General features: G+C 68.5%; 52 protein-coding genes and 1 pseudogene (1 of these 53 cut by a window edge). 18 read left to right on the forward strand and 35 right to left on the reverse strand.

Features of this window, described 5'->3' with window-relative positions:
• Positions 1-585 (forward strand): annotated as a pseudogene (locus AB0M15_RS25385) (hypothetical protein); the annotation flags it as partial.
• Positions 582-1,376 carry a sirohydrochlorin chelatase gene (locus AB0M15_RS25390; protein ID WP_363823870.1) on the forward strand — a complete coding sequence of 265 codons (795 nt, stop codon included), beginning with the start codon at positions 582-584 and terminating at the stop codon, positions 1,374-1,376. The pseudogene AB0M15_RS25385 and the gene AB0M15_RS25390, both read left to right, overlap by 4 nt.
• Before the next feature lie 186 nt (positions 1,377-1,562).
• Here the strand turns inward: AB0M15_RS25390 and AB0M15_RS25395 are convergent, their stop codons facing one another.
• From AB0M15_RS25395 to zapE, 4 genes are all read right to left on the reverse strand, one after another.
• Complete coding sequence (locus AB0M15_RS25395) at positions 1,563-2,444, reverse strand: type IV toxin-antitoxin system AbiEi family antitoxin domain-containing protein (RefSeq protein ID WP_363823872.1); 882 nt, start codon at positions 2,442-2,444, stop codon at positions 1,563-1,565.
• Positions 2,445-2,579: 135 nt separating this feature from the next.
• Complete coding sequence (locus tag AB0M15_RS25400; RefSeq protein WP_363823874.1) at positions 2,580-3,455, reverse strand: PPK2 family polyphosphate kinase; 876 nt, start codon at positions 3,453-3,455, stop codon at positions 2,580-2,582.
• Positions 3,456-3,490: 35 nt separating this feature from the next.
• Positions 3,491-4,147, reverse strand: a complete 657-nt coding sequence (locus tag AB0M15_RS25405; RefSeq protein ID WP_363823876.1) for a hypothetical protein — start codon at positions 4,145-4,147, stop codon at positions 3,491-3,493.
• A 48-nt stretch (positions 4,148-4,195) separates the two neighbouring features.
• Positions 4,196-5,224, reverse strand: coding sequence for a cell division protein ZapE (gene zapE, locus AB0M15_RS25410; protein WP_363823878.1), 1,029 nt, complete (start codon positions 5,222-5,224; stop codon positions 4,196-4,198).
• An 80-nt stretch (positions 5,225-5,304) separates the two neighbouring features.
• On the opposite strand from zapE, the gene AB0M15_RS25415 reads away from it, so the two are divergent.
• Both AB0M15_RS25415 and AB0M15_RS25420 read left to right on the forward strand, forming a co-directional pair.
• The gene (locus tag AB0M15_RS25415) at positions 5,305-6,282 is read left to right on the forward strand and encodes a zinc-binding dehydrogenase (RefSeq protein ID WP_363823880.1); all 978 of its coding nucleotides are present in this window, start codon (positions 5,305-5,307) and stop codon (positions 6,280-6,282) included.
• 33 nt (positions 6,283-6,315) lie between these two features.
• Positions 6,316-7,137 carry a MerR family transcriptional regulator gene (locus AB0M15_RS25420; RefSeq protein ID WP_363823881.1) on the forward strand — a complete coding sequence of 274 codons (822 nt, stop codon included), beginning with the start codon at positions 6,316-6,318 and terminating at the stop codon, positions 7,135-7,137.
• Between the two features lie 68 nt (positions 7,138-7,205).
• Here AB0M15_RS25420 and AB0M15_RS25425 read toward each other — a convergent pair whose 3' ends face one another.
• A complete protein-coding gene (locus tag AB0M15_RS25425; RefSeq protein ID WP_363823883.1) occupies positions 7,206-10,523 on the reverse strand; it encodes a M28 family peptidase in 3,318 nt (1,105 codons plus the stop codon).
• 225 nt (positions 10,524-10,748) lie between these two features.
• On the opposite strand from AB0M15_RS25425, the gene AB0M15_RS25430 reads away from it, so the two are divergent.
• From AB0M15_RS25430 to AB0M15_RS25440, 3 genes are read left to right on the forward strand one after another with little or no spacing between them, the layout of a single operon-like run.
• Positions 10,749-11,723, forward strand: coding sequence for a LysR family transcriptional regulator (locus AB0M15_RS25430; protein WP_363823884.1), 975 nt, complete (start codon positions 10,749-10,751; stop codon positions 11,721-11,723).
• A gap of 18 nt (positions 11,724-11,741) precedes the next feature.
• Entirely contained in the window at positions 11,742-12,164 is a 423-nt protein-coding gene (locus tag AB0M15_RS25435; protein WP_363823886.1) for a hypothetical protein, read from the forward strand.
• Complete coding sequence (locus tag AB0M15_RS25440; RefSeq protein WP_363823888.1) at positions 12,161-12,883, forward strand: PIN domain-containing protein; 723 nt, start codon at positions 12,161-12,163, stop codon at positions 12,881-12,883. The genes AB0M15_RS25435 and AB0M15_RS25440 overlap by 4 nt, the downstream gene beginning before the upstream one ends.
• Here AB0M15_RS25440 and AB0M15_RS25445 read toward each other — a convergent pair whose 3' ends face one another.
• Together AB0M15_RS25445 and AB0M15_RS25450 are read right to left on the reverse strand one after the other, a co-directional pair.
• Positions 12,884-13,435 carry a DUF1707 and FHA domain-containing protein gene (locus AB0M15_RS25445; protein WP_363823889.1) on the reverse strand — a complete coding sequence of 184 codons (552 nt, stop codon included), beginning with the start codon at positions 13,433-13,435 and terminating at the stop codon, positions 12,884-12,886.
• A 49-nt stretch (positions 13,436-13,484) separates the two neighbouring features.
• On the reverse strand, positions 13,485-14,558 hold the full coding sequence (locus AB0M15_RS25450) for an ATP-dependent DNA ligase (protein ID WP_363823890.1): 1,074 nt from the start codon (positions 14,556-14,558) through the stop codon (positions 13,485-13,487).
• A gap of 81 nt (positions 14,559-14,639) precedes the next feature.
• Between AB0M15_RS25450 and AB0M15_RS25455 the strand changes: the two genes are divergently transcribed.
• Positions 14,640-15,128, forward strand: a complete 489-nt coding sequence (locus AB0M15_RS25455; protein WP_343972272.1) for a hypothetical protein — start codon at positions 14,640-14,642, stop codon at positions 15,126-15,128.
• A 19-nt stretch (positions 15,129-15,147) separates the two neighbouring features.
• Positions 15,148-15,375: a helix-turn-helix domain-containing protein gene (locus AB0M15_RS25460; RefSeq protein WP_363823893.1), complete on the forward strand. Its 228-nt coding sequence runs from the start codon at positions 15,148-15,150 to the stop codon at positions 15,373-15,375.
• Here the strand turns inward: AB0M15_RS25460 and AB0M15_RS25465 are convergent.
• The 4 genes from AB0M15_RS25465 to AB0M15_RS25480 form a co-directional block, all read right to left on the reverse strand.
• The gene (locus AB0M15_RS25465) at positions 15,365-15,541 is read right to left on the reverse strand and encodes a hypothetical protein (protein ID WP_363823895.1); all 177 of its coding nucleotides are present in this window, start codon (positions 15,539-15,541) and stop codon (positions 15,365-15,367) included. The genes AB0M15_RS25460 and AB0M15_RS25465 overlap by 11 nt on opposite strands.
• A 55-nt stretch (positions 15,542-15,596) precedes the next feature.
• A complete protein-coding gene (locus AB0M15_RS25470) occupies positions 15,597-17,489 on the reverse strand; it encodes an ABC transporter ATP-binding protein (RefSeq protein WP_363823897.1) in 1,893 nt (630 codons plus the stop codon).
• Positions 17,490-17,557: 68 nt separating this feature from the next.
• A complete protein-coding gene (locus AB0M15_RS25475) occupies positions 17,558-18,328 on the reverse strand; it encodes an enoyl-CoA hydratase/isomerase family protein (RefSeq protein WP_363823899.1) in 771 nt (256 codons plus the stop codon).
• Positions 18,329-19,130: 802 nt separating this feature from the next.
• Positions 19,131-20,774: a glutamate--tRNA ligase family protein gene (locus AB0M15_RS25480; RefSeq protein ID WP_363823901.1), complete on the reverse strand. Its 1,644-nt coding sequence runs from the start codon at positions 20,772-20,774 to the stop codon at positions 19,131-19,133.
• 24 nt (positions 20,775-20,798) lie between these two features.
• Between AB0M15_RS25480 and AB0M15_RS25485 the strand changes: the two genes are divergently transcribed.
• On the forward strand, positions 20,799-21,722 hold the full coding sequence (locus AB0M15_RS25485; protein WP_363823903.1) for an aminoglycoside phosphotransferase family protein: 924 nt from the start codon (positions 20,799-20,801) through the stop codon (positions 21,720-21,722).
• Between the two features lie 4 nt (positions 21,723-21,726).
• Here the strand turns inward: AB0M15_RS25485 and abc-f are convergent, their stop codons facing one another.
• Entirely contained in the window at positions 21,727-23,325 is a 1,599-nt protein-coding gene (gene abc-f / locus AB0M15_RS25490; RefSeq protein WP_363823905.1) for a ribosomal protection-like ABC-F family protein, read from the reverse strand.
• Positions 23,326-23,456: 131 nt separating this feature from the next.
• On the opposite strand from abc-f, the gene AB0M15_RS25495 reads away from it, so the two are divergent.
• Complete coding sequence (locus AB0M15_RS25495) at positions 23,457-24,362, forward strand: neutral zinc metallopeptidase (protein ID WP_363823906.1); 906 nt, start codon at positions 23,457-23,459, stop codon at positions 24,360-24,362.
• Between the two features lie 68 nt (positions 24,363-24,430).
• On the opposite strand, the gene AB0M15_RS25500 is transcribed toward AB0M15_RS25495, so the two are convergent.
• The 13 genes from AB0M15_RS25500 to AB0M15_RS25560 form a co-directional block, all read right to left on the reverse strand.
• Positions 24,431-27,406 (reverse strand): hypothetical protein, encoded by a 2,976-nt coding sequence (locus AB0M15_RS25500; RefSeq protein WP_363823907.1) that lies wholly within the window; start codon positions 27,404-27,406, stop codon positions 24,431-24,433.
• A gap of 13 nt (positions 27,407-27,419) precedes the next feature.
• A complete protein-coding gene (locus tag AB0M15_RS25505) occupies positions 27,420-28,358 on the reverse strand; it encodes a hypothetical protein (protein ID WP_363823909.1) in 939 nt (312 codons plus the stop codon).
• Between the two features lie 110 nt (positions 28,359-28,468).
• Complete coding sequence (locus AB0M15_RS25510; protein WP_363823910.1) at positions 28,469-29,125, reverse strand: hypothetical protein; 657 nt, start codon at positions 29,123-29,125, stop codon at positions 28,469-28,471.
• A gap of 26 nt (positions 29,126-29,151) precedes the next feature.
• Positions 29,152-29,979, reverse strand: a complete 828-nt coding sequence (locus AB0M15_RS25515) for a pilus assembly protein TadG-related protein (RefSeq protein WP_363823911.1) — start codon at positions 29,977-29,979, stop codon at positions 29,152-29,154.
• Positions 29,963-30,547, reverse strand: coding sequence for a TadE/TadG family type IV pilus assembly protein (locus AB0M15_RS25520; RefSeq protein ID WP_363823912.1), 585 nt, complete (start codon positions 30,545-30,547; stop codon positions 29,963-29,965). Before AB0M15_RS25520 ends, AB0M15_RS25515 begins: the two co-directional genes overlap by 17 nt.
• A gap of 7 nt (positions 30,548-30,554) precedes the next feature.
• Positions 30,555-31,034, reverse strand: a complete 480-nt coding sequence (locus AB0M15_RS25525) for a TadE family protein (protein WP_363823913.1) — start codon at positions 31,032-31,034, stop codon at positions 30,555-30,557.
• 4 nt (positions 31,035-31,038) lie between these two features.
• On the reverse strand, positions 31,039-31,278 hold the full coding sequence (locus AB0M15_RS25530; RefSeq protein ID WP_343972310.1) for a hypothetical protein: 240 nt from the start codon (positions 31,276-31,278) through the stop codon (positions 31,039-31,041).
• Between the two features lie 115 nt (positions 31,279-31,393).
• Positions 31,394-32,314, reverse strand: coding sequence for a type II secretion system F family protein (locus AB0M15_RS25535; protein WP_363823915.1), 921 nt, complete (start codon positions 32,312-32,314; stop codon positions 31,394-31,396).
• Positions 32,311-33,216 carry a type II secretion system F family protein gene (locus AB0M15_RS25540; protein ID WP_363823917.1) on the reverse strand — a complete coding sequence of 302 codons (906 nt, stop codon included), beginning with the start codon at positions 33,214-33,216 and terminating at the stop codon, positions 32,311-32,313. The genes AB0M15_RS25535 and AB0M15_RS25540 overlap by 4 nt, the downstream gene beginning before the upstream one ends.
• Positions 33,216-34,526, reverse strand: coding sequence for an ATPase, T2SS/T4P/T4SS family (locus AB0M15_RS25545; protein ID WP_328324149.1), 1,311 nt, complete (start codon positions 34,524-34,526; stop codon positions 33,216-33,218). Before AB0M15_RS25545 ends, AB0M15_RS25540 begins: the two co-directional genes overlap by 1 nt.
• Positions 34,523-35,332: a hypothetical protein gene (locus tag AB0M15_RS25550; protein WP_363823918.1), complete on the reverse strand. Its 810-nt coding sequence runs from the start codon at positions 35,330-35,332 to the stop codon at positions 34,523-34,525. The genes AB0M15_RS25545 and AB0M15_RS25550 overlap by 4 nt, the downstream gene beginning before the upstream one ends.
• Entirely contained in the window at positions 35,332-36,063 is a 732-nt protein-coding gene (locus AB0M15_RS25555) for a hypothetical protein (protein WP_363823920.1), read from the reverse strand. The genes AB0M15_RS25550 and AB0M15_RS25555 overlap by 1 nt, the downstream gene beginning before the upstream one ends.
• A gap of 51 nt (positions 36,064-36,114) precedes the next feature.
• On the reverse strand, positions 36,115-36,540 hold the full coding sequence (locus AB0M15_RS25560; RefSeq protein WP_363823922.1) for a hypothetical protein: 426 nt from the start codon (positions 36,538-36,540) through the stop codon (positions 36,115-36,117).
• A 196-nt stretch (positions 36,541-36,736) separates the two neighbouring features.
• Here AB0M15_RS25560 and AB0M15_RS25565 point away from each other — a divergent pair, with 196 nt between their 5' ends.
• The 3 genes from AB0M15_RS25565 to AB0M15_RS25575 are packed head-to-tail and all read left to right on the forward strand — an operon-like array spanning position 36,737 to position 44,944.
• The gene (locus AB0M15_RS25565; protein ID WP_363823923.1) at positions 36,737-43,801 is read left to right on the forward strand and encodes a hypothetical protein; all 7,065 of its coding nucleotides are present in this window, start codon (positions 36,737-36,739) and stop codon (positions 43,799-43,801) included.
• Between the two features lie 51 nt (positions 43,802-43,852).
• Complete coding sequence (locus tag AB0M15_RS25570; RefSeq protein WP_363823924.1) at positions 43,853-44,383, forward strand: hypothetical protein; 531 nt, start codon at positions 43,853-43,855, stop codon at positions 44,381-44,383.
• 3 nt (positions 44,384-44,386) lie between these two features.
• The gene (locus tag AB0M15_RS25575) at positions 44,387-44,944 is read left to right on the forward strand and encodes a hypothetical protein (protein WP_363823926.1); all 558 of its coding nucleotides are present in this window, start codon (positions 44,387-44,389) and stop codon (positions 44,942-44,944) included.
• On the opposite strand, the gene AB0M15_RS25580 is transcribed toward AB0M15_RS25575, so the two are convergent.
• Positions 44,929-45,561 (reverse strand): acVLRF1 family peptidyl-tRNA hydrolase, encoded by a 633-nt coding sequence (locus tag AB0M15_RS25580; protein ID WP_363823927.1) that lies wholly within the window; start codon positions 45,559-45,561, stop codon positions 44,929-44,931. The two genes, AB0M15_RS25575 and AB0M15_RS25580, sit on opposite strands and share 16 nt — an antisense overlap.
• A gap of 111 nt (positions 45,562-45,672) precedes the next feature.
• On the opposite strand from AB0M15_RS25580, the gene AB0M15_RS25585 reads away from it, so the two are divergent.
• A complete protein-coding gene (locus AB0M15_RS25585; RefSeq protein WP_363823929.1) occupies positions 45,673-46,707 on the forward strand; it encodes a hypothetical protein in 1,035 nt (344 codons plus the stop codon).
• A gap of 73 nt (positions 46,708-46,780) precedes the next feature.
• Here the strand turns inward: AB0M15_RS25585 and AB0M15_RS25590 are convergent, their stop codons facing one another.
• The 8 genes from AB0M15_RS25590 to AB0M15_RS25625 are packed head-to-tail and all read right to left on the reverse strand — an operon-like array spanning position 46,781 to position 53,321.
• On the reverse strand, positions 46,781-47,167 hold the full coding sequence (locus AB0M15_RS25590) for a metal-sulfur cluster assembly factor (RefSeq protein ID WP_343972345.1): 387 nt from the start codon (positions 47,165-47,167) through the stop codon (positions 46,781-46,783).
• Positions 47,160-47,618, reverse strand: coding sequence for a Fe-S cluster assembly sulfur transfer protein SufU (gene sufU / locus AB0M15_RS25595; RefSeq protein ID WP_363823930.1), 459 nt, complete (start codon positions 47,616-47,618; stop codon positions 47,160-47,162). The genes AB0M15_RS25590 and sufU overlap by 8 nt, the downstream gene beginning before the upstream one ends.
• Before the next feature lies 1 nt (position 47,619).
• Positions 47,620-48,903, reverse strand: a complete 1,284-nt coding sequence (locus tag AB0M15_RS25600; protein WP_363823931.1) for a cysteine desulfurase — start codon at positions 48,901-48,903, stop codon at positions 47,620-47,622.
• Positions 48,900-49,664, reverse strand: coding sequence for a Fe-S cluster assembly ATPase SufC (gene sufC, locus AB0M15_RS25605; RefSeq protein ID WP_363823933.1), 765 nt, complete (start codon positions 49,662-49,664; stop codon positions 48,900-48,902). The genes AB0M15_RS25600 and sufC overlap by 4 nt, the downstream gene beginning before the upstream one ends.
• A gap of 24 nt (positions 49,665-49,688) precedes the next feature.
• Entirely contained in the window at positions 49,689-50,024 is a 336-nt protein-coding gene (locus AB0M15_RS25610; protein ID WP_363823936.1) for a non-heme iron oxygenase ferredoxin subunit, read from the reverse strand.
• Positions 50,025-50,026: 2 nt separating this feature from the next.
• Positions 50,027-51,217 carry a Fe-S cluster assembly protein SufD gene (gene sufD / locus AB0M15_RS25615; RefSeq protein WP_363823938.1) on the reverse strand — a complete coding sequence of 397 codons (1,191 nt, stop codon included), beginning with the start codon at positions 51,215-51,217 and terminating at the stop codon, positions 50,027-50,029.
• On the reverse strand, positions 51,217-52,629 hold the full coding sequence (sufB, locus tag AB0M15_RS25620) for a Fe-S cluster assembly protein SufB (RefSeq protein WP_328324179.1): 1,413 nt from the start codon (positions 52,627-52,629) through the stop codon (positions 51,217-51,219). The genes sufD and sufB overlap by 1 nt, the downstream gene beginning before the upstream one ends.
• Positions 52,626-53,321: a metalloregulator ArsR/SmtB family transcription factor gene (locus AB0M15_RS25625; protein ID WP_363824402.1), complete on the reverse strand. Its 696-nt coding sequence runs from the start codon at positions 53,319-53,321 to the stop codon at positions 52,626-52,628. Before AB0M15_RS25625 ends, sufB begins: the two co-directional genes overlap by 4 nt.
• Positions 53,322-53,481: 160 nt before the next feature.
• Between AB0M15_RS25625 and AB0M15_RS25630 the strand changes: the two genes are divergently transcribed.
• From AB0M15_RS25630 to AB0M15_RS25640, 3 genes are read left to right on the forward strand one after another with little or no spacing between them, the layout of a single operon-like run.
• Positions 53,482-54,198 carry an ABC transporter ATP-binding protein gene (locus AB0M15_RS25630; RefSeq protein ID WP_363823939.1) on the forward strand — a complete coding sequence of 239 codons (717 nt, stop codon included), beginning with the start codon at positions 53,482-53,484 and terminating at the stop codon, positions 54,196-54,198.
• Between the two features lie 20 nt (positions 54,199-54,218).
• A complete protein-coding gene (locus AB0M15_RS25635; protein WP_363823940.1) occupies positions 54,219-54,998 on the forward strand; it encodes an ABC transporter permease in 780 nt (259 codons plus the stop codon).
• Between the two features lie 25 nt (positions 54,999-55,023).
• Positions 55,024-55,950, forward strand: a complete 927-nt coding sequence (locus AB0M15_RS25640) for a COX15/CtaA family protein (protein WP_363823941.1) — start codon at positions 55,024-55,026, stop codon at positions 55,948-55,950.
• Here AB0M15_RS25640 and AB0M15_RS25645 read toward each other — a convergent pair.
• On the reverse strand, positions 55,943-56,446 hold the final stretch of the coding sequence (locus AB0M15_RS25645; RefSeq protein ID WP_363823943.1) for a ScyD/ScyE family protein. The gene runs 546 nt beyond the window's last position; 504 of the gene's 1,050 nt are visible here — the last part of the coding sequence; the start codon falls outside the window, past its right edge; it ends in the stop codon at positions 55,943-55,945. The genes AB0M15_RS25640 and AB0M15_RS25645 overlap by 8 nt on opposite strands.

The raw sequence follows: 56,446 nt of genomic DNA on the forward strand, positions 1-56,446 counted from the left end.
TACCGCGGCTACACCGGAACCGTCGCCTCGGGCACCGTGTCCGTCGGCGACCAGGTGATCGTACTGCCGGCAGGCCGGCGCACGTCGGTCGCCGGCATCGACCGCGCAGTCATCAGCGCCACCGGTACCGCGGTCGCCGAACGGCCATCCGCGGTCGCCGGCGAAGCCGTCACCGTCCGGCTCGCCGACGACCTCGACGTCGCCCGCGGCTCGGTCATCGTCTCGGCCGACTCCTCCCCCGGCACCCGCCGGGAACTATCGGCCACCCTGTGCTGGCTGTCGGAACGCCCGCTGACCGTAGGGGCCCGGCTGCTGATCAAGCACACCACCACCACCGCCCAGGCCATCGTCACCAAAATCAACGGCGCGCTCGATGTCAGTGGCACAGGCACGCTCTGCGTTTTGCCGGCCACCGGACTCGAACTCAACGACATCGGCAAGGTACAGCTCAAAATCGCCGCACCACTCGCCGCCGACCCGTACTCCAGCAACAACACCACCGGATCGTTCCTGCTGATCGACGCCCACGACGGGTGGACACTGGCGGCCGGAATGATCGACGACGAAGAAGGGGAACTGCTGTGACCGCACCAGCGCTCGTAGTCCTCGCCCACGGCAGCCGCGATCCGCGATCGGCCGCCACCGTCCACTCGCTCGTGGCCTGCCTGCGCGAGATGCGGGACGACCTGCGGATCGAAGCCTCCTTCCTCGACCACTGCCCGCCGACGCCGTACCAGGTGATCGGGAAACTCGCCGCCGAGGGCGTCGAGGAGGTCGTGGTGTTGCCGTTGCTGCTCTCGACCGCGTTCCACGCGCGGACCGACATCCCGGCCGTCATCGACGAGGCGCGCAGCCGGTTCCCGGATCTGCGGATCATCGCCTCCGACGTGCTCGGGTACGACGACACGCTGCTCGACGTCCTCGACCGCCGGATGCGCGCCGAACTGAAGGACGGCCGGGTGCGTGAACTCGACGCCCTCGTCCTCGCCTGCGCCGGCTCCAGCGACGCCCAGGCCAACGCAGCCGTCACCCGGCTCGCCCGGCTCTGGGGCCAACGCCACAAGCTCCCGGTAACCGCCGCCTTCACCACGGCAGCCACCCCGAGCCCCGCCGAAGCCGTCCTCCAATGGCGCCTGGAGGGCCGCCGCCACGTAGCAGTCGGCTCCTTCTTCCTAGCCCCCGGCGTCCTCCCAGACCGAGCCGAAGAGATGTCCCGCAAGGCCGGCGCAGTCGCCGTCTCCCGCCCCCTAGGCGTCAGCGCCGAAGTAGCCCGCCTAGTCCTACTCCGCTACGGCGTAGCCGGCCTAGACCTCCTCACCCTGGCCCCCGCCCCACGCCCCACCCTGCTCCGCCCGGAGCTGGTGCGTACCGCCTGAGCCAGCAGACACAGAACCCCGCCGGAACCTTCCCCGGCGGGGTTCTGCCGTCTCACCTAGCGGCAACTCGGACCGCCACGCACGCACAACTCCACCCAGCAAGCGCTCTCCGCGGCCTGTCGTGGCCGCCCGCGGAGGTTATGCGTGCGTGGCGATACCGGGGCAACGGCGAGGCGGCGGGGTGGGTCAGGCGGCGAGGTGGGTCGCGGTGGGGGGCACCTGCGTGGGGCGGGCGGTCAGCGCGTTGAGTGAGGTGCCGACCCAGGAGTGGTCGAGGATCACGTCTTCCCAGGAGTAGCGCAGCAGGGTCCAGCCGCGCATCGCCAGTTCGACGTACCGGCGGCAGTCCTTGCGGAGGGCTTGGCGGGTGCCGTGATGAGCGAAGCTGTCGGCCTCCAGCACGATCCGCAGCAACGGGTCGGCGAGATCGACCCGCGCGTAGAACGACCGATCCCTGATCCGGTACTGCGGTACGAAACCGGTGAAGCCCGCCTCCAGCACCCTTGCCCTGAGCATCGACTCGAGCGCCGACTCCGCACGCTCGTCGGCCGCCGCGGCCACCCGCAGTACGGCGGCCCGCCCTGGTCCCCGAGACGCACCCGCCTCCTCGGTCAAGGCGGCCGGCTCGACCTTCTTCAGTCGTAGAGCGGAGTCCGCGATGGCCAGCGCCTCCCCGAACGGGAGATGTCTGGCGCAGTCGAGCACTGTCCGGAGCGGCGGGGTGGCGTTGCCGTCCGCCAGCTCATTGGAGCGGTGGAGCACGCAATCCAGCTCTGTCTCGCGCGGGCGCTGAGTGCGGCTGATCGTGACGTGCGGGACCAGTGGTCGCGTCACCACCTGGAGTCCATGGTGGAGTGCCGCGCTCTGCCGGGACAGCACGCCACCGTTGGCGAGCGCCACGGTCAGGTCCGACGGCTCGGTCGGGAGGGCGTAGACGCCCTTCGCGACTCGAGTGATCTCGTCGCGCTCGAGAGCGCGGCGGATCGATCGCCCTGAGGTGAGGGCCGCCAGATCGGCGTACCGGACGGTACCGCCGGCGCGCTGGAGGATCTCCACGACGTCCGCCATGGAGGGAGTCTGACGGATTCGGAGCGCGGCTGTTCTGAGTTGTCCACAGGTCCCGCACGCACGCACAACTCCAGAGTCAGCCCGGTCCGCCCGCTCAGCCGTCGGGCGATCAGGCAGTTGTGCGTGCGTGGGCGGTCAGGTCGCAGCGAGGCGGGCCTTTTCGGCTTCGATGTCGAAGTCGGGTTTCGGCCATTCCGGGTTGATGTCTTTCAGCGTTTCGAGGAGGAGGGTGGTGACGGCCCAGTTGCGGTACCACTTGCGGTCGCTGGGGATGACGTACCAGGGCGTCTCGGGGTTGTTGCAGTTTTCGAGGGCTGCTTGGTAGGCCTCGGCGTACGCGGGCCAGAGTTCGCGTTCGTCGACGTCGCCGGGGTTGTACTTCCAGTACTTCGTCGGGTTGTCGAGGCGCTCGGCGAGGCGGGCCTTCTGCTCGTCCTCGGAGATGTGCAGGAAGCACTTGACCACCGTGACGCCGCTCGCGGCCAGTTCGGCCTCGAACTCGTTGATCTGCTCGTAGCGGCGGTTCCAGACCGGCGGTGCGACCAGGTTGCGGACGCGGGCGATCAGTACGTCCTCGTAGTGCGACCGGTCGAAGATGCCGATGATGCCGGGACCGGGCAGCGCCTGGCGGATCCGCCAGAGGAACCCGCGCCGCTTCTCCGCCGGAGTCGGCGCCTTGAACGAGGTGATCTTCAGCCCCTGCGGGTCCATCAACCCCGCGCCGTGCCGGATCACGCCGCCCTTGCCGGACGTGTCCATCCCCTGCAGGACCAGCAGGATCCGCTGTTCGCCGCCCTTGCGTCCCTCGGCGAACAGCCGTTCCTGCCAGTCGGAGACCTCGGGCCCGATCGCGTCCAGCGCGAGCTTGCCTTCGTCCTTGCTACCGGTGAACCCGGTCGTCGCCTTCGTGTCCCAGGCGCTCAGATCGACCGGACCCTGCGGCACCCGCAACTGGTCCAGCAGCCTGCCACCCGCCACGTCGTCCGGCTTGGGAGCCTTCTTCTTCGCCATCCGCCCATCCTGCCTCATCAACAGCCGGGATCGGCTCAGGCAGGCGTACCGACCTTGCGCTGCTGCCGCAGGACCACCTCGGCGACGACGATGGCGACCACCCCCACGGCCAACGCGATCAGGCTCCCGGTCACGCCCCAGCCCAGGCCGGTCAGATCGTCGGGGTCACACCCCTCGCCCACGCCGCAGTACTTCGCCTCGTACCCCCGCACACCGATGAAGAACCCGATGATCACCGCGGCCACGACGCTGGACAGATACAGGGCTCCACGCACCAACCAATTCGAACCACCGGCGACCGGGGCCGGCAACTGGATGGACAAGGCGAGCAGCACCAGCCCGAGCAGCCCGATCGCAATCTCCAGCAGGATGAGTTCACCCTCATCAGCCATCCAGATGAACCGGAAGCCGTCGTTCACCGCGCTCTGCCAGACCAGTACGACGTCCAGCAACACCAGCGCGCCCCCGACCCACCGCCTCGACTGAGTACTCACGAAGGCGATACCGACCCCGCCGGCAGCGAGCAGCGCCGCCAGGAACCCGAGCGGCAGGATCCACCGATCGCTGCCGGACCCCGAGCTGTCATGGAACCGCACGAAGCCGCCGACGCCGAGCAGGACGATCCCCAGGCCCAGCAACCCGAGACCACCCACCACCGGCGAGGGAAGCGATCGCTGCTCTTGTGAAGTCATGTCCTCAGCGAACCACGGCACCGGCCCACCAAGCGTGAGTAAGACCACTCAACTCGCCGGGGCCATCCCGACATGGGCGAGCGCGATCAGCCGAGAGAGCGCTCGCAGGTACTTCTTCCGATAACCACCCTTGAGCATCTCGGGCGTGAACATCCGGTCGAGCGGCACTCCCCCGGCCAGCAGCGGGATGTCACGGTCGCACATCCGGTCCGCGAGCACCACGAGCCGCAGCGCGACGTTCTCGTCGGTCAGCTCCCGGATGTCCGTGATGCCGACCGTGGTCACCTCGTCGAGCAGCGCGCCGTACTTGCTCGGATGCAGCTCAGCCAGCTGCTGATAGAGATCCACGAAGTGATCGCACGACGCGCCAGGAATCGAGGCCGCAGTCTGCTCCACCCGCTCGTCCGCCCAGGGCTCAGGAGCGACCGGCAGTCCACGATGCCGATAGTCCGGCCCGTCGATCCGCCGTACGTCGAAATGCGCCGCCAGCCCCTGGATCTCCCGCAGGAAGTCCGTCGCCTGGAAGCGTCCCTCCCCCAGCTTGTCCGGCAGTATGTTCGACGTCGCCGCCAGCTCGACCCCGGCCTCGACCAGTTGCCCGAGCAACCGCGAGATCAACACCGTGTCGCCCGGATCATCCAGCTCGAACTCGTCGATACAGATCAGCCGGTACGCCGAAAGCGCCTCGACCGCCGAACGCATCCCCAACGCCCCGACCAGGTTCGTCAGCTCCACGAAGGTGCAGTACATCTTCGGGCCGGCCGACTCGTGCCACAGCGACGCGAGCAGATGGGTCTTGCCGACGCCGAATCCACCGTCGAGATAGAACCCGGGCTTGCCGGCGGAGAGCGCTTTCGCCCCGCGCAGCCGGGCCCACAGAGAGCGCTCCCTGCGCGGTTCCGCCAAGGCCAGCCCGCGCTGGCGCAGTACCGCCAGGGCCTCCGCCTGGCTCGGCTCGGCAGGGTTGGGGCGGTAGGTGTCGAAGCGGACGTCGGCGAAGCGCGGCGGTGGCACGCACTCGGACAGCAACCGGTCCGGACTCACCTCCGGCCGGCGCTCGCTGAGTCGGATCGGCATGCCCTCACCCTACAAAGAGTTGACCTCAACTCCGCTTGAGGTCATAGCTTCGCGGCAACGACCCCCAGTGAGGAGATCCGATGCACGCGGTACGGCTGCACGAGTTCGGTCCCGCCGAGAACCTGACCTATGAGGAAGTACCGGACCCGGAAGCCGAGCATGGGCAGGTGCGGATCCAGGTCGAAGCGGCCGGTGTGCACCTGGTGGACACCGTGCTCCGCGCGGGCAACGCCGGTGGTGGACCGATCGCCCCGCCGGAACTGCCGACGATCCCCGGCCGTGAGATCGCGGGCCGGGTCGACGCGGTAGGTCCAGGCGTGGCCAAGTCCTGGATCGGCAAGCGTGTGGTCGTCCACCTCGGCGCGAACCCGGGTGGGTACGCCGACCTGGCGGTGGCGAAGGTGCAGTCGCTGCACGAGATCCCTGACCACCTGGACAGTCCAACGGCGGTCGCCACCATCGGCACCGGGCGAACGGCGGCAGGCATCCTCGAGCAGGCAGCGCTGCAGCCAACAGACGCCGTCCTGATCACCGCAGCGGCGGGCGGCATGGGCAGCCTCTTCGTCCAAGCGGCTCGCAACGCCGGGGCCCTGACCATCGGCCTCGCCGGTGGACCGGAGAAGGTCGAGCAGGTGCACGACCTCGGCGCCCAGATCGCGATCGACTACACAGCCGACGACTGGCCGGAGCAGGTCACAAAGCAACTCGACGAGCGCGAGCTGACCGTAGTACTGGACGGCGTGGCCGGTGAGAACGGGCAGCGGGCCTTCGAGCTGCTCGGCATCGGCGGCCGGCTGCTCATGTTCGGCTGGTCCGGCGGCGGCCCGATCCAGGTCACGACGGACGACCTGATGGCGCGCGGCCTCACCGCCACCTGGGCGATCGGCCCGAAGCTCATGCGCAAACTGCGCGCGCTGGAGGCCGAAGCACTGAAGCAGTCGATCGAGGGCAACTGGACTCCCTTGCTCACGAAGTACCCGCTGTCCAAGGCTGCCGACGCCCACCGTGCGCTGGAGAATCGCGAGACCGTCGGGAAAGTCGTGTTGATCCCCGCTTGACCTTCACACCGTGTCAAGCCTCACCGTTGAGTCATGTTCACCATCGGAGACTTCGCCGCCTTCGGGCGGGTGTCGGCGCGGATGCTGCGGCACTACGACGCGATCGGCCTGCTGCGTCCGGCCGGCGTCGACAACGCCACCGGCTACCGGTACTACACCGCCGACCAGCTGCGCAGGCTGAACCGGATCGTCGCGCTCAAGGAACTCGGCTTCACCCTCCAGCAGGTCGGCGCCATCGTCGACGAGAAGCTCGGGCCCGAGGAGCTGCGCGGCATGCTCCGGCTCCGCCGCGCGCAACTGGCGGAACGACTGGCCGAGGACGCGATCCGGCTCGACGCGGTCGAGGCGAGGCTCCGGATCATCGAGAAGGAGGGGCACATGTCCACTGACGACGTCGTCCTGAAGACGATCCCGTCCGTCCGCGTCGCCGAGCTGTCGGCCGTGGCGGCGAGCTACGACGGACCCGACATCACACCGGTCATCCAGCCGCTGTACGGCCAGATCTGGGAGCGGCTGGGCGCAGCGAGCGTCCAGCCGGACGGTCCGCCGGTCGCGTACTACGAGAAGACCGACGGCGAGGCGGTCGTCGTGCACGCCGCCGTGACCGTCAAGCCGGAGCAGACCGCCGACGGCGACTTCCAGGTCGTCGATCTGCCGGAGCTGGCGACCGCCGCGACGATCGTCCACCAGGGCTCGATGGACGACGCCGACCAGAGCATGCAGATCCTCGCCCGCTGGATCGACGACGGCGGCTACCGCAGCGTCGGCTACGCCCGGGAGGTCTGCCTGGCCTTCGACCCGGACGACCAGTCCAAATGGGTGCACGAGTTCCAGATCGAGGTCACCAAGCCCTGACCCGAGCACGACGCAGAGCACCCCGGGCCGCCTGGTGGACGGTCCGGGGTGCCTGCCGCGTTGGCTCGTTACCAGATCGTGTAACCGAAGGTGGCGCTACCTGTCGCCCCGCCACTGTCGGTCGCAGTCACTGTCGCCGTGTAAGAGCCGCGGGTCGTCGGCGTACCTGACACCACTCCGGCCGCGCTGATGGACAAGCCCGCAGGAAGGCCTGTCGCTCGGAAGGTGATCGGCAGGCCGGCGCTCGAGGTGGCCCGGATCTGCAGTGGGAAGGCCGACCAGCCAACGAACCCGTACTGGCTGCCCGGGTTCTGTACGGTCACGGTGCCCGTCGAGGACCCCGTCACCGTCAGGCTGTACGTCGCCGAGTGGCTGACCGCACCCGTCCCCTTCACGACCACCTGGTACGTCCCGGCCGGCGTTGTGGCCGACGTCGCCAGAGTGAGCGTGGAGGAGCTGCCCGACGTCACCGTCGACGGCGAGAAGGATGCGGTCGCACCCGACGGCAGACCGCTGGCCGACAGTTGCACCGACTGCGGGTCGCCGCTGCTGGTCGTAGTACCGACCGTCGTCTGCACCGAGGTGCCCGGGGCAACCGACCCCGAGGTGGGGCTCAGCGAGAGCGAGAAGTCGCTACCGGTCGGCGGGGCACCGCCGACTGCCAGCTTCCACAGCCCGTACGCCGCGGCGTCCGCGCTCCGGTCCAGCACCGTCGAGGAGATGTTCGACGGGTACTTGTCGCAGGCCGAGTGGTAGCAGGAGTCGTAGGCCTGGTTGGCCGTTCCGCCCCACTTCTGTGCCTGAGCGGTGGTCTTGCGGGCACTGGCACCGGCGGCCACGCCGCTGGTCGGGATACCCGCGTTCTTGAAGGAGGCGTCGTCGGACCGGCCGACACCTTCCTGGTTCTCCTCCGGCTGCAGGTTCAGGCCGTCGTAGTAGGCCTTCAGCACCTTGCCGGTCTCGGTGGTGATGTTGTTGACGAAGTAGCCGGCGTTGGTCGAGGCGACCATGTCGAAGTTGAAGTACGCCTTGATCTTCGACTTGTCGGTCGAGGACAGCTGGCCGACGTAGAACTCGGAGCCGTTCAGGCCCTGCTCCTCGTCGGTCCACCAGCCGAACCGGACGTGCTTGGCCAGCGTCGCCTTGTCCTGGGCGAGCCGCAGCGCGACCTCCAGGATGGTGGCTGATCCCGAGCCGTTGTCGTTGCTGCCGGGGCCCGCGCTGACGCTGTCGAGGTGCGCGCCGAGCATGACGACCTGGTTGGCGTCACCACCCGGCAAGTCCGCGATCAGGTTGTCGGACGGGTACTGGCAGCTCGTGCAGCGTTGCTTGACGACCGTGTAGCCGGCGTCGCGCAGCTTCTGCTCGAGGTAGCTGACCGACGCGGTGTGGCCCGCGCTCCCGGCCCGGCGGTTGCCGCCGTTGTTGTCGGCCGCCTGCTGCAGCGCGGCCAGGTGTGCCTTGACCTTCTCCACGTCGATGTCCGGTACGCCGGCGGGCGGGGTGGAACCGCCGACGGTGAGCCGGTACGTCGCGGTCTTGTCCACGTCCGTGCCGTCACCGGTGATCGTCACGTTGTACGCGCCGTCGGGCGTGCTCGACGTGGTGGCGATCTTGAGGGTCGACGAGTTGCCCGACTGGACCGAGCTCGGGTCGAAGGTCGCGGTCGCGCCGCTCGGCAGCCCGGTCGCGGTGAACCGGACGGTCTGGGCCGAGCCGCTGCCGATCACGGTGTTGACCGTGGCGGTCGCGCTCTCTCCCGGCTTGACCGACCCGCTGGCCGGTGACACGGAGAGGGTGAAGTCGTTGCCGCTCGGAGTACAGGTCGCTTCCCCGGACTGGGCGCCGACGGAGACGGCATCCCAAGCGGCCTTTACCTTCGCGTGCAACGCGCAGCTGCTGTCCAGGTTCTTGGCAGCGGTGAGCGTGGTCGAACGCCACTTGCCGTAGGACATGTTCGACGTCTTGATCAGCATCGAGTTGTAGAACAGCTTGCCGGCTTCCTGGTGCCCGATGCCGGTCAGCGTGGTGTTGTTGCAGGTCGGGCTCACCGGCTGGCCGTTGCTCGGATTGGTGCCCTCGGCAAGCAGGTAGAACCAGTGGTTCATCGGGCCGGCCGACGCGTGGATCTCGCTCGGCAGACTGCTGGAGTTGCAGTCCGGGTGCCCAGAGACCTTCGACGGCTTGTACATGTACCGGATCGGGCCGCTGCCGGTCAGGTTGATCGTCTCGCCAATCTCGTAGTCCGGCGCGTCGTTGGAGTTGTTCAGATAGAACTCGCTCAGCGTGCCCCAGATGTCGGCGACGGCTTCCTGCGACGGGTAGCCGGAGATGCCGCCCGGTGTCATCGCGTCCAGGCCGTGCCCGTACTCGTGGGCGACCACGTCCGTCGCGGTGATCCAGTTGCGCGCGTTGTTGTACCCGAAGACGACACCGTCGGAGTTGTACTGCGAACCCCAGTACGCGTTGACGTCGCCGAGCCCGACGAGCGCGTCGGCCCACTTGCCGTTGCCGTCGAGCCCGTTGCGGCCGTACCAGTTCTTCAGCATGTCCCACTCGCCGGCGGCGACGTACATGACATCGGTGCAGCCGGCTTCCTTGTCGGTCTTCGACGTGCTGCCCCACACGTCGTCCGAACCGGAATAGGTGCTGCCGGTCGACTGGTCGCCACACCGCAGGTTCGGGCGGGCCGGGTCGGTCATCGAGTACGTCGTACCCGACTTGGTGGTGCCGATGGTCAGGTTCGAGCCGTTCCAGATCCCGGTACCGGTGCCGGCCGCGGTCTGCTCGATCGCCTGCAGGAACTTGCCGGTGCGCGCGTCGACGTACACCTTCTGCCGGCTCAGCTCGCCGTGGTTGCGGCCTTGCACGATCGCTTCCCAGGCCAGTACCGGCTTCTTCGTACCGGCGTAGACGACCAGCGTCGGCTCACCAGGAGCCGCCTTGCCGTCGGTGATGGCCTTCAGGGCCGTCTTCTGGGCGGCGGCCTTGGTGACCACCGGGTGCCGGTCGACGGTGATGACGTCCTGCTGAGCCACGGTCAGGCTCTTGGCGTTGCCCTTGGCATCGGTCGCGACCACGAAGTCGCCACCGATCACGGGCAGGTCCTGGTACGTGCGCTGGTAGCTCACGTACTGCAGGCCCCAGGGCGTGCTGATGTCTTGCTGGCGGACGAACTGGTCGCTCGGACTCGCCTTGAGTTCGGCGACCCGGCCCTGGACCAGGCGGTCCGCCGTCTTGAGCGCGGCGGCTCGCGGATTTGCCGGTGGTGCTGCGTCTTGCTGAGCCGATGCCGACGGCATCTTCATGGCGATCACCGCGGTGGCGGCTACTGCCAGGCTCAGCACGCAACCGGCTGCGACGACGCGCAGGGCTGTGCTCTTCACTGGGACACTTCCTCACTGAGGGGGCGGGAGCCCCCGCCACGGGCCGGGGGGCTGCAATCCACGGCCGGCCGATGGCGGGGGCGAGGATGCCTGATGACGCACGTGGGCGTGCGCGCCGCAAGAGTTCCGTGGGCAGGTGGATGAACTCCCGGCTTCCTCTGTTGGAAGAGATTGACACCTGCGAGTTATGGCTGTCTTATCCCAGCAGGGCATAACCTCACCGCTATGGAGCTGGAACTACGCCACCTGCGGGTCGTCTGCCGCCTCGCCGACACGGGCAGCGTCTCCAAGGCCGCGGCCGCGCTGGGCGTCTCCCAGCCGTCTTTGACCGCCCAGCTGCACAGAATCGAGGACGCGATCGGCGGCGTTCTGTTCGAACGCGGCCCGTCCGGCGTGGTCGCGACGCCCCTCGGCAAGCACGTGCTCGGCCGTGCCCGGGCGATGCTCGCCGACATGGACGAGCTCGTCGGCAGCAGTCGACGTTATACGTCCACCTCCTCCGTACTACGCCTCGGCGCGGTCCGTACCGTGATGTTCGGGGCCTGGCTGTCGCGACTCGAACAGCTGCTGCCGGGCCGCCAGATCGCGGCGCAGGTCGATCCGTCGTGCGCCGTACTGACTGATCTGCTGGCCGCCGACGTGGTCGACGTGGTGATGCTCGGGCGGTGTGATGACGCCTATGCGCCACCGTGCCCGCCGGGGATCCGCGAGCAGACGATGGTCTGGCCCGAGCCCTTCGCGGTCGCCCTTCCTGCCGACCATCGGCTGGCGGGCAAGGACACCATCGACTTGGTCGACCTCGCCGAAGAGATCTGGATCTGCCCGCCGGCGGGCAAGGAGGACGGCGATCTCGCGTACCTCCGCAGCATCTGCGAGTCGGCCGGATTCACCCCGGAATTCCGCTACGCCAACCTCGACACGTCCGAGATCGAGCAACTGATCGGCGCGGGGCGCGGTATCAGTCTGTGTGCTCCGACGGTGCGCGAGATCCCGAACACGATCGTCCTGCCGATCACCGGGGCGCCGCTGCTCTGGCGCCGGGCCCTCCGCTGGCGTGCCGACAGCACGCCGCAGACGGACGTCGACCTCATCCACCGCGCCTTCACCGACGTCTATCGCCAGACCATCGCCACCCACGCCGCCACCCGGCCCTGGTGGTCCCTCAACCCGGGGGCGCACCCGACCGTGCTCACCCCATGAACACCTAGAATCCTTGGCATGGACGTCACGCCAAGCCGGCCCAAGGTGTTCCTGCTCGCCGAGCAGGACCGCAATTTGGTTGCCAACGGCCCCGCACTGATCGACCCGTCCGGCGCGCGGCACGACATCCCGCTGAAGGTCTACGAGGCGATGGCCTACCTCGAGGCGACTCTTCGTGAGGGTTACGCCGTCCAGATCACCGCGCTGCGGCACGAGCTGCCGATCGACGAGGCCGCCGACGCGGCGTTGATGCCGCGCAAGGAGCTCCGGTTGCTGGTGAGTCAGGGCGAGATCCCGTTCCGGTCGTCCGACTACGTCGACTGGGTCCAGCTGTCCGACGTACTGGCTCTCAGCGCCCGGCTCGACGCCGAGCGGAACGAGATGCTCCAGTCGTTCGCCGAGGAAGAGCCGTGGGACGATCCGCAGGACGGTGACCGATGACGAATCCGCGGAGCGCATTCCTCGACGCGAACGTCCTGCGCGGGCAGCTGACCACCGACATCATGATGTCGCTCGCGGCCGAGCGTCTGTACCAGCCGCAGTGGTCGCAGGATGTGCTGAACGAGGCGGGGCGCAACCGTCCGCCGGGGGTCAGCGAAGAGCAGGTCAACAAGCGGTTCGCGCAGATGAACAAGGTGTTCCCGGCCGCGATGACGACCGGGTACGAAGGTCTGGCGCCGGAGATGCAGGCGGATGAGAAGGACAAGCACGTGCTCGCCGCTGCTGTTCAAGGCGAGTCCGACGTGCTGGTCACGGAGAACACCAAGGACTTCGATCCGCCGGCCACTGGTCCGCATGCGATGAAGGTCGAGCGGACGTCGGAGTTTCTGAACCAGCTCGCGGACGACCACCCGCGGGAGGTGGTCGGGGCGATGCAGAAGATGGTCGACCGCAACCGGCGGGCGCCGCAGACGATGCCTGAGCTGATCGACAAGATGGCGACCCAGCAGGACCTGAAGGGCTTCGCGCACAAGCTCAACTCGCTGGTCCCGCCGGAGAAGCAGGGCTCACACCCCAACCTCCAGGTCGCGAAGGCGAACCAGGCGGCCCTCCAGGGCACAGCACCGGCCAGCCAGGCCGTCAGCACACCCACAGCCGCCCCCGAGGCCCGAAAGGCAGGCACCGACGGCCCCGAGAAGTCCACGGGCCAGGAGCGCTAATTAGCTCTGGTCGGTCCAGGTCAGGCGGTAGGTGATGGCGCCGAAGCGGACGTGATCGCCTGGGCGGACGCGGACCGGGGTGGTGATGCGGAGGCCGTTGAGGTGGGTGCCGTTCATCGAGCCGAGGTCGCGGAGCAGCCAGCCGTCGTCGACGTGGCGGAGCTCGGCGTGGAAGCGGGAGACGGACAGGTCGGTCTCCCGCAGCGTCGCGCCGGGTCCGCGGCCGATGCGGACCGTGGGCGAGTCCGGCGACGGCAGCGCCAGACCTTGCGGGCGGACGTACGGCGCCGCTGCCCGCGGGGTGATCGTCAGCCGCGGGATGCGGGCCAGCAGGCGATTGAGCAACTGGACGACGCGCGGCTCGGTGCCGGGGAGGTCGTGGGTCGCGTTGGCCAGCTCGCGGCGGCTCTGCGCGCGGAGTACGAAGTTCATCCGGCGGATGAAGGTGTCGTGCGAGAGACGCCCCGAGCCCGCCCCGTCGCGCAGGATCGCCAGCGCCCGATCACGCTCGGCGTCCGAGGGACGCGCCAGCTCGATCCGATCCGCCGTCATGCCTGGATTGTCCGTGCCTCCGGGTTCACCTGTCCAGCACAGCTCCGCCTCAAGGGCGCGCAGTCAGTACGTCGGCCAGGTCGAACTTGATCGGCTCCTCCAACTGCTCGTAGGTGCACGACTCCGGCGTCCGGTCCTCCCGCCACCGCACGAACTGAGCCGTGTGACGGAAGCGGACCCCTTCCATGTGGTCGTACTTCACCTCGACCACCCGCTCAGGCCGCAACGGCACGAAGCTGAGGTCCTTGCCCGCCTGCCACCGGCTGCCCTCCGCGTTGCGGGGTGTCCGGTTGCCCTCCTCCTGCTTCGCCCAGGCCCACGGGTGGTCGTCGAAGTCGGTGACGAGCTCCTGCATCTCCACGAACAGCTCCTCGCGGCGAGCCATCGGGAACGCGCCGATCACGCCGACGCTGGCGAGCACGCCGTCGGCGTTGAAGAGTCCGAGCAGCAGCGACCCGATCCGGTTGTCGCCGCTCTTGTGCACCCGGTACCCCGCGACGACGCAGTCCGCGGTCCGCTCGTGCTTGATCTTGAACATCGTCCGCTTGTCCGGCTCGTACAGGCCGTCGAGCGGCTTCGCGATCACCCCGTCCAGCCCGGCCCCCTCGAACTGGTGGAACCACTCCGTCGCGGTCGCCTTGTCCGTCGTCGTCCGGGTCAGATGGATCGGCGCCGCGGACTTGGCCAGCGCCTGCTCCAGCGCCTCCCGCCGCTCGGCGAACGGCCGGTCGGTGTAGTCGGTGTCACCCAGTGCGAGCAGGTCGAACGCGACGAACCGGGCCGGCGTCGTCTCCGACAGCATCTTGACCCGGGAGGCGGCCGGATGGATCCGCTGCTGCAGTACTTCGAAGTCGAGCCGGTCCCCCGACGCGCCGACCACGACGATCTCGCCGTCGATCACGCAGCGCTCGGGCAGGTTCGCCTTGATCGCCTCGACCAGCTCCGGGAAGTACCGGGTCATCGGCTTCTCGTTCCGGCTGCCGATCTCCACCTCGTCGCCGTCGCGGAAGATGATCGAGCGGAAACCGTCCCATTTCGGCTCGAAGCTGACGTTACCGTCCGGGATCTGCTTGATCGGCTTCGCCAGCATCGGCGGGACCGGCGGCATCACGGGGAGCTTCATGGCCGCCATTCTGCCCCCATCAGGTTCCTTTCGGGGGCATGATGGAGCCAATACCGACTGGTACGAACCGGAGGTACCGAGATGTACGACGTCGTACTGCTGGTCGAGCAGGAACTGACCGAACCCGATGCCCAGCGCGTGGTCGAGCTGCACCAGGACATGCCGGAGCCGGTGAAGTACCACGTACTCGTGCCGTGCCACAACGCCGAGGCCGGCGTCGAGGCGTCGATCAGCGCGCTCGGGACGGCGGATCTCTACGGACCCGGACTCACCGAGCAGCGCGCCGACCTCGCCGAGGCGCAGAAAGCGATCGACAGCGAGGCGACCGACTGCACCGGGCGCAGCATCCAGCGGCTGCGCGATCTCGGCCAGCAGGCCGAGGGCGGGATCTCGCATGACCGGCCGATCGACGCGCTGACGGCCACGGTCGACAAGGTCGGCGGGCGGGAGGTCATCATCCTCACCCGGCCGCACATCGTGGCGGAGTTCTTCCACCTCGACTGGACCAATTCGGCCCGCCGGCATCTCGGCGTACCGGTTCTTCATCTGCTGGAACAAGACGAAAAGTAGTCAGCTTCGTTAGACAGGTGTGAGTCCAACCCTCTACACGACGGACGAGGTCGCGGAGCTGCTGCGGATCTCGGTGTACGCCGTCTACAAGCACGTCGCGGCCGGGACCGTGAGGCCGCTGCGCACGCCCGGGCCGCTGCCTTCCGAGCTGCGTTTCACCAGTGACGACGTGGTGCGCATGCTGCTGGCGATGCGACCGTCCGTCGCGGCGCCGGTGCGGCGCCATCTGGCTCTGGTCAGTGGATGAGCAGGGCGGCGTAGGTGCAGCCGGCGGCCAGGGCGGCGAAGACCAGGGAGAGGGTGGCCCGGAGGCCTTGCTCGCCTACCTTGCCGTAGTGCCGGCCGTCCTCGGAGTGGTACGCGAGTTTGTAGCCGGTGTAGCCGGCCCCTAGGACGAGCGCGAACTTGATCATGTGGCGGACTCCCCTGACGACCTCACGTCAGTACAAACGCTACCTTGTCAGGCAGTTACACGCCTGCGGCTGAGCCCGATTCGGCGAACTGGGTGTGGTAAAGGTCGGCGTACTCGCCGTCGAGGGCGAGCAGTTGCTCGTGCGTCCCGCGTTCGACGATGTTGCCGTGGTCAACCACCAGGATCTGGTCCGCGTTCCGTACCGTCGACAGGCGGTGGGCGATGACCAGTGAGGTCCGGCCCTCGAGCGCGGTGTCGAGCGCCTTCTGCACGGCGACCTCCGACTCGGAGTCGAGGTGGGCGGTCGCTTCGTCCAGTACCACGATGTGCGGCGCCTTCAGCAACAACCGGGCGATCGCGAGGCGCTGCCGCTCGCCTCCGGAGAGCCGGTGGCCACGGTCGCCGACCACTGTGTCCAGGCCGTCGGGCAGGGACGACACCAGATCCCACACTTGCGCCGAGCGGAGGGCGTTGGCCATCTCCTCTTCGGTGGCGTCCGTCTTGGCGTAGGCGAGGTTGGCGCGGATCGTGTCATGGAACATGTGGGCGTCCTGCGTCACGTACCCGATGGTGTCGTGGAGGGATTCCAGGGTGACCTCGCGGACGTCCTCGCCACCGATCCGGACCGCGCCTCCCGTTACGTCGTACAGGCGGGCGACCAGGTTGGTGATGGTCGTCTTGCCCGCGCCCGATGGGCCTACCAGGGCGAACATCTGGCCGGGCTCGACCGTGAAGCTGATGTCTTCGAGGACCTGCGCGTTCACCCGCTTGTCGAGGACGGCCACGGACTCGAGGCTGGCGAGTGAGACCTCTTCGGCGGTCGGGTAGCCGAAGGCAACCTTGTCGAAGGTGACCGAGGCCGCGTCGGGTGGCAGCGGCTTGGCGTCCGGAGCGTCCTTGATCATCGGCTCGAGGTCGAGGACCTCGAAGACGCGCTCGAAGGAGACCAGCGCGGTCATCACGTCGACGCGGACGTTGGAGAGCGCGGTCAGCGGGCCGTAGAGCCGGCCGAGCAGCGCGACGAGTGCCAGCAGGGTGCCGACGGTCAGGGTCTGGCGTACCGCGAGGTTGCCGCCGACGCCGTAGACGAGTGCTGTCGCGAGCGCGGCGACCAGGGTCAGCGCGGTGAAGAACACCCGGCCCAGCATTGCGATCCGGATGCCGAGGTCGCGGACCCGGCCTGACTTGTCGGCGAACTGCGCGTTCTCCAGTTCGGGCTTGCCGAACAGCGTCACCAGGAGTGCGCCGCCGACAGAGAAGCGCTCGGTCATCGCGGTCGACATCTCGGCGTTGAGCGTCATCTGCTCGCGGGTCATCGCGGCGAGCCGGCGGCCGAGGTACCGGGCTGGAAGGAGGAAGACGGGCAGGAGCAGGATCGCGACGACGGTCAGCTGCCAGCTCAGGAGAAGCATTGCGCCGACCACGAGGATCAGACTGATGACGTTCGAGACGACGCCGGAGAGGGTCGAGGTGAACGCTTGCTGGGCGCCGATCACGTCGTTGTTGAGGCGGGAGACCAGGGCGCCGGTCTGCGTCCTGGTGAAGAACGCGACCGGCATCCGCTGGACGTGAGCGAAGACCTGCGTCCTGAGATCGAAGATCAAGCCCTCACCGATGCGCGCGGAGAACCAGCGCTGCATCAGGCCGAGGGCCGCGTCGAAGACCGCGAGCAGCGCGACGATCAGGGCAAGGGCGGTCACCAGGCCGCCGTTGCCCTTGCTGATGCCGTCGTCGACGATCTTCTTGAACAGCAGCGGGGAGGCGATCACCAGGAACGCCGAGGTGATCACCAGCGCGAGGAACGCGGTGATGTGCCACTTGAACGGCTTCGCGAACCGCAGGATGCGCCGCAGCGTGCCCTTCGCCAGCTTCTGATCAACCACCGACGCGTCCTGCCGCCGCCAGCTCATCGCGCTGCCGCCGCCACCCATGCGCATCCCTGCAGACATCCGGTCCCTCCCCACAGTCAACTCGTCAACGTTGACAACACTTGAAGTCAGCCGTTGCTTCCCTCTACTCAGCCAAAGGCCGCGATCAGCTCGGCAAGCCGCCGGGCCTGGGCCTCCCGCTCGGCTTTCAGTTGCTCCTCGTACGTACGGTCGGACGCACCCAAAAGCAATGCCTTGGTCTCGCGTACTGCCCCGACCAGCGGCGACAACACCGCCTCTGACAGGTCCTTCACTGTGCCGGCCAGTTCGTCGGCCGGTACGACGATGTTCGCCAGGCCGATCTCCTTGGCCTCAGCCGCCTCGACCCAGCGCGACGTCACGCAGATCTCCAGCGCTCGCGAGTAGCCGACCAGTTGCACCAGCGGCTGCGTCCCGCCCAGGTCAGGTACCAGTCCTAGCGCCGGCTCCCGCATGCTGAACTTCGCGTCCGGCGTCACCACCCGCAGATCACAAGCCAGCGCGAGCTGGAACCCAGCCCCGACCGCGTGGCCCTGGACCGCAGCGATGCTCACGATCTCCGGCTTGCGCAGCCAAGAGAACCCGCCTTGGAAATGCGAGATCAACTCCTGCAACTCGTCCGCGGGCTTCTTCCCGAGGGTGAGCAGCGGCTCCTGGCCATCGACCGGCTCCCCCATCATCAGGTTGCGATCCAGCCCGGCTGAAAATGACTGCCCCTCCCCCGACACCACGACAACCCGAACCTCATCGGGCAACGAAGCCCCGAAGTCCGACAGCGCGGCCCACATCGCCGGAGTCTGCGCATTCCGCACCTCCGGCCGATCCAGCACCACCCGGGCCACGGGCCCGTCCACCGACAACCGCAATCCAAGTTCAGCCATGCCAGGAACATACGTCACCGGCACTCAACTGTCCGTGAGGCGTTGGTCGCATCCACGCCCACGCGCGGCTCCTCCGTCGCCGTGCTCCCCACCCCCCACCCGAGGCGCTCCTGCGTCGCACCTCGGCTGCCGCGAGAACACCCAAACTGCGTGGGAGCCAGGTTGCTACCGGGCTCCTTCGAGCGGGCTGGCCGCGGAACAGGCCGGCGAGCGCCGGGGCAGCCCACCCACGCCCACACTGCGCGAGAGCCGGCTGCTACCGGGCTCGTTCGAGCTGGCTGGCCACTGAACAACCCGACGCTGGGACAACCCTTGGAAGTTGTAGGGCACGTCGGCCCTGGCATGCGCCCGTCAGCTCGGACAAAGCAGCGTGGTCCGAGGAACCTGCTGCGGGCCGGCCAGCGCCGAGGAGGTCACGCAGCGGGGTCGTATGCAGAGTAGGCGAGTGCGGCGACTGATTGCGTCGGCGGCATCGGAACGACTGCTCTGGGCGCACACCGGCTGGGTCGCCGGCCGGCAGGCTCGGGCTGGCGGTCACCTGTCTGCTGGCTCGCTCCAAGGAGCACGTTGGCAACGCGCCCTCGCGCTATGTGGCTGCGGGGAGCCGACGCCGGCCCCGTTGGGGGAACGGCTCCGGCCTACAGCGATCGGTCGAGCGGGCAAGTCCGCTCCGAGTTGCCTGGTGGAAGTGGGGTCGCACGCAGTGTGGTTGCTTTCACGGCAGCCGAGGTGCGACGGAGGAGCAACTCGCCTGGGGGGGGGTGTGGAGCACGGCGACGGAGGAGCCGCGCGTGGGCGTGGGTCAGCTGCCCAGTAGACCCTGAAGGCGGCGGAGGGTTTCGGGTGCGCCAAGTGCCTGGGTGGTGGCGTGTAGGTCGGGGCTGCGGGTGGAGCCGGTGATGGCTACTCGGACGAGTTGGGAGGCCTCGCGGATCGAGCCGGGGAAGGCCTCGGGGGCCTTCTTGTACTCCTTGGCATTGGGAGCGAAGCCTTGTTTCACAGCCAGGTCTCGGATCTGGGCGAACCAGGCTTGCGGGTCATCCAGGTGTTCATAGCCGGCGATCAGCTCCGACGCGAAGGCTGTGGTGACATCGGGTGCGACGTTCAGGCCGGCCAGGCGCTCGTCTGTCGGGCCGGTCAGTGGGGTGAAGAGTTCAGGGAAGAAGAAGCCGTACTCGGGGCGGAAGTCGGACCACTTCCGAAGGTCTTTGCGTGGGTTCTCGACGCCGTCTCGCTCGACGGCCAGAGCTCGGAGTGCCAGCTCTGGCGAGTTATCAAGGACCGTGACTAGTTCGGGGTCGTAGGCAGTGGCCCACACCCGCACGGCGTCGAAGATCTGCTGGCCGGTCAGCGTCGCGATGTGGTTGGCGCTGATGTCCTCGAGCTTGACCAGGTCGACGAGCGGGCCGGCAACGCCGCACTGGTCGAGGTGGATCGGTGCCTGTAGCGCCTCGGGCAGTGGGATCTCGGCCAGTCGGCCGTTTGCGAGGCCGCGGAGGTAGTACAGGACCACCTCGGCCGGGAAGCCCTCGCCGATGTAGAAGTCGACGCCGGCTTCGGGGTCCTTGCGCTTGGAGAGTTTTCGTTTGCCGCCGGGGATCTGCTTCATCAGCGGTGCGATGTGCGCGTACTCGATCGGCTCGAACTCCAGCGCCGCGAACAGCTGCTGGTGCAGCGGTACCGACGAGATCCACTCGTCGCCGCGGATCACCAGGTTCACCCGCATCAGGTGATCGTCGACGGCGTGCGCGAAGTGGTACGTCGGGAGCCGCGGTGACTGGTCCGACGACTTCAGGATGACCGCGTCGTTCCGGTTCGCCTCGTGCTCGAGCCGGCCGCGGATCGCGTCCACGAACGATGCCCGTTGCCCGTCGGCACCGTCGGGCGCGCGGAAGCGGACGACGTACGCCGCGCCTTCGGCGAGCTTGGCCTCGACGTCAGCCACCGGTGCGTCGCGCCAGATCGCCCACCTGCCGTAGTACCCGCTCGGAACCTTGGCCGCCTGCTGACGCTGAGTCGTCTCGGCGAGCTCCTCCTTGGTGGCGAAGCACAGGTACGCCTTGCCCTGCCGGAGCAGGTGCCGCACGAAGCTCAGGTAGATCTGCTCACGCTGCGACTGCAGGTACGGACCGTACGAACCGTGGCCCGCGTCCTCGTCGGACTCGATGCCGAAGTAGGCGAACCCGCGGGCGAACTGCTCGAGCGCGCCCTCCACCTCCCGCGACTGGTCGGTGTCCTCGACGCGGACCAGGTACACGCCGCCGGTGTTCGACGCGATGTCCCGGTCGATCATCCCGACGTAGATGCCACCGATGTGGATGAACCCGGTCGGCGACGGCCCAAGCCGCGTGACCTTCGCACCGTCCGGCAACTCGCGCTGCGGGAACTGCTCCTCCCAGTACGCCGGTTCCGGCAGGTCAGCGGGAAAAAGAGCATCGACATCCATGCGCGCAAGCCTAGAGTGCGTCAGGTGAATCTCTCCCATCTCGGTACGCCGACCGGGCCGATGACCCGTGTCCACGGTGGATTCGCCAACCGGATGTACCGCCTCGACACCGACCAGGGATCGTTCGCGGTGAAGGAACTGAACCTCGCCGATCGTCGCTGGACCTACCGCGTCGAGGACGTCTTCAGGCTGGAGCGCGCGGCCTTCGCCGCCGGCATCCCGATGCCGGAGCCGATCTCAGCCGACCAGCACACGCTCGTCCACCGCTGGGTCGACGGCGAGAAGATCCCGGAAGCGCCGGTGTCGGAGGCGTACGCGTTCGAGGTCGGCGAGCTCCTCGCCCGCATCCACGCCCTGGACGTCGAGTGGGCCGAGGACCCAAGCGAGGAACCGACACCACAGGACTGGCCTGTACTCGCCCAGCGCGCAGCGGCGACCAACCAGCCGTGGGCCGACGAACTCGCCTCCCAGGTGGAGACGTTCCTCGCAATCGCCCATTTCGTCGACACCTGCGAACGGCCCGGCCCCGTTGTCCTGACTCACAAAGACATCCAGCCCTGGAACCTGCTCGCTCGAAACGGCCGGCCGGTACTGCTCGACTGGGAACTCTCCGGCCTGCTCGACCTGTCCGGCGAACTAGGATCGACCGCCCTAAGCATCGCGAAGGGCCCCGGCCTCGACACCATCGAGCCCACCATCTTCCGCTCAGTCCTCAACGGCTACACCGCAGCCTGCGGAACGCTCCCACCGCCAGGCCCAAGCTGGTTCGCCTACCTCATCAGCGGCTGGCTAGGCCACACCAGATGGAACATCCTCCGCTGCCTATCCACCGTCGAGGCAACCACCGGCCCAGACCTAGCCCTCTCCCAGGAGTCCGCCCTCAACGGCATCCACGGACTACCCGACCTCTACGCCCGCCTCCCAGACCTCGAGACGCTGCTCGCCTGACCGGTCAGGCGAGGGAGACGAGGTCGGCGTAGTCGTTGGTCCAGAGGTCTTCTACGCCGTCGGGGAGCAGTAGGACTCGCTCGGGTTCGAGGGCTTCTACGGCGCCTTCGTCGTGGGTTACCAGGACGATGGCGCCCTGGTACGAGCGGATTGCGTTGAGGACCTCGGTGCGGGAAGCGGGGTCCAGGTTGTTGGTGGGCTCGTCCAGGAGCAGGACATTCGCGGCGGAGACGACGAGCGTAGCCAGGGCCAGGCGGGTCTTTTCGCCGCCGGACAGGACGCTGGCGGGCTTGTCGGCGTCGTCGCCGCTGAAGAGGAAGGAGCCGAGGACCGAGCGGGCCTGGGTCTCGTTCAGGTCGGGGGCCGCGGACTTCATGTTCTCGATGACCGTGCGGTTCACGTCGAGGGTCTCGTGTTCCTGCGCGTAGTACCCGAGCTTGAGGCCGTGGCCGTCGATGACCTCGCCGGTGTCCATCTTCTCGATGCCGGACAGCACCCGGAGCAGGGTCGTCTTGCCCGCGCCGTTGAGGCCGAGCACGACGACGCGTGAGCCGCGGTCGATGGCGAGGTCGACGTCGGTGAAGATCTCCAGCGAGCCGTACGACTTCGACAGCTCCTTGGCCATCAGCGGGGTCTTGCCGCAGGCGGCCGGCGTCGGGAAGGAGATCTTCGCGACGCGGTCCGACTGACGCTCGTCCTCGAGCCCGGACATCAGCTTCTCGGCCCGCTTCAGCATCTGCTGCGCGGCCGTCGCCTTGGTCGCCTTGGCGCGCATCTTGTTCGCCTGGGCGATCAGCTGCGAGGCCTGCTTCTCGGCGTTGCCCCGCTCGCGCTTGCGGCGGCGCTCGTCGGTCTCGCGCTGCAGCAGGTACGCCTTCCAGCCGACGTTGTAGATGTCGATCTCGGCCCGGTTCGCGTCCAGGTGGAAGACCCGGGTGACGGTCTCCTCGAGCAGGTTCACGTCGTGGCTGATCATGATCACGCCACCGGGGTAGTTCTTCAGGAAGTCGCGCAGCCAGACGACGGAGTCGGCGTCCAGGTGGTTGGTCGGCTCGTCCAGCAGCAGCGTCTCGGCCTGGGCGAACAGGATCCGGGCCAGCTCGACCCGGCGCCGCTGACCGCCCGACAGCGTTCCGAGTGGTTGCCCCAGCACCCGATCCGGCAGGCCCAGGTTGGCCGCGATGCGGGCCGCCTCGGACTCCGCGGCGTACCCACCGGCCGCGTGCAGGTCGGCCTCGGCGCGCTCGTACCGCCGCATGCCCTTCTCGCGGGTCTTCTCGTCGGCGCTGGCCATCGACTTCTCCGCGTTGCGCATCCGCCGGACGACCTCGTCCAGCCCACGCGCGGCCAGGATCCGGTCCCGGGCCAGCATCTCCAGGTCGCCGGTCCGCGGGTCCTGCGGCAGGTAGCCGATCTCGCCGGACGACGTCGCCGAGCCGGACGCGGGCAGGCCCTCACCGGCCAGGATCTTGGTCAGCGTCGTCTTGCCGGCGCCGTTCCGCCCCACCAGTCCGACCTTGTCGCCTGGGCCGACGCGGAAAGAGGCAGGCGACAGCAGTTGCCTGGCCCCGACGCGTACCTCGAGGTTGGTGGCAGTGATCATGGCGGCGCAGGTGTCCTCAGGTCGGAAATGAGCGGGCTGTGTCGGCGGCGGCAGCGGCGGGCTTGCGGGCAGAGCCGCAGCGCCGCGTCACAAGGCAGCCTCTTGCGGCGACGAGGTCTAGTGTATGTGCTGTGAAATTCAACCCTGACGCCGACTTGGACACGAGCGGTGTCGAAGACACCCGAGGCAGCGGTGGTGGAGGCGGCGGACTGCTGCCCGGCGGGATGGGAATCCCGGTCGGCGGCGGGATCGGCGGCGTCATCCTGCTGGTCGTCATCCTGCTCCTGAACGGCACCCTGGGCGGCGGAGGCGGCAGTGACCAGCCCGCGGCCAGGAACACGGCAGCGGGCAACCTGGGCTCCTGCAAGACCGGCAAGGACATCAGCCAGAACCCGGACTGCGCCTTCGTCGCGTACCAGAACTCGATCGAGGGCTTCTGGGCGGCCGAGCTCCCCCGCCGCGGCAAGAAGTACACCAAGGCGCCGATGCGGGTCTTCAGCAACTCGGTCAACACCGGCTGCGGGCCGGCGACGGCGGCCGTCGGGCCGTTCTACTGCCCGCCCGACAAGACCGTGTACCTGGAGCTGGGCTTCTTCAAGACGCTGGAGACCGACCTGGGCGCGAAGGGCGGCCCGTTCGCGGAGGCGTACGTCGTCGCCCACGAGTACGGACACCACGTCCAGGACCTGTACGGCATCCTCGACCGGATCAAGTCCCGCGAGGGCGCCGACTCCGACTCCGTCCGGTCCGAGCTCCAGGCCGACTGCCTGGCCGGCATCTGGACCAACCATGCGACGACGGTCCCGACCAAGAGCGGCAAGCCGTTGATCACCGAGCTGTCCCAGGACGACATCGAGCGCGGCCTCGACGCCGCCGCCTCGGTCGGCGACGACCGTATCCAGCAGAAGACCCAGGGCCAGGCGAACCCGGAGTCCTTCACCCACGGCACCGCCGCACAGCGGATGAAGTGGTTCCAGACCGGCCTCGACTCGGGTGACATGACCCGCTGCGACACCTGGTCCGCCAACCCGCTCTGACCCCGCGACAGCAAACCGCCCCCGGGAGGAAGTCCTCCCGGGGGCGGTTTCTTGCTTGAAGACTGGTACTACGCGACTGCCGCCGGCCGGTGATACCCCGGAAGCAGCTCGTCGACCAGAGCATCTGTCTCGGCCTCGGGCCCACGCGGAGCGCCGTGCTTGGCCAGCGCGGCGTACATCTGCGCGGCGACGTTGCCCACATCTTCAGAAGTACCGAAGTGAGCGGCCAGCCGCAGCGTCGCTCGCCACAGGTCCTCCGACGCCGGCGAGAAGCTCAGACCGGTCTGGAGGGCCGTACGGGCCAGGTTGCCGTCGTTGTGCCGGAGGCTGGCCTCGGCCAGGCGCAGAGCCGCGTCGACCACCGACTCGGCCATCTTGCGCTCGACACCGGACGCCGCCAGCCACGAGTAGCGGCCTGCGGGCAGGTTCGACCACGACTGGCCGTGCACCAGGCTCAGAGCCGTCGACAGCGGACCACGCGGGTCCTCCATCATCGACGCCTGCTTGGCCAGCGTCCGGAACACATCCCAGTCGACCCGGACGACGCTGCGGTTCAGCAGCCAGCGGCCGGACTCGTCGGCGTACATGGCGTCCACGCCGACCCAGTTGCGGGTGTGCTCCAGCGCCGCGTTGCGCAGCTCCTCGCTGATGCCCCGCGGCCAGATCGCTCCGGCCAGTACGTTCGGGTGTACGCCGTAGTCCTGGCTGGCCAGGAACGCCACGATCTCCGTCGACAGCGCGACCCGACCGGGGTCGATCTCGCCGCGCGCGTCCACCTCGACCGGGCCGAGCAGGTCGATCTCGACCGGCGCGGGCCGGCTGAGGTCGGTCGCCGAGAACTCGTACGCCGGCATGTCCAGATCCGCGCGCCGCTTGTCCAGCGCCTCGGCCTCGGCCACGCCGAACAGCGCGACCAGGTCCGCGAACTGGGACGGGTTGATGCTGTGGGCATCGACCTCGATGCCGAGCAGCCGGCAGACGGCCTGGTTCTTCTCGTCCACCACGAACCGCCACGGCGAACTCATCACGTCACCGACGACGACCACCGCGACGCAACGCTTCGGGTCGGAGGCGAGCTTCGCGAGCTTTGCCTCCTCCTCGGGCGACGGCGGCGCGGAGACGAAGATGATCTCGGCACCCCACAACTGAGCGTCCGGGAACGCCATCCGCGCGTCGGCGACCGAGTCTGCATCCCGCCGGCCGCAGGCCTGCACCTGAGCGTCAGTACGCCGGGTCACCTCGCGCAGCGCGTCGTCCAGGCTCACCCAGTAGGACAACCGGCTCGGCGCCAACGTCGACAGGTCGTCGCCGAAGCCGACCATGCTGATGTGCGCGCCCTCGGACCACAGGTTCGTGGCAAGCTCGGCCGCCAGCGAGCCGACGACGTCGCGCGAGGCGTTGGTGACGCCACCGAAGCTGACGATGCCGTCTGCCGTGTCGAGGTCGACCAGGACGGTCGCGCCGTCGGCGTTGCTGCCGAGCGTCACGAGTGTCGGGTACGGAGCGGGCGCGTCTACATCACCCTCAGGGCCGTACGCACGGCGTAGTACCCAGCGAGTGCCGTCAGCGATGGCCTGCCACGGGCCAGGAGGCGCAGCCTGCGACTCCCCCGGCTCCAGGACCAGCGTCAGCGCCCGGTCGGTGACCAGCGCTGCGACGACGGTCGGCATGACCCGGTTGTCGTTGGTCATCGTCGCGCCGAGCGAACGCAGCGCGTTGTCGACGAACCGGGCAGTCGGTACGTCGGAAGCCAGCCGCAGCCCGATCTCGGTCTGCCGGTGCCCGGCCGCCTTCGGACCAGGCCCCTGGGCCCAGCCGCGACGACGCTTCAGCGCGATGGCCAGGCCGGCGGCGAGCAACGTCGCCCCGACGCCGTAGATCCCGGCCTGCTGGACGTCGAACCCGCTCGCCGCCGGCGCCTCGACCTTCGCGCCGTCCACGGCCGGGTTGGCGGCCTCGGTGCCCGTCGTCTCCGGGGTCGAGGCATCAGGCTTGGTCGTCGTACCGGCTACGCCGATCGACGAGCCCGCCTCTTCGTGCTCGAACCAGCGGCTGCCGACTGCGTTCCCGCCCTGCTCGGCGGTCCGCGTCTCGCTCGCCGGGTGCGCCTGGGTGGTCGGCCGCTCAGCGGGCTTGGCCACCGGCTTGGCGGCCGGCTTCCCAGCCGGGGTCGTGGTGGTGGTCTTGGCGGCCGGGTGGTGGTCCACGTTGACGAGGACGGTGTGCACGCCGGCGCCCTTGGCGTCAGCGGGCAGTCGGACCTGCCAGCCCGGCAGGATCAGATCCGGGTTGGTGAGGCGGCGGCCGTCGGGCTGCAGCTTGTTGTGGTTGAGGTCGTAGATCTCCTTGTACCGCCGGCCCTCACCCAGGTACCGCTCGGCGATGTCCCACAGGCAGTCGTAGTTGCGACCCTGCGGCGGCCGGACCTCGGTGTACTTGACGACCTGACCGGTGTGGTCGCTGTTCGTCCGCACGCCGGTGTGCGTGTGCTTCACCACCGGCGCGACACCGATCTGCACCGAGCTGCGTGGCTCGGTCTGCCGGAACGCCTCGACCGAGCTGTTGTCGTTGCCCTGGGCAACACTCACCGAGGTCGGCGTGCCGACGGAGGTCGCCGTCACCGCGTTCGCGACCGGCAGCGTGACGCTGGCGGCACCCGCGATCAGCACGACACCCGAGATCAGCCGGCGGGCCAGCGTCTGCGAGCCGCCGCCGAGTGGGATCCGTGGCGACAGGCCGTGTCCGCGGACCTCCGCGACCGCCTCGGCGATCAGGCAGATCACGAAGTGCAGCCACGCCACCCAGATGAAGAAGGCGATGATGCCGATGATCGTCTTCGCGCTCAGCTCGTCGAACAGCAGGTCGCGACTCGGCATCCGGCTCGGCCACGGCTTGCCGAAGAAGGTCAGCAGCACGTACGGAACCCCGCCGACGATCGCGACGATCGCCAGCAACGAAGCCAGGCCCTTCAGCCGGTCCCCGGCTCCCCCGCCACTACGCTGCGGCAGCCGTGCGTTCCGCACCGGCTCACCCGTCTTCACCATCGTCGCCCCTCCCTTACCCACCGATAGCCTGAACTTCCTGCACAGGCAGGCGCTGTACTGCGTGAATCTGGGCTTCGCCGACCGGGTTCCAGGTCGGTCCACCCTTCCAGTAGTCGACCGTCCAGGTGATCGTCAGCTTCACCGTGTACATCCCGTCGGGCTGGCTCGCGCTCGACTTCGTGTACTTGTGCGAGCAGGTGCTCATCTGGTGGAACGGGTCGTTCTCACCGTCGTACCCGTCGTCGTTGTCGTCCACCTTGCCGGCGCCCATCAGGCAGAAGAACGGCTTCGTGCCGTCGCCCGGGTCGACCTCCATCACGGTGACCAGGCCGCGCATGGTCAGGTTGTGCGTCGGGTCGTAGAACGCGCTGTCCAGGTCCGCGTCGCCTTGCTCGGTGTGGAAGATCATCGAGCTGTCCCGGGTCAGCGAGAAGTAGGCCGGGACGTTGACCCGCGGCGTGTAGGTCGGCATCACCTGCAGCGCCGGATCCGGGTAGGTGCTGTCGAAGGTCGCCCAGAACTTGTCCATGTACGGCATGTCGCGGCACTGGTCCCGCTCCTGCTGCGAGACCGGCATGATCGCCCGCTCCAGGTGGACCTTCGAGCCGCCGTCGTAACTGTCGAGGTCGTAGTCCGTGATGGTCACCCGCAGGACCCAGGTCTTGCCCTCGGGCGCCTTGCCGGGGTCGATCCCCTTCGGCAGCGGGAAGTCCCGGCACGGAACGAAGATGTTGTTGCCCAGCTTCTCTTTCCAGGTCGGCACCGAACCACCGCCGAAGTACGCCTGGCCCGAGCTGCAGTAGGCGCCGAAACCGATGGAGTTCACGTACATCGTGCAGACGCGGTCACCCTGGGTGATGGTGTCCGCCGAGGCGGTCGGGGCCGGATAGACCAGTAGAAGTGCGAGCACCGTGGTCAGGGCTATCAGCCCTCGGCTCACTCGGTTGCGCATCCTCACTCCAGAGTCTCGGTCAGCTACTCGCAGGTTATCTTCAGCCAGGGGCATCATGCCCGGTGAATTCTGTCTCGTCACGCCATTGCGCAAAACGATTGCATTTCGGACTAGGCCGGAAAGTGCACCTTTCCGCAATTACTGCCGCCCGACGGACCCTTTCGGTAAGGCAACCAGCCGAGGCCGGTCCGGATCATGTCGATCGACTGCGCGACGCCCTTCGGGGCCGCCACGGCCCAGCGCTTCCCCTTCGGATCCCAGAACTGGGTGGTCTGGGACAGGCACAACTTGACCCGGACGACGTCGTACGGCTGGTTCGCGGTCCCCATCACCACGACGCTGCCCGGCGGCTTCATCACCCAGCCGTTGCGTTTGGCGTCGTCGACCACCGGTGCGGTGTCCGCGTACCAATAGGCAGGGAAATTGTTCTTGATGATGTTCGAGTCACGAGCGATCAGAGCGCTGAAGTACAGCGGGTAGCTCTTCACGAGGCCTTGGACGGCGGGAAGGGCCGCGAAGTTCCCCGGTACGACGATCACCTGCCCCTCGGCCGGCGGTGGCGCGACGGTCACCGGCGGGGCCGAGGTCTTGGCGGTAGGCGCGGACGTGGGGTCGGCGGACGGCGGACCACTGAGGGTGATCGTGGGCTGGGAGTCGCCGCCACCGTCGCCGACGGGTACGGGCATACCGCCGTCGTCTTTGCTGCCGCAGGCGGACAGCAGCAGGGTTGCGGCCAGCAGGACGGCTGGGATGCCGGCACGTCGCACGACTCGGACTCCTCGAAGGTCGGTCATCAGTTGGCTTCCGGGGGCTGGGAGTTCTGCGGTACTCCGGCAGGCGCGCCGCCGCCGCGTGGCTTGGTCGTCTTCGGAGTGCTCGACGGCGGCGGCCGCTTGGTCGGCTTCGTGGACGTCGGCGAGGTCGGTGGCGACGTCGGCGGGGTGCTGGTGCCGGGCGTCGACGGGGTTCCACTCGGGGTGCAGCTGGCCGGCATCGGGAACGGCAGGGTCCAGGTCGGGGTCGGCGAGCCCACGTACCAAGGGGACGGGCACGGGATGTCGAGGGTCGGCGGTACGGCGGTGGTGACGGGGATCTCGCCGGGGCCGTCGGTGCGGCCGCTGACGACGATCGGCGGGATCTTGGGGCTGTCGTCGGCCTTGTTGACGCCTTGTTCGGCGTGGGCCTCGCCGGTGCCGGTGGCGTCGAGGTGGCCGATGCCGACCATGCCGAGGAAGGTCGTCTGGTTGCCGATGACGACCTGCACCTTGAGACCGTCGTCGGTGAGCTCGGTGGCACCGCAGCTCTGGACTGCCTTGTCGTTGGAGGAGACCTCGGAGCAGAACGCGGCGACCGCGGCACCGGCCTTGGTCGTGTCGATCTTGGCTTCGGTGGTGTTCAGCTGGATGGTGGCGGCGCCGACGCGGGCCGCCTCCTGGGCGTACCCGACCGCGCGCGACTTGGCGCCGAGTTGCCGGCCGCCGTCGATGACGAGGCCGGCCAGCGTGAAGATCATCACCGCGAGAATCGCCACCGCGGGGCTGAGCGCGCCACGCTGGTTGCGCGGGGCATCGACCCGCACGAACGCGACCAGACGCGCGACGGGCCTAGGGAGTGTTGCCATCGCGCACGCCTCGGTAGGGGTCGATGGAGGAACTGAACCGCTTGGTGATGGTGGTGTCGCCACCGATGCCGAGCAGGCCGAGGTCGCGGTAGTTGATCGTGCAGGTCACCTCGACCGACAACGTCGCCCCCGCCGCGAACGCGCTGGTGATGGTCCCGCCGGCACTGTCCTTACAAGACTTCACAGCCTGATCCATGGTCCGCGTCACCGCGGAATCCACCTGCGTCTGAGCATCCCCCAACGACCGAGTCTGACTAGCCGACCTCGCACCGTCCCGCGCCGCATTTTCCAACAACGAAGACGTCTGGAAGTACCGCCCACAAGCCAGCAAGAACATGAACAAAATCAGCAGGAGAGGCGCCAAGATCACCATCTCCAAAGCCATCGTCCCGCGCTCACCGCGCTCCGCGCGGCGAGCGCGGTAGGTGGCGAAGGCTCGCCCACCGCGACGCCGCGCTCCGGCTCCACCGTCCGCGCGGAGCGCGGGTGCTCCGGCTCCACCGTCCGCGCGGACCGCGGGTGGGCGTGCGGGGGTGCCGCGGGGGCGGCGCGGGCGGGTGGGTGTCATGCCTCGCTCATTTGTCGGCTTGGAATTGTTCGATGGGGCCGGTGGCGGTGCGGGTTACTGTGAGTTTCAGGCCGGGGACGAGGGAGATGGTCTCGCCGGTGACGGTGAAGGAGACCATTCCCTCGGGGGTGTTGTAGGCGGGCGGCTCGACCACGGCGTCGCCGAGGGTGTTGCCGCCTAGTTGCTGGGCGTAGGCCTCGATGTCGCCGCGGACCTTCTCGCCGATCGCGCTGGTGTACAACGGCGGCTGGACGAGTCGCAACCGGGAGACGCCTTCCTGGGCCGCGTTCAGCGCGACCGACCGGCCGTACAACCACAGCGCGGTCTGGATCGAGATGAAGATCAGCGCCAGGATCGACGGCGCCAGGATGGCCAGCTCGAGCGAGGACGCGCCCCGCTCGGACCGCCGCCGGCTACGGACGACCCGGGCCCGGCTCCGGACCCGGCGCCGCGCACTTCGTTCCCCAGGACGAGGTGACCGCGACAACGCCTCAGCCGTTCTGGATCTCGCCCGTGCGCTTGTCGATCACGCCCCGGACCACCAGACCGATGGCCAGCGCCGCGGCGACCAGGATCGCAGAAATGATCGCCCACTCCAGCGCAGAGGCGCCGAGCTCGTCGCGGCGGCGGGCGCCGCGGGCCTTGGCGGCCGCGCCCCGGGCCCGTTGGGTGTGGGCCCGCGCCAGCGCGTAGCCGACCATCGCGCGCACGAACTGCGTTTCCACGTTCATCCGGTTAACCCTCCGAAACTCGTTACTTCAGTCCTGAGCCCGATTCGAGCCTCAGTATGCCCTCTAGGACGGACACAAATGCCCGATGGATCCTTGTTCCCCGTGACTGCCATCACTAACTGCCCAGGATCGCGGCACCGGCCGGGTATCCGAGGAACAACATGAACGCCGCACACATGACCAGCTGCGCGACGAGCATCGACTGCGACCGCTCGCCCGCCTTGCCTTCGACGTCCGCGAGCTCCTTGCGCCGCAGCGATGCCGCCCGGGCCAGCAGCGAGGCCCGGATCTTCGCACCCTCGTCACCGGCCAGCGCCAGCGCCGACGCCAGGTCGCGCAACTCCTCGACCCCGAGGTCCTCGCCCAGCCGCGCCATCGCGTCCCACGGCGTGATGCCGATCAGCCGCGCGTTCGCCAGCGCCTGCCGGATCCGGGCCATCGCCCAGTGGTCGCCGATCGTGGAGGCCGTCATCAGCGCCTCCGGCAGACCACGGCCGCCGGCCAGGTTCATCGCGACCAGGTCCAGGAAGCTGCCCACCACATGCCGGAAGTCGCGCCGCCGCGCCTCGGCCTCCTGCCGCAACGCCAGGTCGGGCAGGAAGAACGCGAACGTCATCGCCGCCAGGGTGACGATCGCCGGCGTGGCACCCGGCGCGCTGAACCCCAGCATCGCGAACAAGAACAGCACGAACGGGATGAAGATCAACGCACCCAGGGCGAAGAACACCTTGGTGGCGAGCATCGCCGCGAACGGCTGGTTCATCACCGCGAGGTCGCGGCGCAACCGCCCGAAGGTCCAGCCCCGTGCGTTCGCCTCGGCCTCGAGCCGCTGACCGAGTGTCTCGCGCGCCCGGTCGACTCCGCCGAGCACCCGCTCCCCCGCCGCACTCGCGGTCGCCGCACTGACGTACCCCGACCGCCCGGCATCGATCCGCGCGATCGTCGAGAGCACGTTGGCCTTCGGCCGGATCAGCATCCGGATCAGCAAGTAGACACCGAGCCCGACCATCGCACCCGTGATGAAAGCGCCGGTCATCCGCCCACCACCTCCATCCGCTCGTCGCCACTGCGGGCCGCCCGCCGATCGTCACTGCGGATCAGGAACCGGTCCGGTACCTCGATCTTCGCCAGCTTGCGCAGCCAGACCAGCCCCACGGCGTACAGGGCGATCACGATGAACAGCACGAACTGACCGATGAAACTCGTGTACGGCCGCACGTAGGTCGGGTTGAACAGGATCAGCGCGGCCGCGACCAGCAGCGTGATCGCCACGACGACCTGCACGCTTCGCCGGGTCGACCGACGCTCGGCCGCCACCTTCCGGCGGACGTCGAGTTCCTCACGGGCCGAGTCGGCCAGGGCGCTCAGCACCTCGCGCAGACCAGGCCCGCGCAGTCGCGCGTTCAGCACCAGCGCGGCCACGATCAGGTCGGCGGACGGGTCGTTCAGGTCGTCCGCGAACCGCATCAGTGCCGAGGGCAACGGTTCGCGGATCCGCAGCCGGTCGACCAGCAGGTTCAGGCCGGGCTTGATCGCGGGGGCCGCGTTGATCGCGGTGGCCGGGATGGCCTGTTCCAGACCGACCGCGCCGGCGATCGTGTCGCGGAGCGCCTCGGTCCAGGTGGCCAGCGCCTCCAGCCGCTCGATCGCGCGCCGCTCTTCCCCGGTACCACCGAAGAAGCGATCAGCCAGTGCGGCCAGCAGTCCGAGGGCCGCCGCCAGCACCAGCCAATGGGTGACGACGAGGACGATCAGGCCGACGCCGAGGCCGGTGCCGAGCCGGATGAGCTGCTTGCGGCCTTCGGCGCTCCCGCCCCGCTTGAACAGCGACGGGGTCGACTCGCGTGGCGTCGTACCGCGGATCGCGACGATCAGCAGCAGGATCGCGCCGCCGACGACGGCGCCGGAGAGGAGGGACAGCAGGGTTTCGTTGCTCATCAGGCCCACCGACCGTGCACGAGAGGCTGGTAGCCGTAGTGCTCGAGCTCGTCCATACACGCGATCGGCGCGTGCGCCGCGGCCCGGCCGTCGGGACCGGGAGCGAACACCTCGCCGGACAGCACGCGGCCGTCCCAGCCGGTCACCTCACGGATGCTCTCGATGTACCGGCTGAGGGTGCCGCCGTGCTGGTAGTCGTTGTGCTTGCGGACGAACACGACGAAGTCGAGCGCACCCGAGATCAGCATCTGGGTCGCCTCCATCGGCAACCGCTCGGACGCCTGGATCGCGTAGGTGCTGATCCGGTTGAACACCTCCATCGAGCTGTTCGAGTGGATCGTCGACAGCGAGCCGTCGTTGCCCTGGCTCATCGCGTTCAGCATCGTCACGATCTCGTCGCCGAGTACCTCACCGACGATCACCCGGCTCGGGTTCATCCGGAGCGAGCGGCGGACCAGGTCGGCCATGCTGACCTCGCCGACGCCTTCGGAGTTCGGCAGCCGCTCCTCGAACGCGACCACGTTCGGGTGCAGGTCCTTGAACTCGCCCAGCCCCAGCTCGAGCGACCGCTCGACGGTGATCAGCCGCTCGTGCGGCTGGATCTCGTTGGCCAGCGCGCGCAGCAGCGTCGTCTTGCCGGAGTTCGTGGCGCCCGCGATCATCACGTTCTTGCGGGCTGCCACCGCGGCCCGCAGGAAGGACGCGATGTCGGCGGACATGGTGCCGTTGGCAACCAAATCCTGGAGGAACACCTTGCCGAGCCGCGATCGCCGGATCGAGACCGAAGGCCGCGACGTCACGCCCATCACGGCCGACAACCGGGAACCGTCGGGCAGCCGCAGGTCGAGCTGCGGGTTGGCCGAGTCGAACGGCCGGCTGGTCAGACCCGCGTGCGCCGCGAGCACCTGGATCAGCTCGACCAGCTCGTCATCGCTGTCGGCCACCGGTCCGGGTCGCTCTTCGCGACCGTCGCCGTACTGGATGAAGACCTGGTCGCACCCGTTGATGTCGATGTTCTCGACCTCGGGGTCGTCGATCAGCGGCTGCAGCCGGCCGACCCCGAACAGGGAGGCATGGATCGCGCCGGCGATCTGCGCGTCGTCGTCCGGCGTGGGCGGGGTCCGTCCCTCGGCCAGTTCGTACCGGGCGTGGTCCTCGAGCACCTGGACGATCAGCGACCGGGCGTACTCCCGCTCGTCCTCGGCGCTCATCGGCGGTACGCCGTTGACCTGGTCGCGCCGGCGCTGTTCGTTCAGGCGCTCGGCGACCTGGACCCGGAGTTTGCGGACGAGCTCCTGATCCGTGCTCATCTGCCGTCCCAGCCGCCGTCGGGCGGGAAGGCCGCCTGAGCCATGTCGAAGTCGTGCTGGGTCGGCCGCGAGACGATCGTCGCCATCTCGGCCGCGATGTCGGCAGCGGTCCGGATCAGCGGCGTCCGGTCCAGCCGGCCCTGTCCGCGGCCGTCGAAGAACGCCGCGCCGACCGGGTCGTAGGCGAGGTGCCAGCGGTGCTCCAGCGGTACGGACATCGCGTCGAGCACGGACCAGACCTGCTTGACGCCTTCGCGCTTCTTCGGGTCGGCGACCACGAGGACGCCGAGCTTCGCGTCCACGTGATGGATGAGCGACGACAGCCGCTCCCGCAGATGCGCGACGGACGAGCCGGTCGCAGTACAGACGAGCACAACCAGCCGAGCCGCCTGTACTACGGGAAGCTGCGGCGAAGCAGGCCCGATCCGGCCGCAGTCCGCGATCACGTCCGAGCTGAACATCTGGTTGAAGGTGATACCCAACGGCTCCCACAGCCCGCCCATACCACCGATCTGCTCGGGCGTGCGGACCCCGATCATCACGTCCAGCCCACCGTCGAGCTGCTGGCTGTGGGCCATGATGACGTCGTCGTCCAGCCCCTTGCGGCCGGCGGCGGCGAGGCTGATCAGCCCGCGGTCGGAGTTGAGTGGCTGGCCGCCGGGCGCAGTCATCCGGATCGCCACGTCGCTGCCGGCCGGGTCGCACTCGGCCAGCAGCACCGCCCGCGGCCACAATGCACCGAGCACCAGGCTCGTGGTGGTGACTCCGGGCGAGCCCTTCGCGCTCGCCAGGGCGACAAGAGCCATCAGTTGTCCCCGTCGTAAGCTGGGATCTCGGGCTTGGTGTTGGACGGCAGCTTGACCAGCACCAGCGTCTTGGCCGCGGCGGCTCCCGCCACCTGGGTGGACTGCGCGGCAGGCACCACGACGGTGACGTTCAGGGTGGTGTTCGCGTTGGTCTTGTCGTCGGTGATCTTGCCTGCGCTGCTCGTCACCTCGGCGGCCTTGACCAGGATCGAGGACACGCCGCCGGCCGCGTTGGCGGCCGGGACCTGGACCACCTGGACGATGTCGCCGGCCGTCAGACCGGACGACGGCGCCCGGCCCGCCTCGAGGCTGACGCCGACCGCGACGCCACCGGGCGCGATCTGGTTGTCCGCGAAGTCCTTGTCGGTGACGTACTGCCCCGGGTACAGCCAGCCGATCGAGTACCTGCCCTTCACCCGCTTCTCCCACTGGTCCGACGGGATCAGGGCAGCGGTCTTCCCGGCCAGGTCTCCCCTGGCCAGATCGTCCTTGGTCATCTTGTGACCCGGGCTGATCACGTCGGCGCCGATCGCGACGTAGTCGGTCCGGTCGCCGCTGCGGAGCGCGATCAGGGCCGACCCGGCGGCGCCGAGCAGGATCAGGATCACCGCCAGCGCGGCGAGCGCGGGACGGCGTTCGCGGCCGGAGGGAAGTCGGTTCGAGCCACCGAGCGGCGCCTTGGAACCGCGGGCGCCGGGGGCGGGGGGACGCGTGGAGGACGAGAAACTCACGCGCCTACCGTAATGGTCGGAGAGGACCATTCGAACCGAATGGTCCTGCCGTTACCTCTTCGGTGCTCTCGCCGCGACCTGCTCGCGCTCTTCCCGGGTGAGCAGCCGGGTGAAGGTTCCCGGGCCGCCGTACAAGTGGTCTAGATAGCTGTAAAGCCCCTGCAAGGCTCGGCCCAGCTCGCCTTGCCAGTCGTCGGCAGCGGCCAGGTACGCCGCCAGCTGACGGCCCTCGGCCAGCGTCACGGCCGAGTTCACCGGCTGATCGAGACGGTCGAGCGGATCGCCGTCCGGGTCGGCCGGAGTGGTCGAACCCACACTCCGGACGAGACCGCCCAACTCGGTCAGCTCCGGCTCGGGCAGCAACTCGTCGAACCCGGCACCGCCGTACAGCTGATCCAGGTACTCGCAGAGCGCGGCGAACAGCTCGATGCCGTCATAGCTGTCGCCGTCGGCCAGCTGACGCAGTTGAGCAGTCAAGCTTCTGGCCTCGGAAACCGACCACTGGGAAGGAGAAAGTTTCACGTTCATCGAGAACCAGCCTGACACGGCACCGGCCGGAACTCAGCACCATCGATCGGTAGCCGGATTGAAATCTTTTGCCGGTTGCCCGGGGGAACCCAGGAGGTTACTTTGCGGTCACACTCACGTCACCGACGACGAAGGAGCCGGCTGGATGAGCATCGCGGCACAGGGCGATCCGGCCCGGGGAGACCTGGCCGATGCCCGCGCCCGCGAGGCTCTCGGCATCGCCTTCGGCGTGATCGCGCCCTCCGGAGTGCGGCTGCGCGACGGCAGCTTCCGCCTGGATGCCGGCGAGGCCCTGCCGGCCGACGTCGTCAACGCCCTGGACAAGCGCCTCAGCCGCCGCGCCGCCGACCGCGCGAGTGACGAACGTCTGCTGGCCGAATCGGTCGCTCTGGTCGGTGCCGAGGTCGCCCGCAATCGCGAACTCGACCCTGCCGACGGCGCGATCGCGGCCCTCGACCGCCTCCTTCACGTCCCCGGCCTCCAGCAGGCGAGGCGTGATGAGGGCGACGCGATGCTCCGAATCGTCCTCGAAAGCGCCGCCCCGTACTCCGAAACCGCCGCGGCCCGCCTCGCCGCCCTGCCCGACCGGTCCCAGCCGACCAGGCCGACGGAACTCGTCGCCGCCGCACGCCAGATCCACCGCGACATCTACGTCCTCGATCACCAAGCACCAGCCCAGGCACCAACCGGCACCTCGCTCGCGATCGCGCCGCAACAGCAATCCGGACGGCATCGATCCCAGCCCGGCGCGAGGCACCGGCGGGCCCAAAACGCCCGGACCGCAACGCCCGAGGTCCGTGGCTCCGGACTCGTCACCGGAATCGGTGGCCGGCCGGCCCTCGACCCGAACCTCGACGAGCGAACAGCCCTCGCAGCCCTGCAGCAACTCGGCCGCACGGAACTCGGCGGCTTCATCGCCAGCAGACCGACCATCGACCCCCACGCGCAACTCGCCGTGCTCCAGACGACCACGAGCGATGCGCCCCAACACGTCCGGGTCGAGGTCCTGCCCACCTCCCGCGGCCTCGTCGCCGAGGGACGGCTCCGCTCGGGCACGGCGAACGATCCGCATCTCCTTCGAATCTCGCCGCGCCTCGCCGACGACCAACTGGCCCAGGTCTGGGTCCACCAGCTCAGCCAACTGACCCACGAACTCCATCCGGCCAACACGCAACGACCCGCAGGCGTGATGAGCAAACTCCGCTCGGCCTTCGGTCGCGACAAACGCGATCGCACGCTGAACGCCGACTACGCGTCGTACCAGTTCCTCAACAGCTCCTGGCAGCAGGCCAGGAACCGGCAGGACCCGTTGCGCACAGCAGTGCTTGAGCGGGATCTCGCTGCGCTGGCGACCTCGATCCGCCAGAAGGGCGGGACCGAGCCCACACTCCCTTGGGCTGCCGACGCGATCCACGTCCGTGGGGCCGCAGCGGCGGGGACGGCAGCGGCGCTCGCAGTACAGGCTGAGGCGGCCGAACTGGCGCCATACACACCGGCTGCGTTGAGGCTGAAGGTCGCTGACGCGGTCACTGGCCTGGAGTCGGAGGTCAAGGCGCTGCAGAAGCTGGCCGATGCGAAGACGGGGAGCGCGGCCGCGGCCGCCGAGGAAGCCCGGAAGCTGGCTGCCAAAGCCGTTGCCGAGGGCAAATTCAAAGACCAGGGCCGGCCCGAACGTGTGCGGGTGCTGGAGGTCGAGGCCGCGGGCGAAGTCAGGAAGGCCAACCGGCACACCGAGATCGCCGGGGGTTACAACAACGCAGTTGCGGCGGCCGACCAGGCATTGGCCAGCCATCGCGACCTGCTCGCTGAACTCGATGCTGTTCTGGCCGACCCGAGCCGCCCTCAGGCAGCACTCGCGGCGCTGGCCCAGAACGCGGCGGAGAAGACCAGTGCGTACCAGCTCGCGTCGGACGCGGCCCTGCCCGTCAAGAACGTCCTGCACACGGGCGTACCGGCTGGGGAGCTGCCAGCGGTTCCTGTTGGCGAGATCAACCAGGTACTTGCCGCGCACGGCATCTCCGCCCGGCTAGGTGAGGGCAGTGGCCCATTGCCAGTGCCGCCGGCGGCGTACCGGCGATTGGTGACCGAAGAGGGGATCGAGTTCACGGTCGGCGGGAGTCCGAACTCCGATGTGACCGAGCTGGCGCAGGTGCGTTTCCGGCTGAAGGCGCTGGATGTGCGCGAGAACCTCGACCGGGACTACGACCTGGCCGAGCAGATGTCGGGCACGATCGGCGACGGTGGCCAGAGCGTCTCGACCACCGCGGCCCACTCCACGGGCGTGAACTTCGGCGTGAGCGCACAGCCCTTCATGGCGATGGCGCCGCCCGGTAGCACCGTCCACACGCTGTCCCAGTTCGCCGCTCCCCGCGTCGATGTGTCCTCCGGACACGGGCTGAGCGAGTCGAGCGGGTCCAGCTCGCACGAGAAGGAAGGCTCGGTCGACGACGACCGGGGCGAGTCGCTGCAAGTCGGCTGGACCGGGCAGTGGGAGATCGAGGTTCGCGCGTCCGCGACCGAGCCCTGGTCGACGCCCGCCGCCTTTGACGCCGGCCCGCAGCTGACGTGGGTGTCGGCGGCGTACACCGTGAAGCCCGCGGCCGAGACCGTCACGCTCGCCAAACTCGGCCGGGCCAGCGAGCTCAGCGACACCTTCCCTCGCCACACCGTCACCCACATCGACCGCATGAGCTCCATCCGCGACCGGCTCGTCGCGGGCGGCCGCGAACGCTTCGGCAAGATCGACCGGGTCGCCTATGGCGAGATCGATGGTCTGCTCACCCAGGACGTCTCCCGGCTGCTGCGCCAGACGAGCCGGCCCGGCGGGTACGGCCGGCAGATCGTCAGCGCTGGCGAAGCCGTGTACCACCTGCAGCTTGAGGTCGAGCCGATCTGGAGTACAGCCAGGCTCAGCGGTGAGGCCAGCTACGACCTCTGGCAGGAGAAGGTCGGCGTCGACTTCAACGGCGTCAGCGCGAGCCAGAACTCCAACACGTCGGCATCGGCGTCAGTCGGGGTCGGTGGGACCTTCAAGGACGTCGGCTCGACGACGGCCGATGTCGGCCCTAGCGTCTCGGCCGGGCGCAATGTCTCGCGACAGGGCGGTCTGAGCGTCAGCGCGACCTCGATCACTCCGGTCGTTCACCGCAACCAGGGCCCGACTCAGGGCGTGGTGGTCGGCTTCCGGGTCCGGGCCACGCTGCGCAGCCTCAGCGACCCGAAGGCCAAGCCGGTCGTCATCACCGACTTCTGCGACGCCAGGCTCCGGGTTCCCGAGAACGATCTGCTTCGCGCCGGCGCAGCGGTCGACGAGAACGCGGTACTCCGCAATCCCGACGACACCGTCCGCCTCGACCAGCACAAGCGAGCCCTGCTCCGCGGCGACCCCGAACCCCCTACAGGCGACCAGACGCTGCCACCGGTGATCGGACCCGGCGCGGAGCAGATGCACGGCGCCGGCCAGGCGCTCGTCCAGAACCTCACCGGCGATCGCGACGCGCTGGAGCAGACCCTGCGCAGCCTCAGCCGCGAGGGGTTGGTCCCGCCGCTCGACGACAACCTCCAGCCGGTCTTCGCCAACCTGCCAGAGGACCGCAGACTCCGCAGCGGGCAGCTGATCAACTACGACCGGGTGATCCAGACCATCGGGTCCGACCGGCTCGAGGCCGGCTACAACCAGGCCTCGCAGAGCGGCATCCCGATGGTCCTGATCGACCAGCGAACCGGGCACGCGCCGCGGTACCGGACTTTCCGGGTCGCAGTGCAGCAGGACTTCGACGACGTCCACGGCGAAGGCACGAGCACCACCGACAACGTCGTCCGGCTAGGCATCGCCTCCGATGCGAACAGCCGCTCCGGCGGCCGGTCGAAGGGCATGCCGGTGTCGGCCGGAGCCGGCGTCAGCGACGGCCCTGCCGCAGGCGCGCGCGGGTGGGCCGGACGCCTTGGCGTGAAGCTCAGCCGGAGCGCGATGGGACGAAGCTTCAGCTGGTCGGCGGGCCGGCGGGTCAACCGGGTGTCGCTGACCGAGACCACGGCGCCGGTCGACATCCTGCGGGTCGGCCACCAGATCGTCGTCACGGAAATCACGCCGAAGGGCGACACCGATCCCCTGGCCACCGCGCCGGGCAGCGCGCGCATCTTCGTCGACAGCGCCTTGTCGCGTGCGGAGGAGCCGGTCCGTGGTACGCAGCCCAAGGCGCCGAGCATGGCGGCGGTCAAGCAGTCGATGCCGGTTCACGTCGACGCCGGCAACCCGGTCGACCGGATCATTTCGGCCGTCGACGCGATCGAGCTGGGCTCCAACACCTACCTCGAACTGCACGCGATGCTCGGGCCGGACAGCCTGGTCGCGCACAAGGAGTGGATGAACGGCGAGTACCGGCTCCCGCTGACGATCGTCCCGCCGGCCGGCAATCCGGTCGACGCGATCCGGCAGGGCACGATGCTGCCGCGCGGCTACAGCGTGGTCGTCCGGGGCGAGGCCGTCGACCGCGCGTTCGTCGCGATCACGCAGCAGAACTCGGGCGACATCAACCTCACCATGAAGGACACCGGCTTCACCTCTGGCCGCTCGTCGTCGGGCGGGGTCGGGCTCGACGGCGGGGGTGGTCCGGTTCAGGCCGACGGGTCCTCGTTCGCGGGCAGCCTCAGCGCGGGACGTACCGGTGGCACTTCGCAGTCGACGAGCAACAGCCAGACGATGGGCGAAGAGGGCCTGCTGATCAACGTCGGCACGCATCACCAGTTCATCGACCGGTACAAGCTGGTCGCGGACGTGATCGATGCCGACGGCAACGTCGTCCAGTCCGTGCCGCTGCAGGACGCCAAGGTGCAGACGACGACGCCGGAACGGCGTGCGCTGCGGCTGTACGGACGTGGCGAACTCGACCTGCCGCTGGAGGTGGTCAGCGACGCGGCCGAGCGGTATCTGGGTGGCCAGCTCAAGATCAGTGCGCGGGATGCCGGCGCCTTCGTCCGTCGGTACAAGCAGGAGAAGGCCGGCGTGACGACCGGTCTCGCGGCCGAGCACACCGACGAGCGGCTGGCTACGCGCCTCCTCGAGCAGGCGAAGGAGTCCCAGGCGACGCCGGCGGTCCCTGCCCCGCGGCTCGACGACGTGGTGGTCGGGATCGAACAGCTCGCCGACCAGCCTCGCGCGATGAGCCTGCCACCGCAGTACGACGTCGGTCTGGCGTCGGCGCAGATCGAGGACATCAGCCCGATCGGCCAACCCGGCGGACACGTCGACCTGCTCACCCCGGCGCTACGTCAGGTGGAGGAGCTGGCACCGGGAGTGCTGGCGACCAACCCGATGCTGAGGGCCGCTCTGGCCATCGATCTCGGGACGGACGGTTGGCAGGGGCACCTGGGCGACATGTACGGCCTCCGCGGGTTCGTGACCGAGGTCGAAGTACCGGTCCCGGGACAGCCTCAGCCCGACCTCGTGGTCGTCCAGATCAAGGCGCAGTACGCCGGCCCGCCGATGGTCGACGGTACGCCGGACGTGCCCGAGGTGGACGCGATCGGGCTCAAGCAGAACTACGACTACCTCGGGCAGGATCAGTCCGTCTCGCACTCCACGACGTACTCGGCCGGAGCGGAGCTGAAGGGCTCCACCGATACCTCCTTGTCCGGTGGGGTCGGCACCGAGCGCGGCCGGACAGTCGCGGCCAAACGCGGCACCCAGAAGACGCACATCGACCGCACGGGTCACTTCAAGCAGGCCGAGGTCCAGCGCGACGCCGTCTTCGACATCCAGGTGTCCAGGGTCCGCAACGCGGGCGCTGCAACCATGGCGGGGGTGCGCTGGCGTCTCAACAAGACGCTGCCGGCCGAGCAGACGACCCATGCGACGCCGGTCCGGGTCGGAGCCCGGATGACGCAGATGGTGCCGCGGGAGCTGCTCAAGGAGGTCACCCCCGGCGCTCCGGCTCAGCAAGCCCCGCAGCCTGATCACCGCTCGTTCCAGGTGCCGGAAGGCGCGACTGCGGAGGCGATGGTCCCGTACGGACCGGGCGAGCCGGAGACCGATCAGCTACACGCGCAGATCCGGGGATACCTGGTCGCCCACAAGGGGCTGGGCGAGGCGGCGATGCGGGAGCACGACGTGGCACTGGCGGGCGAGCTCTCACCGACCTCACTGCGGGCCGCGCTCAAGCGCCTGACCAGCGAAGAGGGCCTCGAGCTGACGGCGATCGCGGGGCGAGGCAACTCGGGTACCAAGTTCGTCGTCGTGGTCAAGGCCAGGCCGGTGGGCTGGACGGTCCAGGACACTCCGATTCCCGGCGGTCAGGCCGGGCAGGTGTGGCGTGACATGGAGAGCAACGGGATCACCACGACCGGAAACAGGCTGACGCCGGGCACGGCGAGCGGTGGTGCGAGCGGTGGACCGGTCAACGTCGGCGGCTCGGTCAGTGAGCAGCTCAAGGAATCGTCCTCCGACTCCCAGGGGACGCGGCTGGAGACGAGCCGTTTCCACGAGGGCACCCTCGGCACGGTCGAGGCGCCGATGGTCTACAGCGTCACGGTTCACGAGGTGTCCGACACTGGCAAGAGCGCGCCGAAGGTCAAGCATTCGGAGCACCTGCCCGAGACCTCCAAAGCCGTGTACTACCTCAAGATGCTGCAGCACGAGTACCTCGACGGGCTCCGGCAACTCGAGTCGGGCCGACAGGCCGCTCCCCCGCTGGAGGCCGCGGCACCCAAGGCCGGCAAGGCCGAGCTGCGCGCGGCGGAGTACCGGATCGATGCCTCTGGCAACAGAGTTCACGAGCCGTACCGGCCGATGGTGGCCGCGTTGAGCAAGGCGGTGAACGAGAAGCGGACGGTGAATCTGACCATCGAGGAGGCCGGCGGGGAGCGGAACTACCAGGCTTTCGCGGACGGCACGATGACCGAGATCGGTGACAACAGCGGTTACGCCGAGGCCTTCGCGCAGTTGCATCCGCGGGTGGCGCTGATGTGTGAAGGGCGGGTGCCGCTGCGCGAGCTGTACAACGCCACGCCGAGGTCGGAGTCGTTCAACGCCAAGGTCGCCTCGGAGCTGGTGGACAAGGGCGTTCCGCTGGCGATGCTGAAGGGGCTCGACCATTCGGCGACTGTCCGGCAGTTGCCCGCGGCATCCGGGCAGGGCGAGCGGCAGCAGATCGGTGGCGCCACGTCGGCCAGGACGATCACCGGGCATGGGCCGTCTTTGGCTGGTTCCTGACACGTACCCGGCAGCGGGCATGATGGTCCGACGACGACGAGAGGGAGACCGATGGCGTTCGCGGTCGCACGCACGAGGGACGAGGCGTATCTCTACCTCGAGCTGCAGCCCTGCCCGGACTGCGGTTCGGTCGAGGCACCTTGGGAGCATGCGCTGATCGAGGTCGACGGCGAGCTGACGATCAGCTATTCGGCGGTCTGCCCTGGGTGTGACGCTGAGCGCGAGTACCTCTTCGGGCTGCCTGCTCGGGAGACTGCGCCTGACTCGTGGCCGACGTTCGGAGGTACGGAGCCTTCGGAGCTGCTCGACGCGGGGCAGTGGATGGCGGTGGCCGATCAGGCTGCCGGCGAGGTGCCGGTGGATCCGGGCGAGGCACGGATCGCGCTGTCGATTGCGCGGGCGGCGGTCGGTGAGGTGATCAAATTCGTGCCGGCCGGGCGGGACGGCGTACCGGCCGATGAGTTCTGGACACCGCAGGGTCGCCGGGTATTCGACGCCGAACCGGGTAGGTTCCGGCTGGACCGCCTGCTGGTGGTCCATGACACGTATTCCGAACTCGTACGGGAAACAGGAGCGAACTAACCGATGCTGACCGCAAGGACGCTGGCCGAGGCGCAGGTCTACGTGAGCTTGACGACCGCGAGCGACGAGTCGCTGCCGGCGGCCGAGCCCGCACCGATCCAGCCGGGTGTGAACGCCGTCGAGGGCGACGATGCCTGGACGCTGACCACGACGGCCGGCTCGATCTCGGTGCCGTACGCGTCCGAACAGGCGGCCAGGACGGTCGGCTCGCGCTTCGGCCTCGGGGTCTCGTCGCTCGTCGACGCGGCGCAGTGGGTGCTGGTCGCGGAGACCTTCGCGCGCCGGGCGATGACGGCCGACCTCGCCTACACCGGCGAACCCGACCAGGACCGCAACAGCGTCGAGCTGAACTGGGAGTTCGCCGCCGACGCGGTCGGCGAGGCCCTGAAGTTCCTGCCCGAGGGCGCCGAGGACGTCCCCGACGCCGGCGTGTGGTCCGACCTGGGCACGCAGACCCGCGCCCAGAACCCGCAGATGCTCACCCGCGGCAAGCTGATCGACGACCTCCAGTACTACCGAGGCACCCTCGACGACTTCCGCGCCCTCTACGGCCCAGCCTGAGCCGGTGGGTCCGTCAGCTCGATCCTGATCGCGCGAGCATCCACACCAGCCTGCTCCAGCACCTTCTGCTTCGGATCGGCCACCCCGAGAAACGGCGGCCGGACCAACGGCCGCAACGCCTTCAACCGCGGATCCTCCAGCACGGTGTCGATCGCCTTCCGGTCTCCCCCACACACGAGCACGTCGAGCTTGGCCGGCGCCAGAATCCGTACCGCCACCTCGGTCGCCGCGTTGAACGCCTCCCGGGCCTGATTGTCCCGCCGCCGGGCAAACCGCTGCTGCGACCACCCACCAGCCTTCGTCGTGCCCTGGACATGTCTCGAGCCGACCTTGGAGTCGATCAACTTGGGTCCGTCGAACACGCCTGCGCCATAGCCACCGCGGCGTACCAGCAACACCCCTAGCCGCCGGTCCTGGAGCGCATGCGCAACCAGCCCAGCCGCACTCAACTCCTCCAACGGCCCGAACGGTACGGCGATCTCCGCCTGCGCCCCATCCTCCGCGACTGCAATCAGCCGGGCGGCCGTCACGTCGTACGACGTCACGCCATGGCGCTCGCTGAAGCCGGCCAGCCACCGCTCCAGCCGCTCAGGCCCCACCGACACGATTCGAGTCACCCGCCGACGCTAGCCCATCCCAGCTGGCCAAAGCTGCCGGTGCCACTTCGGCTACCGCGCGTTACGCTCGAATACGTTGCGTTACCTCATCGAGTCGAACGGAGCCCAGCCATGACCGCACAGGAGATCGAGGAGATCGAAGAGGTCGACGCGTACTACGACAAACAGAAGATCCGCCCCTTGCAGGGCGGCTGCTACACAGAGCGGGTTTCCGGGATCGACATCATCTACGGAAGCATCGGTTGCGCGGTGACCTACACCGGGCCCGACGGCGGGCCGGACGGGAACAACCCAGCGCTGCAGCACGGCGGCACGTACGCGCTGTCCGCCGAACACGTCGTCGGCCCGGTCGGCACGGGTGTCGGTCAGCCGTACGACATCGACAACGACCGGATCGGCTGGGTGCAACTCGCCGTCAGCGGCACGGAGGACGAGCACGGAGACTTCGCGATCTCCGACCTGCTGCGCTACGACGACAAGTTCCTCCCCCAGATCATCGGGCTGGGAGCCGTACTGGGCGAGCACGACGTCACCGCGGACGAGATCGGGCACTACCCGGTCAGCAAGCGTGGATCGGAGACCGGCATCACCCACGGCAAGGTGACCGCCAGCCACCAGACCGTGAGCTTCATCGACGGCGACCGCAAGTACGAACTCAAGGGTCTGCTCGAGATCACCGCGAACGAGGGGACGTTCGGTGAGAACGGCGATTCGGGCTCGGTCGTGGTCAGCATCCAGAACCAGGTGGTCGGACTTCTGGTCGCGGCCTCCGCGGACTTCACCAAGGGCTACGCGGTGCCCATCGCCCAGATCCGGGACCGGCTTCAGGTCAGGACTCTCGCGGCGAGAATGACCTTCAAAGGCGCTCCCAGCCAGCGGGTTCCCAGCGGGAAGGACAAGGTCTACCTGATCCTCCGCCTCCCGGCCCCGGCGCCGATGGCCGGCCTGATGGTCGATCTGACGACGACCGGCAAAACCCCGGTGGCGAAGGTTCCGGCCCGGGCGACGTTCCCCGGCCTGTCGGACAGATCGTGGCCCATCCCGGTCGAGCGCGCTTCCGCGGGCGCGGTCGGAGAAGCCGTGATCAAGGCCGTCGCCGCCCATGTCCCTGACCTCGAGGCGACCCTGACGCTGCAGTTCGAGTAGCGCCGAGGGAACCGATCGGGGCATGCGAAAGCCCGGGCCACCTGACCCGGGCTAGCGCAGATTCAGTGAGATCTCAGACGTTGAAGCCGAGGGCGCGGAGCTGGTCGCGGCCGTCGTCGGTGATCTTCTCGGGGCCCCACGGCGGCATCCAGACCCAGTTGATCCGGAAGTCGTTGACCAGGCCGTCCAGGGACATCCGGGTCTGGTCCTCGATCACGTCGGTCAGCGGGCAGGCCGCGGACGTCAGGGTCATGTCGATGATCGCGGTGTTGCTGTCGTCCACGGTGACGCCGTAGATCAGGCCGAGGTCGACGACGTTGATCCCGAGCTCGGGGTCGACGACGTCCTTGAGCGCCTCGGTGACGTCCTCGACGGCGACCGGAGAGGTACCAGCCGGCTGCGCGGCGGCCTCGAGGTCGACCTCGGGCAGCTCGATCTTCTCGTCGGTCTGGTCAGACATTGCTGGCTCCTTCTTTCTTCGCGAGTGCCTGAGCGGTCGCGTCCCGCCAGGCTGACCAGCCCAGCAGTGCGCACTTCACCCGGGCCGGGAACTGCGCGACACCCGCGAAGGCGACGCCGTCTTCCAGAACCTCTTCGTCCGGTTCGACATTCCCCCGGCCCTGCATCAGTTCCAGGAACTTCTCGTACGTCGCCATGCCCTCGGCGACCGGCTTGCCGATCACCAGGTCGCTCATCACCGAGGTGGCCGCCTGGCTGATCGAGCAGCCGACGCTGTTGTGCGTCACGCCCGTCACGGTGTCCCCGTCGAGCTCGACGCGCAGCGTGACCTCGTCCCCGCAGGACGGGTTCACGTGGTGCACCTCCACGTCGTACGGGTCCGACAGCCCCGCGTGGTGCGGGCTCCGGTAGTGATCCAGGATGATCTCTTGGTACAGGCTGTCGAGCTGCATATCAGTCCACCTTGAAGAATGACCGGACGAAGCCGAGCCCGTCGACGAGCGCGTCGATCTCGGCGGGAGTCGTGTACAGGTAGAAAGACGCTCTGGTCGACGATTGCATTCCGAACCGCTCGTGCACCGGCCGCGCGCAGTGGTGCCCGGCCCGTACTGCGATGCCGCGGGTGTCCAGCACCGTCGACACATCGTGCGGGTGCACACCGTCCAGCTCGAAGCTGATCGCTCCACCGCGGTCCGCGATGTCGGTCGGCCCCAGGATCTTCAGCCCCGGCACCGTCTGCAACCCTTCCAGTGCGTACGCCGTGATGGCCTGCTCGTGCGCCGCGACCTTCTCCATCCCGATGCCGGCCAGGTAGTCGAGCGCTGCGCCGAGTCCGACGGCCTGCGCGATCGGCGGCGTACCGGCCTCGAAGCGAGCCGGCGGCGGCGCATAGGTCGAGCCGGTCATCCGGACGACCTCGATCATCTCGCCACCACCGAGGAACGGCGGCAACGAGGCGAGCAAGTCGTACCGGCCCCAGAGCACGCCGATACCGGTCGGCCCAACAGCCTTGTGGCCGGTGAACGCGAGCAGGTCCGCACCGAGCGTCGAGACGTCGACCGGGAACTGCGGCACCGCCTGCGAAGCGTCGACCACGACCGTCGCGCCGACCGCGTGGGCCTTGGCGGCGATCTCGGTGACCGGGTTGATCGTCCCGAGCGCGTTCGACACCCAGGTAAGCGAGACGACCTTGGTGTGCTCGTTGATCAGCTCCTCGATGTTGCTGAGGTCGAGCCGGCCCTCCTCGGTGACGCCGAACCAGCGCAGCGTCGCGCCGGTCCGCTCACAGGCGAGCTGCCACGGGACGATGTTGCTGTGGTGCTCCATCTCCGTGATGAGCACCTCGTCCCCCGGCATCAGCGACGCGCCGAGCGTGTGCGCGGCCAGGTTGAGCGCCTCGGAGGCGTTCTTGGTGAAGACGATCTCGTCCCGGTTGGTCGCGCCGATGAAGGCCGCCACCTTGTCCCGGCCGCCCTCGTACGCCGCGGTCGCCTCGGCACCGAGCTGGTGCATGGCGCGGGCCACGTTGGCGTTGTGGATCAGGTAGTGATCCTCGATCGCCTTCACGACCTGGCGCGGCTTCTGCGAGGAGTTCGCCGAGTCGAGGTAGACCAGCGGATAACCGCCGGCCAGCTCACGAGACAGGATGGGGAAGTCCGCCCGGACCGATTGCACGTCCAAAGGACTCGAAAATGGAGTCAGCGGACTGCTGAAGGTCCGCCGCGGAGCGGTGGTCATGCCTTGGCGCCTGTTTTCAGGAAGCGCTCGTAGCCGTTCGCCTCGAGCTCGTCGGCGAGCTCGGCGCCGCCCTCTTCGGCGACCTTGCCGTCGACGAAGACGTGCACGAAGTCCGGCGTGATGTAGCGCAGGATCCGGGTGTAGTGGGTGATCAGCAGAACGCCCTTGTCACCCTTCTCCGCGAACCGGTTGACGCCGGTGGAGACGATCTTCAGCGCGTCGATGTCGAGGCCGGAGTCGGTCTCGTCGAGGATCGCGATCTTCGGGTCGAGCAGCTCGAGCTGGACGATCTCGTGCCGCTTCTTCTCACCACCGGAGAAGCCCTCGTTCACGTTCCGGGTGCCGAAGTCGGGGTCCATGTCCAGGTCGGCCAGGGCCTTGTTGACGTCCTTGACCCAGGTCCGCAGCTTCGGCGCCTCGCCGTCGATCGCGGTCTTGGCGGTGCGCAGGAAGTTCGACACCGACACACCGGGGACCTCGACCGGGTACTGCATGGCCAGGAAGAGGCCGGCCCGGGCGCGCTCGTCGACGGCCATGTCCAGCACGTCCTCGCCGTCCAGCGTCACGGTGCCGCTGGTGACGTTGTACTTCGGGTGGCCGGCGATCGAGTACGCCAGCGTGGACTTGCCGGAACCGTTCGGGCCCATGATCGCGTGCGTCTGACCACCGGCGATGGTCAGGTCGACGCCGCGCAGGATCTCCTTCGGGCCGTTCTCGGTGTCGACCGACACGTGCAGGTCGCGGATCTCGAGTGTCGCCATGGGTTTCTTCTATCTCCGTCTTTGCTAGGAAGCCTGGTTCAGGGGGTTTTTGACATCGACCAGCAGATCGTCGCCGTCGACGCGGACCGGGTAGACCGGGACCGGGTCGTAGGCCGGCAGGCTGAGCGGTTCGCCGGTCTTCAGGCTGAACCGCGAGCCGTGCAGCCAGCACTCGATCTCGCAGTTGCCGACGTCGCCCTCGGACAGCTGGATCTGCGCGTGCGAGCACTCGTCGCGGACGGCGAAGTACTGGCCCTCGCTCTTCACGACGGCCACCTCCACCCCGCCGACCTCGGCGGCGACGACCCCTTCGTCGGGAACGTCGGCCACCGCGCACGCGCGTTCGAACGAATCGCTCATGCTCAGGCCTTGGCCGCCGCGCTCAGCTCAGCCGCCCGGGCCAGCTTCTGCTCGATCACGTCGTGCAGGTGCTCGGTCACCTCGGGCACGCCGATCCGGCCGATGATGTCGTTGAAGAAGCCGGACACCACCAGTCGCCGGGCCTCGTCCTCGGGGATGCCGCGGGCCTGCAGGTAGAACAGCTGCTCGTCGTCGAACCGGCCGGTCGCCGAGGCGTGCCCGGCACCCTCGATCTCGCCGGTCTCGATCTCCAGGTTCGGCACCGAGTCGGCGCGGGCGCCGTCGGTGAGCACCAGGTTCCGGTTCAGCTCGAAGGTGTTGGTGCCCTCGGCCGCGGCCCGGATCAGCACGTCGCCGATCCACACCGAGCGGGCCCGGTCGCCGGCCAGCGCGCCCTTGTAGAGCACGTTCGACTTGCAGTTGATCGCCTCGTGGTCGACGAACAGCCGGTTCTCGTGGTGCTGGTCGGTCTCCGCGAAGTACACGCCGAGCAGTTCGGCGTCACCACCCGGACCGGCGTACCGGACGTTGGTGGACAGCCGGACGATCTTGCCGCCGAGCGTGACGGCGACGTGGTTGAGCTTCGCGTCGCGGCCGATCACGGCGTCGTGCTGGCCGATGTGGATCGACTCGTTGTCGCTCTGCTGGATCGACACGACCCGCAGCTCGGCGCCGTCGCCGACGACGATCTCGACGTTGCCGGCGTACTCCCCGCTGCCGGTGTGGTCGATGATCACGGTCGCCCGGCTGTGCCGGCCGGCCTCGATCACCAGGTGGCCGAAGCCGCGGCCGCCGAGGCTGGCGACGTTCACGTGCACCGGCTCGGACAGCTCGGCCTCGACCGGGATCCGGACGGCGTGCGTCTGGCCGGCCTGGTTCCAGGCGACGGCGGCGATCCGGTCCTGCGGGGTGAGCGCCTTGACGGCGTCGGCCGCGATGCCTTCGAGGACGACGCCCTCGGGGCCGTGGCCGTCGATCTTCGGGGTCTCGGTGCCGGCCTCGTCGGCGAACAGCGCCTTGAGGGCCTTGACCGGGGTGAAGCGCCACTCCTCTTCACGGCCGTTCGGCACCGGGAAGTCGGCCACGTCGTACGACGTGGTCCGCTCGCTCCGGGCCTGCAACGGCACCGGGGAGCCCGGTCCGTGGGAGTGCGCCTGGTTACCGGTCGCAACCAGGGTTTCGGTGGCTGACATCAGCCGACGGCCCCTTCCATCTGCAGCTCGATCAGTCGGTTCAGTTCCAGCGCGTACTCCATCGGGAGCTCGCGGGCGATCGGCTCGATGAAGCCGCGGACGATCATCGCCATCGCCTCGTCCTCGGCCATCCCGCGGCTCATCAGGTAGAAGAGCTGGTCATCGCTGACCTTGGAGACGGTCGCCTCGTGCCCCATCGCGACGTCGTCCTCGCGGACGTCGACGTACGGGTAGGTGTCGGAGCGGCTGATCGTGTCGATCAGCAGCGCGTCGCAGCGCACCGTGGACTTGCTGTGGTGCGCGCCCGGCGCCACCTCGACCAGACCCCGGTACGACGTCCGGCCACCGCCGCGGGCGACCGACTTCGAGATGATCGAGCTGGACGTGTACGGCGCGTTGTGGACCATCTTGGAGCCGGCGTCCTGGTGCTGGCCCTCGCCGGCGAACGCGATCGACAGCGTCTCGCCCTTGGCGTGCTCGCCCATCAGGTACACGGCCGGGTACTTCATCGTCACCTTGGAACCGATGTTGCCGTCGATCCACTCCATCGTCGCGCCCTCTTCACAGGTGGCGCGCTTGGTGACCAGGTTGTAGACGTTGTTCGACCAGTTCTGGATCGTCGTGTAGCGGCAGCGGGCGCCCTTCTTCACGATGATCTCGACCACGGCCGAGTGCAGCGAGTCCGACTTGTAGATCGGCGCCGTACAGCCCTCGACGTAGTGAACGTAGGCGTCCTCGTCGACGATGATCAGGGTCCGCTCGAACTGGCCCATGTTCTCGGTGTTGATCCGGAAGTAGGCCTGCAGCGGGATGTCCACCTTGACGCCCTTGGGCACGTAGATGAACGAGCCGCCGGACCAGACCGCCGTGTTCAGCGCGGCGAACTTGTTGTCGCCGACCGGGATGACCGAGCCGAAGTACTCCTGGAAAAGCTCCGGGTGCTCGCGCAGGCCGGTGTCGGTGTCCATGAAGATGACGCCCTGGGCCTCCAGGTCCTCGCGGATCTGGTGGTAGACGACCTCGGACTCGTACTGAGCGGCGACGCCGGCCACCAGGCGCTGCTTCTCCGCCTCGGGGATGCCGAGCCGGTCGTAGGTGTTCTTGATGTCCTCGGGCAGCTCTTCCCAGCTGGTGGCCTGCTTCTCCGTCGAGCGGACGAAGTACTTGATGTTGTCGAAGTCGATCCCGGACAGATCGGCGCCCCACGACGGCATCGGCTTGCGGTCGAAGAGCTTCAGGCCCTTCATCCGCAGGTCCAGCATCCACTCCGGCTCGTTCTTCAGCGTGGAGATGCCCCGCACCACATCGGCGCTGAGGCCGCGCTTGGCGATGGAACCGGCAGCGTCACTGTCGGACCAGCCGAACTTGTACGTGCCGAGCCCTTCGAGCTCGGGGTGAGCGGTTTGCGTCATCGAGTGGTCCTCGCAGATTCGCTGTCGGATACAGGGGAAACCGATGCCGGGGCACCGGGAATGTGCGTCGTGCAGACACCGTCGCCGTGGGCGATGGTGGCCAGTCGCTGGACGTGCCGGCCGAGGAGTCTCGAGAACACCTCGGTCTCGGCCTCGCACAGCTGGGGGAACTGCTCGGCCACGTGCGCGACCGGGCAGTGGTGCTGGCAAAGCTGCTCGCCGGCACCGGCCTGCATGGTCGAGGCGGCATAACCATCCGCGGTGAGCGCCTCGGCCAGCACCTGCGCCTTGTCACTCTCGGGAGCGGCCGCCAGCAGCTCCCGGTACCGCGTTTCCACGTCGGCCACCCGCTGCCGGGCGAACTCCACGACGGCCTCGTCGCCACCGGACTCCGCGATGAAGCGGAGCGCGGTCGCGGCCAGGTCGTCGTAGGCCTGGTGGAAGTCGTGCCGGCCGGTGTCGGTCAGCACGAAGACCTTGGCGGGACGGCCACGGCCACGGGGGCCGTAGACACGCTCCTCGCGGCTCTCGACCAGGCCCGCTTCGAGCAGGTGGTCGAGGTGCCGGCGGACCGCCGCCGGGGTCAGTTCGAGTCTTTCGGCCAGCACCGCGGCGCTGGACGGCCCGTTGGTCAGGATCGAGCGGGCGACCCGGTCCCGGGTGGACTCGTCCCGCGCGACAGCGGTGCCCACCGGGGCCGTGCTGGTCTGCGCGGAAGTTTTCACAACATCAGTGTCACCTAATTGCCGGAGCCCTTCAAATAAGGCTGCCCTAACCGGTTCACACCGCCGCGCCTGCCACTTGGGGTGACCGTGAGCAGCGTCACGTCAAGGCGTTTACTACGCTGCACTTGTGCCAGTCGCGGTGGAGATCGACAACCTCGTCGTCCGGTACGGCGAGAAGGCCGCTGTCGACGGGCTCAGTCTCACCGTAACCGGCGGAACAGTGACGTCCGTGCTCGGCCCCAACGGAGCCGGCAAGACGACCACGGTGGAGAGCTGCGAAGGCTTCCGCCGGCCGGACTCGGGTCAGGTCCGGGTGCTCGGGCTGGACCCGATCGCCGACCATGACGAGCTGATGCCCCGGATCGGCGTGATGCTGCAGGAGGGCGGCTCCTGGTCGGGAGTCCGCGCGCTGGAGATGCTCCGGTACGTCGCTTCGCTGCACAGCCATCCATTGGAGTTGCCGGCCTTGGTCGAGCGACTCGATCTGGGTACTTGTGGGCGTACGCCGTACCGGCGGTTGTCCGGTGGGCAGAAGCAGCGGTTGTCGCTGGCGATGGCGATCGTCGGGCGGCCGGAGATCGTGTTCCTCGACGAGCCGACGACCGGGCTGGACCCGCACGGGCGCCGGGAGATCTGGCAGCTGATCCGGGATCTGCGCGACGACGGCGTCACTGTGGTGCTGACCACGCATGCGATGGACGAGGCGGAGCAACTGTCCGACCAGGTGCATGTGGTGTCGGCCGGCAAAGTGATCGCCTCCGGCAGTCCCGACGCACTGACCGAGCACGGCGCCAAGTCGCTCGAAGACGTCTACCTGGCGCTGACGGCCCGGGAGAGCAAGTGAGCACTACGTCGGGAGAGCAAGTGGCTACTACCTACGTCCCGCATCCCGGTTCCGCCCCCTGGCCACGCAAGGTCTATTCGCATGCGGTGATGGAGTTCCGGCTGCTGCTGCGCAACGGAGAGCAACTGCTGCTCGCTCTGGTGATCCCGCTGGGGTTACTGCTGCTCCTGGGCGGTACTGGTCTGGGTGACCGGCTCCCGCTCGGCGACGGGCCGGCGGTGGACCTCGCAGTACCGCGGGTGCTTGCACTGGCCGTGTTGTCGACGTCGTTCACGTCACTGGCCATCGCTACTGGGTTCGAGCGGCGGTACGGCGTCATCAAGCGACTGGGCGCCTCTCCCCTGTCTCGCACTGGACTGCTGGCCGGGAAGATCGGGTCGGTCCTGGCGATCCAGGTGATCCAGCTGACAGTGCTGGTCATCGCAGGGTTCGCCCTGGGCTGGAAGCCGGTTGGTGGGGCTACTGCCGTCTTCGGCGTCGGACTGATGGTGCTGTGCGGTACTGCGGCCTTCGCCTCACTTGGGTTGCTCATGGCCGGCGTACTGCGAGCTGAGGCGACTCTGGCTGCCGCGAATCTCCTGTACCTGCTGCTGTTGGTCGGCGGCGCGATCATGACGCCGGTCGACGAGTACCCGGAGAGCATGCAGAGCGTAGTACGGCTGCTGCCGAGCGCTGCGCTGGCCAATGGGCTGGCGAACTCCACCCTGGAAGGCGTTGTGCCGTGGGCCGCCGCACTGTCCCTGGCCTTGTGGGCGGCGGTGCTCGGATACCTGGTGTCCCGGACCTTCCGGTGGGACTGAGCAAGGCCTTCTCTAGAGTGTGCCGGTGACCACGGAAGCGCCCACCCACCCGACCGAGCCCGTCAGCGGATTCTGGCGACTGGTACCAGAGCCGAGTCTGGACGTCGTCCGCCGCTGGGGCTGGACCTCGGTGATCGTCAACATCGGCATCGTGGTGACCGGCGGACTGGTCCGGCTGACCGGCTCCGGACTGGGCTGCCCGACCTGGCCGTCCTGCACCGACGAGTCGTACGTCCCGCACAGCGCGCTCGGGTACCACGGCGCGATCGAGTTCGGGAACCGGATGCTCGGGTTCGTGGTCGCGGCGGTCGCGATCTGTACCTGGCTCGTGGTGATGCGGTACCGGCCCCGGCGTACCGACCTGCGCCGGCTCGCGACGGCGGCCGCGCTGGGTGTCCCGCTGCAGGCCGTGATCGGTGGGATCAGCGTGCTCACCGGGCTGAACCCGTGGATCGTGTCGGCGCATTTCCTGGTGTCGCCGATCATCATCACGCTGACCGTGGCGATGATGCGGCGATCTCGCACGAGCCCTTATCCGCACACTCCCCCGGTGGTCCGCGCGCTCGCAACCGCTTCTGTGGTGTGCGTCTGGCTGACCGTTGCCCTCGGCACCGTTGTCACCGGCGCCGGGCCGCACTCCGGTGATCCGGAGACGGGCCGGAACGGCTTCGACCCGGAGATCATCAGCCAGCTGCACTCCGACAGCGTGTTCGCCCTGCTGGGCGTGTCCATCGCTCTGGTGATCGCGACCCGGGTGACCGCGACCTCCCGCACCCTGCGCAAGCTCGCTGCCTGGTTGCTGGCGGTCGAGCTGCTACAGGGTGCGGTCGGCTTCACTCAGTACTTCACCGGCCTGCCGTGGGGTCTGGTACTGGTCCACATGTTCATGGCCGGCCTGCTGATCGCTCTGGTCACCGCGGTGTACGGCGAACGCGGAACGCCTGCTACTTAACCCGGTAAACGGCGCCAGGACCGAAGAGCGGCGACGAGACGAACACGTCGCCCCACCTGTTGATCGCCGCGCCGGCCGGCAGGACGAGCTTGCCCTTGGCAAGTTCTCGCTTGTAGCCGGCCTTGTGGTGCCGACCCTGGTACTGCAGGTAGAGCGAGCCGATCACGGGTTCGGTGCTCGGGCCTTCGGCGGCCAGCCAGGTCTTCTTGGCCAGCTCGACGACCGCGATCGTGCCGTGCGGACCGCCGGCCAGGTCGACGATCGACGTGTAGCCGTCGGCGTACCGCTTGCAGTTGCCCTTGTTCGGCTTCAGCGGGTCACAGACCGCGCCCACTGAACCCGGCTTGATCCGCCAGATCTCCGACGTCCCCGCCGTCGCAGGGAAGCCACGCAGCTCGCCCACGTAGTAGTAGCCGTCAGATCCCACTGTCACCGACGTTGCGACCGCCTCAGCCGGCATCAGCTGACCACCGAACTCAGCCGGTGCCTTGACGAC

The organism is Kribbella sp. NPDC051718 (assembly GCF_040681515.1).
Taxonomy (GTDB): Bacteria; Actinomycetota; Actinomycetes; order Propionibacteriales; family Kribbellaceae; genus Kribbella.

Coding starts and splice junctions, on each gene's coding strand:
- AB0M15_RS25395 (WP_363823872.1), bottom strand. CDS start 2,444: ATGGCGGACGTCGTGGAGATCCTCCAGCGCGCCGGCGGTACCGTCCGG.
- AB0M15_RS25400 (WP_363823874.1), bottom strand. CDS start 3,455: ATGGCGAAGAAGAAGGCTCCCAAGCCGGACGACGTGGCGGGTGGCAGG.
- AB0M15_RS25405 (WP_363823876.1), bottom strand. CDS start 4,147: ATGACTTCACAAGAGCAGCGATCGCTTCCCTCGCCGGTGGTGGGTGGT.
- zapE (WP_363823878.1), bottom strand. CDS start 5,224: ATGCCGATCCGACTCAGCGAGCGCCGGCCGGAGGTGAGTCCGGACCGG.
- AB0M15_RS25415 (WP_363823880.1), top strand. CDS start 5,305: ATGCACGCGGTACGGCTGCACGAGTTCGGTCCCGCCGAGAACCTGACC.
- AB0M15_RS25420 (WP_363823881.1), top strand. CDS start 6,316: ATGTTCACCATCGGAGACTTCGCCGCCTTCGGGCGGGTGTCGGCGCGG.
- AB0M15_RS25430 (WP_363823884.1), top strand. CDS start 10,749: ATGGAGCTGGAACTACGCCACCTGCGGGTCGTCTGCCGCCTCGCCGAC.
- AB0M15_RS25435 (WP_363823886.1), top strand. CDS start 11,742: ATGGACGTCACGCCAAGCCGGCCCAAGGTGTTCCTGCTCGCCGAGCAG.
- AB0M15_RS25440 (WP_363823888.1), top strand. CDS start 12,161: ATGACGAATCCGCGGAGCGCATTCCTCGACGCGAACGTCCTGCGCGGG.
- AB0M15_RS25445 (WP_363823889.1), bottom strand. CDS start 13,435: ATGACGGCGGATCGGATCGAGCTGGCGCGTCCCTCGGACGCCGAGCGT.
- AB0M15_RS25450 (WP_363823890.1), bottom strand. CDS start 14,558: ATGAAGCTCCCCGTGATGCCGCCGGTCCCGCCGATGCTGGCGAAGCCG.
- AB0M15_RS25455 (WP_343972272.1), top strand. CDS start 14,640: ATGTACGACGTCGTACTGCTGGTCGAGCAGGAACTGACCGAACCCGAT.
- AB0M15_RS25465 (WP_363823895.1), bottom strand. CDS start 15,541: ATGATCAAGTTCGCGCTCGTCCTAGGGGCCGGCTACACCGGCTACAAA.
- AB0M15_RS25470 (WP_363823897.1), bottom strand. CDS start 17,489: ATGTCTGCAGGGATGCGCATGGGTGGCGGCGGCAGCGCGATGAGCTGG.
- AB0M15_RS25475 (WP_363823899.1), bottom strand. CDS start 18,328: ATGGCTGAACTTGGATTGCGGTTGTCGGTGGACGGGCCCGTGGCCCGG.
- AB0M15_RS25480 (WP_363823901.1), bottom strand. CDS start 20,774: ATGGATGTCGATGCTCTTTTTCCCGCTGACCTGCCGGAACCGGCGTAC.
- abc-f (WP_363823905.1), bottom strand. CDS start 23,325: ATGATCACTGCCACCAACCTCGAGGTACGCGTCGGGGCCAGGCAACTG.
- AB0M15_RS25500 (WP_363823907.1), bottom strand. CDS start 27,406: ATGGTGAAGACGGGTGAGCCGGTGCGGAACGCACGGCTGCCGCAGCGT.
- AB0M15_RS25505 (WP_363823909.1), bottom strand. CDS start 28,358: ATGCGCAACCGAGTGAGCCGAGGGCTGATAGCCCTGACCACGGTGCTC.
- AB0M15_RS25515 (WP_363823911.1), bottom strand. CDS start 29,979: ATGGCAACACTCCCTAGGCCCGTCGCGCGTCTGGTCGCGTTCGTGCGG.
- AB0M15_RS25520 (WP_363823912.1), bottom strand. CDS start 30,547: ATGACACCCACCCGCCCGCGCCGCCCCCGCGGCACCCCCGCACGCCCA.
- AB0M15_RS25530 (WP_343972310.1), bottom strand. CDS start 31,278: ATGAACGTGGAAACGCAGTTCGTGCGCGCGATGGTCGGCTACGCGCTG.
- AB0M15_RS25535 (WP_363823915.1), bottom strand. CDS start 32,314: ATGACCGGCGCTTTCATCACGGGTGCGATGGTCGGGCTCGGTGTCTAC.
- AB0M15_RS25540 (WP_363823917.1), bottom strand. CDS start 33,216: ATGAGCAACGAAACCCTGCTGTCCCTCCTCTCCGGCGCCGTCGTCGGC.
- AB0M15_RS25545 (WP_328324149.1), bottom strand. CDS start 34,526: ATGAGCACGGATCAGGAGCTCGTCCGCAAACTCCGGGTCCAGGTCGCC.
- AB0M15_RS25550 (WP_363823918.1), bottom strand. CDS start 35,332: ATGGCTCTTGTCGCCCTGGCGAGCGCGAAGGGCTCGCCCGGAGTCACC.
- AB0M15_RS25565 (WP_363823923.1), top strand. CDS start 36,737: ATGAGCATCGCGGCACAGGGCGATCCGGCCCGGGGAGACCTGGCCGAT.
- AB0M15_RS25570 (WP_363823924.1), top strand. CDS start 43,853: ATGGCGTTCGCGGTCGCACGCACGAGGGACGAGGCGTATCTCTACCTC.
- AB0M15_RS25575 (WP_363823926.1), top strand. CDS start 44,387: ATGCTGACCGCAAGGACGCTGGCCGAGGCGCAGGTCTACGTGAGCTTG.
- AB0M15_RS25585 (WP_363823929.1), top strand. CDS start 45,673: ATGACCGCACAGGAGATCGAGGAGATCGAAGAGGTCGACGCGTACTAC.
- AB0M15_RS25590 (WP_343972345.1), bottom strand. CDS start 47,167: ATGTCTGACCAGACCGACGAGAAGATCGAGCTGCCCGAGGTCGACCTC.
- sufU (WP_363823930.1), bottom strand. CDS start 47,618: ATGCAGCTCGACAGCCTGTACCAAGAGATCATCCTGGATCACTACCGG.
- AB0M15_RS25600 (WP_363823931.1), bottom strand. CDS start 48,903: ATGACCACCGCTCCGCGGCGGACCTTCAGCAGTCCGCTGACTCCATTT.
- sufC (WP_363823933.1), bottom strand. CDS start 49,664: ATGGCGACACTCGAGATCCGCGACCTGCACGTGTCGGTCGACACCGAG.
- AB0M15_RS25610 (WP_363823936.1), bottom strand. CDS start 50,024: ATGAGCGATTCGTTCGAACGCGCGTGCGCGGTGGCCGACGTTCCCGAC.
- sufD (WP_363823938.1), bottom strand. CDS start 51,217: ATGTCAGCCACCGAAACCCTGGTTGCGACCGGTAACCAGGCGCACTCC.
- sufB (WP_328324179.1), bottom strand. CDS start 52,629: ATGACGCAAACCGCTCACCCCGAGCTCGAAGGGCTCGGCACGTACAAG.